Below are 57671 nucleotides of genomic sequence, written 5' to 3' on the forward strand. Positions count from 1 at the left end.
CTTCCCGCAAGGGTACACAGGAAGAGGAGGACGTAACATGCAAAGGATTTAAGTTTCATAACCGTCATGTTTATATAGGGTGTAATAATCAATATCCGCAGATCCAATACAATGGACCTGTGCATCATGTACGGTCAGAGAAAATAGAAATACAGGAAATACTCAACTCACTTCTGGCAGGAAGAGGGAAGGCAATAATTGTTATCTGGCAATATGGAAAAGGCTGAAAGAAGCGCTGGCAGGCAGCTTCAGAATGGTACAGCAGAAAAGAAGAGGCACTCTATGCCGGTTGGGTAAAACTGGATCCATGGGCAGCGTTTTTTGTCAGGATAACGAATTACGCTGCAATGTTACGCAATATTGCAATTGACTAGTCGTAAACGCTCCGGAAAAAAACGAAAACGGTATTCCTGAAAATGTAAACGAGCTGCGGAATTCAGTACTGTAGCCGATTTGAAAGCAATATTAAAATTAGTCTGACCTTCGAATGTTCATGATAGTTAGAGCGAATCCATTGTAGACAGATTTACACAGTTAATCAACCTGGTCTTGAGTTTTACCCAAATACCCTGATTGAAAGGGATTCATTATTTTTATACAATGAGCAAAGGCAGGAAAATCCTTCACCGTATCTTCTATGGATGTTTCTTATTGGGCATTACATTTCTTGCAATGGAGATCATTCTCCGCATCTACAATCCTTTTGGGTTCCGGCTGAAAGGAGATCAGATCATTCTGCCTGTGAATACAAAACTGACTATTCAGAATTCCATCAATCCAAAACTGGATAGTGTAATTGTGAACACGAGGAATGAGCTGGGGTTTCGCGGGGAATCAAAACCTGCTGATTTCAACAGCAGGCTAAGTATCATTACAGTAGGCGGAAGTACAACGGAATGTCATTTCAATAATGATGACAAAACCTGGCCTGCCTTGCTGGAACATAAGCTGGACGACTCTTTTCAGCATGTCTGGCTCAATAATGCCGGACTGGATGGCCATTCCACTTTCGGCCATCAGGTATTGCTGCAGGATTACCTTGTAAAGATCAAACCAAAAGTGATCCTCTTTCTCACGGGTGTCAATGATGTTGAAAGCGACCGCCCCAGTTTCCACGATCAGCAAAACAAGCGTGGCGCATTTTCGGATCTCAAACACTATCTTGTCAATAACAGTGAAGTACTGAGCCTGCTGGTAAATCTCGCGCGGGGCTGGAAGGCACAACAGACGCATAATACCAGTGGTGTGAATATTGACCCCAGGCAATTGCCTGTTTCGCATATGACAGATGCGGAATCAGCAGCACAGCTGAAACTGCAGCAGCAATTCCTTCCGGGCTACCGTGAACGCGTAAGGGAACTGATGGATACCTGTTTGAAATATCAGATCAAACCAGTGTTCATCACGCAGCCACTTTTGTATGGTGAAGGGATCGATAGTGTAACACAGGTGAACCTTGCAACCATCCGGCATAAGAACGTTAGCGGAAAATGCAGCTGGCAGGTGCTTGAGCTGTACAACGATGAACTGAGAAAACTTGGCGCAGAAAGAAATATCCTGGTGATCGATCTGGCTGCCCGGATGCCGAAGAACAGCCTTTATTTCTACGATGAATCGCATTTCACCAATGCAGGAACAGAAAAAGTGGCATCTATAGTAAACGAATCACTCGCTCCCTGGCTGGCCAATAATTTTCCATCTTTCCATCAATAGAAAATGGCGCGCCGTTACCGGAGCGCCATCGTGTTGGAGGGATAAGGAAGAAAGAAAGGTTAAACGGTCTTCTTACTGAAATTCCAGTTGATGATCGGAAATTTCCGTCTGCCGTTTTCATTCCACAACCCTATCTGGATCCCCCTCAAGTGTTTGCATTTATTAACCAGCCCGATCTGCAAACCACTTCCTTTAATGCTTCTATTTCCTAAACCGGCAATGACCAGCCCGTGGAATTCATCAATTCGGTTGTTCAACCCTGTGATACAAATGCCTTTCGATACTGTAAGTAGACAAATAAGGCCATTGAAAGCTACTCCATCCAGGCGTCCGGCTCCGATGAGGCCGCCACCACTGATACTAAGGCCATGGATCTTATCTACTGCTTCACTATACCAGATGGTATCCGGCATGTTCCTGATCTTGTAAGCAGAGTCACGTGGTATAAATGGCAGGTACATGGTGATGATGGCTCCCATCAGATCTGCATTCAGGTTCACTCCTTTTATGGTAAGGGGATCTTTGTTGAAACCAAATGTCTGGATACCGATATTAAGGCCATTGATCTGTTGTGCTCTGGAAGGTGTGAACCACACTACATTCCTTTCGAATTTAGGATAGGGTGGAGGAGGTGTGAGCGCAACGCCGTTTTCACAATCCAGTGTGGTAGTATCATAGTAATAGTAAGGCCTGTTGCATTTCAGGAAAAGCAATGCAGTGCTTTTGGCGTGAAGGAAAGTCACCAATTTCACTTTTTCACCTCTGGTACTGTCACGTGAATAGAGCATAACTGTCCTCTCCGGAAATCTTTTTGGGTGGAGATCGTAGGAGAATACTGCCCTGTAGTTAACGAGCTGGATAGTGTTGAACATTTGTCCCAGGCTCTGTTCATAGGTGAGAATAGAATTGATCTCCAGGGGATGGAGACGGAAGAGTGAATCTTTTCTATAACTGGTCTGTGGCCCGAAATGTTGGTAATAGATGGAATCATTCCTGATATCAGTAACGCGTATCAGCCAGTTGCCGCCTTGCCAGAGATAGATCCTGTAAACACAATTGCGGTAAATATAAAATGGTTTTTTGCCACCAGATTCATAATCATTGGTATTGAACGGAGCGTTGCTGTGAAGAACGTGATAAAAATGCAGGTTCTGTACAACGCTGTCCTGTGCTGCTGCTGAAGCTGTGATCCCTGTGACCAGACAGATGATTGCAATTATTTTTTTCATGCCGGGAGGTTTTCAGCAAACCTAACAGTTGGATCCCGGGATCAATAACGGTAAACTGCGTCGGGTTTTGGAGATGTTGCAGTGAACAGGAATCGATTGACCGCAGGATAGAACTTGTTGCGGGAACCAGGATGATATGTGAATTTGTTCTACTGCGTTGGCGGAATTCCGTAAACTCTTCTTGCTTGTTACGGATTTTCAGTAATTTTCTTGCAATGGATGCTAAAGTCTTACAACAACTACTGTTCAAAAAGATAAAAGAACAACTTCCGGAACATGTTTCACTGGCCGAAGATCTGGGCGAGCTGCTGGGATTGAGCCCTGACAGCGTTTACAGGCGGATCAGGGGCGAAAAGCCGGTTGACCTCGAAGAGCTGCAGGCAATTTGCCGTCATTATCATCTTTCGCTGGATGGTTTGCTGCAATTGAATGCAGATGCTGTATTGTTCCAGGCGCCTGGTGTCAGCAATGGATCCGTACCTTTTGAAAAACATATGCAGGGCATGCTGGAACAATTCAAATATTTTACCAGCTTCAGGAAAAGGGAAATCTTCTATCTCTGCAAAGACACACCGTTCTGGTATTTCTTCCTGTTTCCTGCTATGGCTTCGTTCAAAACATTCTTCTGGAGCCGGACTATCAACAATCAACCGGAACTGCAACAGGAATTGTTTTCACTGGAAGCTTTTCCTGCCGAAGAATGCAGGCGTATCGGCTGGCAACTGCTGGAAGAGCATAATAAAATGGATTCAACGGAACTCTGGAACCTGGAAAGTATTCATAGCAGTATCAACCAGGTGGCCTATTACAGGGATGCAGGCATCTTTCGCGAAAGAAAAGATCTGCTTGCGGTGGTGGACGATTTTATCAGGATGCTGGACCATCTTCAGCAACAGGCGGAACAAGGCATTACTTTTCTGCCTGGCGACAGCCTCCTGAAGCCACACGGCAGCCTGCATTTCTATGTGAATGAACTGATCCTCGGCAATAACACCATCCTGCTGAATCTCGACGATCAAAAACTGAGCATGGTCACCTATAGCGTGTTCAACTATATCTCCACCCGCGATACAAGATTTGCCGCCAAAGCATTCGGGACCTTCAACACTTTGCTGAGCCGTAGTTCCCTCATCAGCCGGTCAGGAGAAAAAGAACGCAATAAATTCTTCAATACACTTCGCGATAAAGTGAACCAGCTCAGGAACTAGTATAACACCTAACCTTATTCTTATGCGACTGCTTATTCCTGTTTTCTTTTTTTGCATTTCCTTTTGTGCCCAGGCACAATCTTCTTCCGGTGGTAACCTGCTGTGGAAGCATCAGGCTGCTGCAGGTATCATTGGTGGCGCATGCGCAGGCGAAGCTGACCGGCTCTATTATGGAGATACTACCGGAAACCTATATGCGCTGACTGTTTCCGGTAAATCACAGATACTGCTGGCTAAACTTCCTGCGGGTATTCAATCAACGCCGGCAGTGGCAGGAGATACGCTATTTGTTTATTGTAATAATGGAATCTTGTATTCACTTGATTTGAAAACAGGGGCAGTCATCTGGCAATTTGAAACAGGTGGAGAAAAGCAGTATGATTTCTGGGATTATTACAGATCCTCCCCCAGATATGGCAATGGATTGCTGTACTTCGGTAGCGGCGATCAGCATGTGTATGCAGTTGAAGCTGCCACTGGTAAAGAAAAATGGAAATTCAAAACAGGCGGAATTGTACATGCAGATCCTGTGTTGAGCAACGATACCCTTTTCATTGGAAGTTATGATGGAAAAATGTACGCGCTTTCTGTAGCCAGTGGACGATTGATCTGGGAATTCAAAACGGTAGGCGACCGTTACTTTCCCAAAGGGGAAATTCAAAAAGCAGCCTTGATCTCCGGGGATGCCGTAATTTTCGGGAGCAGGGATTTCAATATTTACGCTATCAGCAAATCCACCGGCGCCGGTTTATGGAACAGGAAAGAAGCTGGTAGCTGGATCATTGCTACTCCTCTTTTGTACAATGGAAATCTTTTCTACGGCACATCCGACAGCCATTCTTTTTATTCTACCTCACAGGAAGATGGCAGCACTAACTGGAAGGTCCCGATCCCATTCAGATCCTACAATACTCCGGTTGTATTTAATTCCAGGCTGTATGCCGGTTGCTTCAATGGTGTTTTATATGAGCTTGACCCGGCATCCGGAAAGATCCACTGGCAGTTCAGTACTGTTGGAAAACAGAAAAATGGACAAACAATCTTTGATGCCAATGATCAGCTCCGGAAGGATTTCAAAATGTATGGGAATGAAGAAGAAACTGCAAGGGCAGAGCGCATGATCTTCAACGTGGGAGCTATACTTGCCACGCCCCTGCTCAGGAATGGCGTATTGTATTTTGGCGCTACCGATGGTTATTTCTATGCGGTTGGTCTTCGCTGATGACCAGTTTATTTGCATTTGATGCTGCTGAAATACTTTCCAAGCGCAACAATCGACTCTTCAGTGATCTCCAGATGTGTGCGGGATTGCTCTACTGATTTACGGACCACCAGCAGATTTTGTGTTGCATCCAGCGGCTTGAGATTTCCGGCAATATTTCCTTTGAATGAAGTATTGATATCGATGAACTTTGCCTGGCTGCTGCATTGGAAATCGAGATCGGCAAAGGAAATTGACCTGCGCTGGGTATTGCCATTGGTAATGAAATGGATCTGCCTGTTGCTGATATCATATACGATACTCCATTTGGTGTACTGCGCCTGCGATACATTGTTGAGGATATTGAATGCATAATCCACAGGAGCCGTTGAGTTGTTGCCCTGCTGATATTGTTGCAGCATTTGGCAGGCTTTGGTGAACCTGTCGAGCGAATTGTTGGATTCATTTGAGCGTGTTGCCGGATCCAGTTGCGCAACGCTCGATTGATAGGTGCTGTTGGTGAGTACGGGAGCGCTGAGCGCGCTGCCCTGGTGCACTACCGTTTTGCCATCCAGGAATTCGATGGTGGCTGCTTTGCCGGAAGCATCTGCCACCAGGTAATGCAGGGGAGCTGCATGGTCGCGGTCAATTCGGATCTTCTTATCGGTAGCCAGCACTTCTTCGATGCTGGCGCAATTGTCGAGCTGGTATTGTATCCACTGTAATTCGTTCAGGGCTGCCCGTTTGTCGGCAGCAGGATAGCTGGTGCCCTGCAACCACATCAGTTCCACCACCAGTCCTTTTTCATTCATGCCGCCATGCGGCATTTCTTTTCCGAACTGGTTGAAGGTAACGCTGCCATACCGGGAAGTCCAGCTGACCGGCTGATCGCCACTGGTAAGAAAAGCTTTTTTCTGAAGTCCGGCGGCATTCACCAGAAGTATGCCGTTGCCGCTTACCCAATCGTAATTGCGGCCAAATACCAGCTGTCCGTTTTTGTTCAGCAGAAAAGTGGAACAGGCAAAACCTGGAATGGCCGAAGCCAGCAAAAGCAGGAGGGCGACTAGCTTTTTCATGCCTTAATTTACAAACAAAAAAGGACACAGTTTGTGTCCTTTCGTTAAGAAAATCCCATCATATGTAATCATCATTCAATCATGCTTTGATCACCGGAGGCGTATCTATCACTGGAAGCGTTGCCTGTGAGCGGCGGCGTGATATCTTTCTACCCCTGAAGAAAAAATAAAGATTGATAAAGAGCATGAAGCCCAGGTAAATGCTGAAGCCGCCTATTTTGGGGCTGAGGGCCTCTATCATGTCCCTTGAATTTTCCATGGAAATTTCGATGGAGAGGATCAGCAATCCGAAGCCAAGGTTCAGGAGATAAAAGCCTGTCTTGAAAAGTTTGTTGGTGGCATTGGCAATGTCTTCCTTGTTGTGAAAGATATCCAGCATGAATGTTTTTCCACTTTTGAACAAGGTGCCGGCCACATACCAGGTCAGCAGGAGCATAATGGGCAGGTAAATGCAATAAGCGATAAGATGATAATCTTTCATATTGTCAGAGTTTATGGTTTGCCTGATGTTGTTTGTGGCCGATATGAAGGATCACGGCCATGTTCACAAAGTGGATGCAGGCCAGCAGCAGCATGATGGCGCCTACTTTTAAAGCCAGCATAGACAGCAGTTGCGTTACTGTGTAAATCTCATCCCATTCTTTCACGCTGAGCGCTACATAGCCCAGGTTCAGCAGGTAATAGCCAATCAGCAACAAACGGTTGATGTAACTGGTGAGCGCTTCATTCCCTTCCAGGATATTGAGGATATAGATCCGGCCATTTCTGTAAAAGGATAATCCTGTATGCACTGTAATGAAATAAGTGATCAGGAAATAAAGGATGTAGGCGATGGTGTTCATGGTGCCTTTTTTAGGGCTGCCTTTTTCACTTTGACGCTTTCACGATACAAAGTTGCATAGTTGTATTGAACTTTCAAAATATTCTGAAAGATAAATTTATAAAGAAGCGGGAAACTACCGAGCTTGCATCATCTGCAGACCAACTGCCGGTATTGCAATTCAAAGGAACATAATGCAACTCGTCGTACCGCAACTGCTGGGGGGAATTTCCATGTTTAACTTGCCTGCTATAATCAATTAATCAGAAAACCCGATCCCCATGCACGCAGTCAGCCAACCACAATCCGCCTCAATGCGGGTACAGCTTTCCCTGAATTCCGAAGAGTTCCGCAGGCTTCAGATGGTTCTGCCGGACTGTATTGTACAATGTGAAAATTCCGGAGAGGAAGACAGCAGCGCTTTGATGGCGCCGTCTGGATCTGTTTTACCGGCATTCCGGAAGAGGTTCCTGGTGAGAAAAGGAAAGGAACTGATCTCGGTGCATTGCAACGATATAGCCTATTTCTATTCGAAGAATAAGTTGAGCTATCTGAAAACATTCGATGGCAAGAATTTCCTGGTGCGCATGAGCCTGGAAGAAATAGAGCAATGCCTTTCTCCGGACCAGTTCTTCCGCGCCAGCAGACAGGTGATCACCAGCCATACCGCCGTACAGAAGATCCTGCTCTGGTTCAACGGCAATCTCAAAGTTGAATTGGTTCCCCGGGAAATCGACAATGTAATAGTAAGCCGTCTCAAAGCCAACCAGTTCAGGCAATGGCTGGGAGAGTAAATTTTTCAAATCAACAAGTCTATGCGGAGCATTTATCTTTTAGCAGTTGCGCTGCTTTGCGGCAGCGTGGCGAATGCACAGCTTTTGAAGAATATCAAGGATGCTGTGAAAAACAAAGCAGAACAAAAAACAGTTCAGAAATCCGCCGATAAAACGGGGGATGTGATGGACGATGTGCTGAACGGAAAAGCATTCAAGAAAAAGAAAAAAGGTGAAGAGGAAGAGGAGAAAGATGAAAAGAATAAAAATGAAAAAGAGAAAACTGCTCCACAGGGCAAGACCTTCAGCCTCTACAGTAAGTTCGATTTCATCCCAGGCGAGAAAGTGATTGCGTTTGAGGATTTTTCACAGGACAATGCAGGTGATTTTCCTGCCAAATGGAATACGAATACATCGGCTGAAGTGGTTACCGCCACTGAATTACCGGGCAAATGGCTGAAGCTGGATGGTAATGGTGTGTTCATGCCGGCTTTCATTACATCGCTTCCGGAAAATTTTACGCTGGAAATGGACCTGATCTGCAATGATGGGTTCCGTACCACCTCTTCGCCCTTGTACCTTGCCATTGCATCGCTCAAAAATCAATCTGAATATACACGCTGGCAACAGGGACAGGGAGGACAGGAGGGATTCCAGCTATGGTTTCTGCCGAATATGGTTTCTCAAAAAGCAGGCAGGATCGGATACAATCAGGTAAGTGGTACAGAAGGATCGCGCCAGCAATTTGAAACAGATAAATTCCATGGGTATGGCGGCAAGAATACCGTTAAAGTAAGTATCTGGCGTCAGAAAAGAAGGATACGCATGTATCTGGATGAAGAAAAAGTGATAGATGTGCAGCAGGGGCTTGGAGATGCCAATTACAATTCACTCGTGTTCACCATGAACACAAGCACTACAAAACCTGATTATTATCTTATCTCCAATATCCGCATAGCAGGCGGTTTGCCGGATATGCGCAGCAAGTTCATGACTGAAGGCAAAGTGAGCACCAGCGCCATTCTCTTTGATGTGAACAGCGACAGGATCAAACCTGCTTCCTTCCCGGTGATCAAAGAAATGGCCGCGGTTTTGAAGGAGAACGGTAATGTACGTGTGAAGATCGTAGGACATACAGACAGTGATGGGGATGATGCACATAATAAGGCATTGTCCATCAAAAGGGCCGATGCTGTAAAAGCTTTACTGGAAAAGGAATTTGGTATAGGGGCAGACAGAATGGAAACAGATGGAAAAGGGGAGTCGGAGCCTGTGGAAAAAGACAACAGTCCCGCGGCCAAAGCCAATAACCGGCGCGTGGAGTTTGTAAAACTATAAAATACACAAACGGGAAATTCAAGCGGCGGGGCCTCCGGGCCCTGTCCATTTTTTTAGTTTTCATAAGTATATTGCAGCAAGTAATTATGCCTCTAAAAAAAGTGATCATAGCAGACGATGAAGCTGCTGCCAGGACCATCCTGCAGCAGTACCTGGAAGATTATCCTGAAATGGAGATCGTGGCGCAATGCCAGGATGGCCTGGAGGCGGTGGCTGCCATCGACAGGATGGAGCCCGATCTTGTATTCCTCGATATCCAGATGCCTGGCCTCAGCGGATTCCAGGTACTGAGACAGATCATCCATGTACCTCAGATCATCTTCACTACTGCCTATGATCAGTATGCGCTGAAGGCGTTCGACTCCAATGCGATCGACTATCTTCTGAAACCCTATACCCGCGAGCGTTTCAACCAGGCAGTTGCCAAAGTGCTCACGCGTCAGGGCAATGATCTGGCCAGGCTGACGGCCCTCACTGATGCTGTAAGCCAGCCTGAACAAGGATATCCGGAACGGATCCTCCTGGAAAGCGGAAACAAAATGATCAGTCTCGCAGTGCAGGATATCGCTTACCTCGCAGCGGAAAAAGATTATACCCGCATCTACACTTTGCAAAAGAATTTCCTCAGTAATTATGGGATCGGCGTATTGGAGCAGAGGCTGAATCCGGCGGCATTCATCCGTGTACATCGTTCCAGTATCGTGAACATCCATCATATCAGGGAAGTGTATAAAGAGAACAATGATGCCTACCTGGTGCTCAATAATGATGTATCACTCAAAGTGAGCAGGGGATATATCGATAACCTGAAAAAGCTGATGTACTAAAGCAGGCCGCGACGGCGGGCTTCCTGCAACAATCCATTCATATCATCAGTGCCCAGTTTTTGTACAAGATTATAGAAATGCATTTCTGCCATACGGAGTGGTATGCACATCCTGATGGCAATCTGTTGGAGGCTCTGCATTTCGGACAGCAATGTCAGCATTTCCTTTTCTTTCCGTGTGAATGGTAATTCCTTCGTCTTATTGACCGGCTCCAGGCTAATGCGCGGGTCCATATACTGATTTCCGTTAAGCACTTTGCTGATGGCCTCTTCTAAAATATTGAAGCCGGTATCTTTCAGGAGATAGCCATGGGCGCCCATTTCCAGCATCTGACGTATATACCATGGATCATCATGGCTGGTGATGGCGATGATCCTGACGAATGGATATTCAGCGCTGATCTGTTTACATAGGCTGGTGCCGGGCAAATCGGGTAAACGGATATCGAGCAAAAGAATATCCGGTTGATGAATGGATAATTGCTGCAACAACGCTTCGCCACAGGTGCAGGTAAAAATGAGCTCCCGCCCGGGATTAAGCTCCAGCGCGGATTTCATGGCACTGATCACCATCGGGTGATCGTCGGTAATGGCGATCTTGACAGGCATTTCAGGTAACTGAAGATTGTATAGGTGAGATATTGAAAGATACATTCACGCTGGTGCCCTTGCCTGGCTGACTATCCCAATGAATATCCCCATCCAGCGCGTTGACGCGGCTGCGCAGGCTTTGCAGCCCCATTCCGGTGCTGATAGCATTGATATCGAACCCGCAGCCATCATCTTCGATAGTGAGCAGGAGCTGCTGGCGGAGGATACTAACCTGAACCAGTACACGCTTTGGATTTGCATGCTTGATGGCATTATGGATCAGTTCCTGTGCCACCCTGTACACTGCCAGTTCAAAATTGTGACGGAACCTGCCGGGATTTCCTGTTCTGAAATATTGAATGGAGGCTGTGCTGCAATGCTGAAGATTCTGGCAGTATCTTCTCAAAGCTTCGTCCAGGCCATAGTTCAGCAGGATTTCGGGCATCAGGTTATGGGCTGTTTTACGAAGCTCGCGGGAGGCATCATCCAGCATGGATAGGGCATGATGGAATTCACCTGATTGCTGAAAACTGGGATTGGTTTCCTGCAATGTGCTGAAATGCATTTTCACCGCCGCCAGCATGCCGGACACTCCATCATGAAGTTCCTGCGCGATGCGGCTTCGCTCTTTCTCCTCTGCCTGGATTACGGCTTCCACCAGCGAATCGCCTGCAGGAATTGTTTCCTGCATGGAATAGCCCATGGCGATCTCATTCCTCACTTCAAAAAGTATCTGGGTAAAGCTCCTGCCTTCCGATTCCAGTATCGTTAACAATGAATTTTCGGTTATCCCTATCTGTTGTGCAATGTTATTAGCGTCCGGTTCTTCACCGTTCCGGATCTCATTGATGATGCAATTCTTAACGGTAGTATAATATTCACCGGATGATTGAAGCCTGGACAGCTGTTCCCTGGCATAGGATTCAAATGCCTGCACCAGCAGAGGATTATGGAAAATATGCGGCCTCTCGCAGTCTTCCTTTCTATACACCAGTGCGCATTTGGAAGGATGATGAAGGATCGTGCATTGAAAGATTTCCTGGCAAACCTGTTTCTCCTGTTCTGTGAGCTCATAGGAGAACAGCACTTTTATGGGTGAGATATCGCTTTGCGTTGCATGTTGTAATCCTCTCCGGTTATAGGCCATGGCCAGTTCTATCAGTTGTTTTACGCCGATGCGGTATTGCGGGTCCCAGGTGGCGGGAACGAAAACCAGTTCTACTTCGGTGGCTGTTTCTTCGTAATAGATATTGAAAACACGGTGCAATACGGGCAGGTATTTGGTGATCAGTAAAGAGCCTTCACGAATGCTTTTGCTGTAACGGTACATCTGTCCGAGAATGCCCAGGGAGTCCAGGTTTGAATTGTCGCCCACCTGGAATCCAAGGCAGGGATTCCCGCTTTCCCTGCAGGCGGCTTCGAAGAACCGGGAGAATGCGCCGAGCGAAACATTGTGGTTGTTGATCTGCAATACCTGTTCTTCGATCCCGGCTGCGCGCAGCAAGGGATCGCTGGGCAATCCCAGTTTCTCAAAATGTAGAAGAACGACCTTGATTACGTCGATGGTGACAGTGATATTGCTCATGATGCACAGGCAAAATAGTTATCTTTCGGAACATATGGAACAATCCGAAGCAATCGCGATGCTAAAGCATCCGGTCCTGAATTACCAAAAGCCGAGCGTTTGGGCTGACCTGGGAAGCGGAAGCGGCGTTTTTACGGGAGCGCTGGCGGCCCTGCTTCCCTCTGGTAGCAGCATTGTTGCAGTGGATATGGAGGAGCAGGCATTGAAAAAGATCCAACCTTACAATGGTATTTCCATCACTACTATGGTTGCAGATATTACAAAACCAATTTCCCTTCCAATACTGGATGGTATACTGATGGCCAATTCCATTCATTATGTAAAGAATAAGGAATTATTTCTCGATCAATTGAAACAATACCTCCGTCCAGGCGGATTGTTGCTGATAGTGGAATATGAAATGGAAAAAGCGAATCCCTGGGTTCCTTATCCACTGGGTTTTTCAGTTATGCAGGGTTTGCTGGTAAAGACAGGATTTACAACACCGGAAAAGATCGGTGAAAGGACTTCGATCTATAATCAGGCTGTCATGTACAGTTGTGTTGGGAAACTATTATAGCAGGGGAGAGAGCAGTCTTGCAGATTTTTCGAGTAGCTGTCTGCCGGTACTGCGCTTCAGCCATTCAGCATAGATCACTTCTTCTGCATCTTCCAGGTCCTGGAGGAAAACTTCAGTCATTTTTTCTCCGAACGCCTGGTCGTAAATAATGGTATTGAGCTCAAAATTGAGGTCGAAGCTGCGGAAGTCGATATTGGCGGAGCCCACCATACTGAGGGTATCATCTATCACCAGAGTTTTGGAATGCACAAATCCTTTTTGATAAAGATAGATACGCACTCCGCATTCGAGCAATGGTTCGAAGTAGGATTGCGTGGCATAATTCACCGTTTTTGAATCTGATATACCGGGAACCAGCAAACGAACATCGCAACCGCTGAGCGCAGCTTTTTTGATAGCATCGTAAATGCTGTTATTGGGAATGAAATAGGGCGTGGTGATATATACTTTTTGCTGTGCATTGGCGATGGCGGTGAAATAGCTGAGCATTACATCCGCGCGCGGATAATCCGGGCCGCTCACAGCGATCTGTGTGAGCATTCCGAAATCAGGGCGGCGGTTGGGAATGGGAAAGAGCTCATTGTTGGGCGTGAGGTTCTGGTCTGAGCAGAAATTCCAGTCGGCCAGGAAATGGTATTGCAGGTTGAGTACTGCCGGGCCTTCGATCATCACATGAGTGTCGCGCCAGTAAAGCTTTTTGGGGTCATCTCCATTGATATACTTGTCGGATACATTGATGCCGCCGGTGAATCCAGTTTGTCCATCCACAATGATCACTTTACGGTGGTTGCGGTAATTGATGCGGCTGGCGAGGAAAACGAAATAGATCTTGTAGAAGGGATAGATCTCCACACCGGCCTGTTCCAGTTCCCGCACCCATCTTTTTTTGAGGCCGTTGCTGCCGAAATCATCGTAGATGAAACGCACTTTCACTCCTTCGCGGGCTTTGCGCATGAGGATGGCTTTGATCTGGTTACCGATCTCATCATTGTCGTAAATATAATACTGGATATGGATGCTGCTTTGAGCTGCTTCCAGGGCTTTGATCACATCGGGGAATTTGTTCTCTCCGTTCAGCAGGAGCTTGATATGGTTCAATGATAGGAAGGAGAGAGAATCCTTGATCAGCAGGCGGGCGAGGCCGGCAAAATTGCCTACATCATCATGATGTGATTGCAATAAGCGGAGGGCGGATTCATCGATGTCTTTGCGGAGGTTTTGCAGGAGGTATTCGTCGGTAATGATCTTTTTGTTGTAGATCTTTCGTTTCCTGTAATTGACTCCCAGTGAAAAATAAACAATGCTGCCGGCAACGGGCAGCACGATGGTGAGGAGCAGGTAACCCAATGCCTTGCTCACATTCACCGTATCGAAAATGATACGGATCATGGTAAAGATCATCAGGGCATAGACACATACAATCAGGATGATCTCAGTAACTGGGCTCATATTTGTTGGTTATGGTGCGGCCGGGCCGGGGTTACCCTAGTACTTGAACGTAGGGCAAAGGCTTTGGCGTCGGTCGCCATTGTATTCGTCGTAATATCCTCGCTTCATCAATGCGAACTCCAGGGCGCCGCGGGTATTGTTGTACTGCTTTAGCCCGGAAGTGGTGGCATCGTAGGTGAAGGTAAGACGAATACCCTTCCATTCAAACCCGATCATGGGAATAAAGGCATCGCCGGGGCGGTAGTAGATGCCACCGAGTACCTGGGATTCGCCTTCTTCGCCCAGGTTGTACTGGGCATAGAGGCCGCCAACGGTTTCAGAAGCATTGGCCTGGCGGGAATGGTACACCATCGGGTTCACGATAACGTCTTCATGCACTTTGATACTGGCATTCAGGAATGCGGTATAACGCATGGGGATACGCGAATTTTCATCGCCGATGGGGTCTGTGTTGAAAAAGGATTCACGGGGTCTGTTGAGGTGCCAGGCGGAAACGCCTGCATTGATATATACTTTGTCAGTAGGGAAGAACGCGTAGTTCATGCCCATCTGTACATCGAAATAGTTGATATTGGGATTGTCGAGATAAGCGTTGGTGGGGAGTTTGCTATCGAAGAATTCGCCGTCGAACTGATCGGGGAATTTAAGGTCGGTGGTGTTCACGCGTTTGTTCACCCAGCCGATATTGAAGCCGGCGGAGATCAGGTGCGCCACGCCAACCATCTGATGATAGGCAACGGAGCCGTACACTTTGGTGGAAGTAAGGCTGCCGGAACCTGCCTGGTCGCGGAGGATCAATCCACCCACACCCATCCAGCCACTGGTGATACGGTCGCGGAAGATCTGTGCATCGCCCCAGATGCTGTAAGTCTTATAAGGCATGGTCATGATAGTAGACCACTGGTTCCTGTAATTGGCGCCGATACGATAATCTGCATCGGGAATAAATCCTGTATTGGCAGGATTGGTGCTCAGTGGGGAATTGAACCACTGGGAGAAATGCAGATCCTGCGCGTGCAGGTTACCCATGAAAATCATTCCTGCCAGCGTGAGAATATATGAAAATCTCAGGCAGGAATGGGTCCTCGCCGCGTTGCTGCACATTTCTGGTGACTGATGGCTGGATTTCATGTGAAATGATTTATCGTATCAAAGTAATATCGCCCGTTTTTGTTACCCTTCTACCGTCGGTGAACTGAACTTCTAACGTGTATACATATACGTCCATTGGTTGCAGTTGTCCACGGAATGTACCATCCCATCCGGCGAGCCTGTTATTGGTTTCGAAAACTTTCTGACCATTGCGGTTATAGATCTTCCAGGTCATGGTATTGATACCGAAGCCCTGAACCATAACGATGCTGTTCCTGCCGCCACGGCCCGGTGTGAATGCATTGGGCACGTCCAGTAAAGGATTCACCCAGGCATGCACGATAGTGGTGGCTGTATCTGTACACTCATACTGGTTGAAAGTGATCAATGTTACATTGTATGTACCGGTGGCATTGTACTGATGATGCACAGTGTCCAGGTTATTGGTGATCCTTTCTTCTCCGTCACCGAAGATCCATTTATGTCTTATGCCGTTGGAATTGTTCGTGAATACGGCTGGTTTGTTGATATCCGTAGTTTGATCAGGCTGTGGTCCTACCACTGCAACAGGTTTGGGATTCACTGTGAGGGTGAATGTGGTGTCGTGCACCTTGTTGCAGGTTGAATTATCGTAAGCTGTCAGCCTAACGGTATATGTACCCAGGTTTGGATAGGTATGTGTTGGATTCTCATCTGTTGAGATGGGGCTGCCGTCGCCGAAGTCCCATTCAAAATTGGTACCTGCAATAGAGGTGTTGGTGAATACGGCATCGTAAGGCTGACATCCCATTGGCGGTGTTACGAATTGGGCGCGCACATTGGCGGCAATACGAACATTCTTCACTACTGTGTCTGGTGAGTTGCAGTAGCGGTCGTCATTGGCCAGAATGAGCTTCACCGGATAGGTGCCCGGGCCAAAGAATTTATGGGTGATATCCCTGTCGTCCGTGGTCACTTTTGCGGAGCCATCTGCAAAATCCCAGGTAAAGGAAGTTGGGAGGAAAGGCTGGGCATTGGGTGCGAGTGTAGACAGGTTGTCTAACAGGAATTCAGTTGATTCGCAGGGACCGAGTTTTGTAAAGGAGAAATCGATATTAGCCTTATCGTTTCTCACAAGGATGGTGAGGAAAGATGTGTCACGGATATTGCAGCTGGCTGAGTCAACAGCGATCAGGCGTACCCGGTAGGTGCCGATATTATTATAAGTGAAGGCTGCTGTGGGCGTTGGCAGGATCGCATCTGTAACTCCATCTCCATCGAAGTCCCATTCATAGGTTTTGGCATTGGCGATAGTATCGCGGAAGGTCACGTCAAATGGTGCGCAGCCGGATGTATCCGGCCGGCCTCCGGAATATGCTTTGGGTGCTGAGATCACTCCGGCGAAATTGAAGCGGATCTTTACTGCTGCCAGGTTACAGCCTGCATCTCCGGCGCCATTGGTCTGTGACCATACATTGGGCGTAACGGGGAAGGGCTGGTTGATCGGATATTGTGATCCTCTGAAACAGTTGGCGCAGAGTGCCTGGTAGATCACGCCCAGTTCGTCGTAGCGGCTGGTGCCGCCGTCTACATGCTCACCTTCGCCACCCATTTGTCCGAAGTAGGAACCATACAATAATTCTGCTGCATCTTTCTTCAATACAAAGAAGTAGAGGTCGCGGTCATCTGTAGTGGTCTTCATCGCGTCGGCGGAAAGGGGCATTCCCAGTACGCCACCGGTATTGTAGGGATTGGAGTTGGGAGCGATCCATCCACCCCATCCAGAAATATAAACGTTTTCACAGCGGTCTACGAGGAAGGCAACCGGAGACATATTCGGTTGTCGCCTGCCGTTACCAAACACGGTACTGTATTCGATACCTGAGAGGTCTCTTCTCAGTTTGACGATGAACTGCGCGGATCCGGCCTGGCCGTATGCTGCATTGATGATGGGCCAGTTGCCGCCTTCAGTAACGCCCATTACATAGGGGTACTGATTGCGATCGAAGCGGATACCGTAAATGGCATCGAATGAGCCTGTACCGAGATAGGTGCGTTTGAGAGCGGTTCCTCCATCGTTACTGATCTGCAGGATAAAACCATCCATGCCACCGGCAGGATTCGGTTGATGGGCGCCGGTATTGCTGCCGGGAAGGTCGCCACTGTTGGTGGTGCCTGCAACGTAAATATCGCGGGTAACCGGATGAACGGCCAGTACAAATGCGCCGTCATCGCCGCTGCCACCAAGGAATGAGCTCCAGACCAGGTTGCGGCAATCCCGATCGATCTTCAGCACAACGCCGTCCTGCCTGCCACCACCGGGTGTTGTCTGGAACGCGCCACTGGTTACATGGAAACCACCTGTAGGGCTCATTGATTGTGTTTGCGCAGCTACATAAATGGCGCCATCTGCATCCAGTACCACTTCACTTCTTGAATCATCTCCATAGAAGCGCATGGTGGAAGCTGCTGCAGGGCCGGACCCGTTACTTCTTTGTCTTTCTTCATAGTTCACACAATCAGCTCCGCTGCCGCCGATCACGATAGAGCCTATAAGAGCATTGCCATTCACACTGAGCTTTGTGATGAAGAGGTCTGCATTCCCTCCTCCGCCAAGAATACCACTGGTGGTGGCATCGATGGGAAAAGAAGTACCGGAATAGGTTCTTCCGATGATCACAAGATTGCCTGCTGCATCACAGATCAGACTGTGCGGATATTCAGAGTCGCTTCCGCCAATATAGGTTGCCCATGCACGTTGGCCATTGGGCGTGAATTTGAAAATGCCCACATCGGTACCGCGGCCGGCTACACCACCCTGGAAGTTTTGCTTGTAAGCGCCGGATGTAGTACGGAACCCTTCTCCGAAAACGATACTGCCGGAATAGAGGGAGCCATCGGGCGCGGGTGTGGCGGTGAAGCCGTATTCATTGGCGAAAGATCCGGTGAAGGATACGAAGATCACAGTGGGGTCGATCACCAGAGTGCTGTTCCTGTTATAATTCTTTACATCGAATTTTACTGTGTTGCTGTTGGCGACCACGAATTTGCATTCCACTTCCTGGCGGCCGCTGCTCATATCGAACTGATAGGAGTAAGGGTAACGCTCACGTACAGTACCAACCGAAGTTTTGATCAGCAGTTCGCCGTTGCGGGTAGACAGTTTTTCCGCGCCTGAATATTGCATGCGCACTTTACTGAGATCTGCTCCGGGATGGACGATAATATCATATTTGAGATTTCCGTAATCTGCGTAGTAGCGAACATCGATGCCCTCATAAACATTCTTGTAGGTGAGTGCAGTGTAGGTGCCTACATTGCTGGCCCATTTGGAAGGGTCGTTGCCAATGAAATAACTGGTATTGTTGGAGACTGCTTTTTCAGGAATGATCTGCGGATTGGGATTGGCGCCTTCGAATTCTACCAGGTAGGTATGACCGCGAACGATCATCGGATTGGGGTCCTGCGTATTGTTATTGCCGCTGCCTGTGCCTGGCTCCGACGGATCCTGTGTAGCATTGGTGGAAGTGCGTTTATCACGAGGAGGGCGGCTGATGCCATTGTCGCCATGACCATGATGATAATGTTTGTGCGCTCGGTCCAGATCATCAGGGTGATACATGTTCACGGAGAAGCCGCGCGACGTCAAAAAGAAAGCGCCTGTAGCGAATTCACCCTTGAATCTTATTTCCTTATTCCACTGACCCTTGTTCTCAATAAATTCAAAAGTGCCTGAGCCATTCTGTGCGGACAAATGGAGGGTGGCGAGACAAAGCAATGCAACGGCTATCAGATTTTTCCTGCCCAAGATTTCTTTTTTACAATTTACTGAAATAATATCTGTTATGGCGTTACCGTGAGAGTAACGGACCGGGAAAATTTAAGAGATTTTACTCCAGGCAGTCTTGCCCTGTAAGGATTGCAGATAGTTTTTGAGGCGCAAATTATTGGCCGAGCTGAGGTCCGGGTCCGTATCTATGATGCGGCTGGCCATATCTTTTGCCAGTTCGAGCCATTCCCTGTCCTGCATGATGTTAGCCAGCTTGAAATTCAACATTCCACTCTGCCTGGTTCCTTCAATATCACCGGGTCCGCGCAGCTCCAGGTCTTTCTCTGCGATCTTGAATCCATCAGTTGTTGCCACCATCGTCTTTAACCGCTCGAGTGCATCATTGTTCAGTTTATTGCTTGTTAATAAAATGCAAAAGCTTTTCTCGCTTCCTCTTCCAACCCTTCCTCTCAGCTGATGCAATTGCGATAAACCGAATTTTTCTGCGCTTTCAATCACCATCACACTGGCATTCGGCACATCAACGCCTACTTCTATCACTGTTGTAGCAACCATGATTTGAGTGTCATGGTCCTTAAAACGTTGCATGTTGGTTTCGCGTATCTCGTTTGTTTGTCTTCCGTGGACCATGCTGATCCAGAACTTCGGTTCAGGGAAATATGCTTTTACATTTTCATATCCTTTCATCAGATTCTCATAGTCCATTTTCTCTGATTCTTCGATCAGGGGGAAAATGATATAAGCCTGTCGTCCTTTTTCAATTTCAGATCGTATAAATCCCATTACCTGGCTGCGCGTCTGCTCATAACGATGTACGGTTTGAATGGGCTTACGGTTGGGTGGCAGCTCATCCATAACGCTGTAATCGAGATCTCCGTATGCAGTCATGGCCAGGGTCCTCGGAATGGGTGTGGCGGTCATCACCAGCACATGCGGAGGAATGGTTGCCTTGGCCCACAATTTGGCCCGCTGGGCTACACCAAAGCGATGCTGTTCGTCTACAACTGCCAGTCCCAGGTTATTGAAGATCACGGGATCTTCCACCAGCGCATGTGTTCCTATAATGAAATGGAGTGTGCCACTGGCAAGTTCTTCGAGTATTTTTTTCCGTTCAGACTTTTTGGTAGTGCCGGTGAGGATCTTCACATTCACGGGCAGGTCTTTCAACAGTTTGGCGATATTGGCATAATGCTGCCGGGCAAGGATCTCCGTAGGAGCCATCAGGCAACTCTGGTATCCGTTATCTGCGGCCAGCAGCATCACCAGCAGTGCTACAATTGTTTTGCCACTGCCTACATCGCCCTGCAAGAGACGGTTCATCTGTTTGCCGGTGCCGGTATCTTTCCTGATCTCTTTCACCACTCTTTTTTGTGCGCCGGTTAGTTGAAAGGGAAGATGATTTTCGTAAAAATCATTGAACAGCTCACCCACCTGCGAGAACACAACGCCGCGTGAATAACGGTGACGCTGGGATTTGATCAGTCCCATTCTCAGCTGTGCGATAAAGAACTCTTCAAATTTGAGCCGGTTCATGGCTGCCTGCCAGGCTTCGGGCGAAGGGGGGAAATGAATATGTTGCAGGGCCTGGAACCTGCCAACGAGTTTGGTATGCTGAAGTATTTCTTCCGGCAGGTTTTCAGGAAGGTCCTGCTCCCGGAGCTGCGCTACCAGGGTCTGTGTGAGCTTCCCGATCTGCCGGCCTCCAAGGCCGCGGGCTTTAAGCTTTTCTGTAGTTGGATATACAGGCTCGAGATAGGCCTTGGTTTCTTTGCCCACTTCCTGCAATGATTCGATCTCAGGATGCGTCATCTGGGGCTGCCCCTGAAAAAAACTCACCTTGCCGAACACACGGAATCCGGATCCGATGGTGAGTGTTTTTTCCATCCAGGTGATGCCCTGGAACCAGATCAGCTCCATGGTGCCGGTCTGGTCGCGGATCTCGGCCACCAGTCTTTTAGCTCTTTTTTCCCCGATGATGCCCACGCTGGTGATACGGCCCGCCACCTGGATATAATCGGTATTGGGCGTGATGTCCCGGATGAGGTTCACGCGGGTGCGGTCCACATGGCGGAATGGATAGTATTCCAGCAGGTCTTTGAAAGTGAAAATGCTCAGTTCTTTGCGGAGCATTTCGCCGCGTTGCGGGCCTACGCCTTTCAGGTATTCAATGGGACTGGTCAATATGTGTTGTGCTCCGGAAATGCTAAATAATTTGGAGCAAAAATAACCTATTCTTTCACATACACTTCAATCCATGAATTGCTGCTCGGTTTTCTTGTAGCAGGAAATACATCGATCTGTTTATAATCTTTCAGCAGCGCTTCGCGCACACGGAAGGGATAGAAATTATTTGCGTAAGGAATGTACTCGTATAAAACGAGATCGTAATGTTTTTTATGGATGCGGTCCACGAACATATCCGTTTGTTTCTCGAACATGCCAACGCCCTGATGGAACCAGAGCGGATAGTAATCGCCTGCTTCCAGTGAATAGGGGATCTCTACGGCCAGTGGCGTGAGCTCAGACATATTCAGCACTTTCAGGTTCTTGTTGTTCTTCACCAATGGCATCGCCATTAATCTTTCGATACCGTCTACTGTGGGACCGGGCACGAGGATCTTCTCGAATGCTTTGAGATTGGGCACGCGCCATTGGCTGAGCGGCACATCGGTAGTGTCCAGGCTGAGGATATAAGTGTTCTTGTTCACCACGTTCGGATATTCAATGCCGTTATACTTTGTTGTGGCAACAGGTTCTCCGCCTCCCTTGAATACGAAACGCTCGAAATATTTCCACACCATATGGCTCCACCAGAGCAGCACGCCGATAGTTCCAACGATGATGTATTTTTTCTGGTCCCAGTCGATCGGCAGCAATTTACCCAGCAATGCAAAAATGAAAATGAAAGCAAAACTGTGAAAGAAGATATTATTATCTGCCGGCACATAGCTGGTCACCTGGAATATGGCTGCTTCGGCCATGATGCCAAGGGTGAGGAGCGTAAAGATCATCTGTGGTTTATCGCGCCAGTATTCTTTCCGGTTTTTGATGGTGACCATCAGCAATAATGCAATAATGAACAAATAGAACTTCAGCCACATGGAGCCGTTCATGAATTCCCCGATGATATCCCTGAGGGATACACGCGAAGTATGTGGCGGTTGTCCATGATTGAACCAGTACCCAAACCCGTGACCGGTGAAAGGGAGGATCATAACGAGTGCTGTAAGAAGCGTAGCTCCCACGAAAATGCCGGCTGGCAGCCATTTCTTTTCTGTGAGACCGGTATAGAACAGCAGGGCAAGGCAGATGAGGAGTCCGAGTGCGCCGCCATCCTGTTTGGTGAAGAAGGAGAAGAAGAGGAACATGCCGGCAGGGATCAGCCATAGCAACTGTTTCCGGCTCTGGCTTCCCGTGAGATACTTCAACAGGAAAGCGATACCGATCAGCTCATAAACGATCACAGTATGATTGTACCAGGGCCAGTAATTAAGGAAGGAATAAGAGAGGCTGAATAACAGCACTCCGAGAAAACGTAGTCCCGGCTGCACTTTCAGGCTTTTGCCGATAGACAGGAAAGCAAATCCTGATAAGAGATTGATAAATGCCTGTGCCTTTACCAGTGTGATCAGTTGCGGCCCGAATAGTTTGAAGAAGAGCGCAGGTACTGCCCAGTACATATAACCGAGCGGTATCCCAAAGTCTTTATAGGGCAATTGTCCTTCAGACATACGGTAGGCGCCTTCCCAGCTCAGGAAAATATTGATGCGATACGGGAAAACGGCAAAGAGGGGGGCGATCGCAATAACTACGATCACCAGGATTTCGGCGATTGCCAGTAAACGTTTCATATAAACAAATATAATGTGCATCCCCTGAACATGGAAATGATTGATCCGCTACCTTTTAGTAGTATTGCGGCTTCCGGGAATAGGATGTATCTTGTGCCGCAGATAGCAGCGATCATGCGTGATTATATTAAATTGTTGCGGCCTAAGGATTGGGCCAAGAATCTTTTCCTGTTCGTACCTTCTTTTTTTGCAGGTAAGTTGTTCAACCTGCACAAATTTGAATTACTGATAGGTGGTTTTATTGCATTCAGTTTTCTCGCAAGCAGCATCTATATCCTTAACGATTACCGGGATATTGAAGCGGACCGCAAACATCCAACCAAGTGTAAACGCCCGCTGGCTGCAGGTTCTGTGAGCAAGCCCACAGCGCTCATTATCTGTTTCCTGCTTCTGGCGGCAGGCTTGCTGATCAGTTATCTGCTGGACAGCAGCGGCAAATTCCTCTTCGTTACTTCCCTTTATTATCTACTGAATATCGGCTACTGTTTCGGGCTTAAGAATGTGAGTATCCTCGATATGATCATCGTGGCCATCGGCTTTGTGCTGCGCGTGAAAGGAGGTTCCGTACTGGCAGAAGTTGACCTGAGCCAGTGGCTTACCATCATGACCTTCCTCCTGGCCATTTTTATGGCTATAGCGAAAAGAAGGGACGATGTAATGCTGAAAACAAGCACCGGACAGGAAATGAGGAAAGTGATCAAAGGCTATAACCTGGACTTCCTGAACACCATGCTGGGCCTGATCTGCGCCATATTAATAGTGACATATATCAATTATACGGTAAGCTCTGCCGTGCTTTACAGCCAGTTTGGCCACCGTATCTATTATACCGCCCTTTTTGTGATTGCAGGAATTATGCGATATTTGCAAATCACCTTCGTCCTGAACAAGGCCGGCTCACCTACCGAGATCCTGTACAAAGACCGATTTATCCAGGTTACCCTCCTCTTATGGATTGCCAGTTTCTTTTTCATATTGTACATGAAAGATGTAACGATTTTTGACAAATAAAACATCCTGGCAAGTTTGTTATGAAAAAAGTGATCGCCAACTGGGGCAATTACCCAGCTATGGAAAGCGATGAACGGCTGTTCTCTTACGATGATCAGTTACAGGACATCATTCGAAACAGCCCGCATTTCATCCCCCGTGGAAACGGACGTTGCTATGGCGACGCCTCCCTCGCCGGTGAAACCATCAATACCATCAAATACGATAAGATTCTTTCCTTCGATTCGGAGAACGGTGTATTCGAGTGCCAGAGCGGTCTCACATTAGATCAGATTCTGGAAGTGATCGTGCCCAAAGGATGGTTCCTCCCCGTTACGCCCGGCACCAAGTTCATTACTATCGGCGGCGCTGTGGGCAGTGATGTACATGGAAAGAACCACCATGTGGATGGCACTTTCGGCCAACATATCATCGATATGGATATCATCCTCGCTGATGGCTCACTGGTTACCTGCTCCCCTTCACAACTGCCGGATCTTTTTGAAGCCACCTGCGGTGGAATGGGGCTAACAGGAATGATCACACGAGTTAAATTCCAATTAAAAAAGATCCCTTCTTCCTATATCAGTCAAAAACAGATCAAGGCGGCCAACCTGGAAGAGCTGATCCGCTTGTTTGAAGAGTACAAGCATTACACCTACTCCATGGCCTGGATCGATTGTCTGCAAAAAGGCAATAGTTTTGGTCGTGGTATCATGACTATCGGTGAATTCGCAAAGCCTGAAGAGCTGAACGAAAAACAGCGCAAAGCCCCGCTGGCGCTGCCTAAGAAGAAAGCCATCACCATACCATTCAATTTTCCTTCCTGGAGTTTGAACACTTTCACCGTAAAGGCTTTCAATTTTCTTTATTACAATAAAAATGTAAAAAAGGAAATCAGTTCCGTAACCACTTACGAGCCTTTCTTCTATCCGCTGGATGCACTATTGCACTGGAACCGTTGCTATGGGAAGAAAGGATTTGTGCAATACCAGTTCGTGTTGCCGCTGGAAGCCAAAGAAGGATTGATCGATATTCTCCGCCGCATCGGCGCCAGGGGAATGGGCTCTTTCCTGGTAGTGCTGAAAGTTTTTGGTAAACAGGAGAACAGCCTTATTTCATTTCCATTCGAAGGATATACACTGGCCCTGGACTTCCCCGTGCGTAAAGGATTGTTCGAATTCCTGGATGAACTGGACCAGGTGGTACTCAAATATGGCGGCAGGCTATACATGAGTAAAGACGCCAGGATGAAGCCGTCCATGCTGGAAGCCGGGTATCCGAGATTGCAGGAATTCAAATCGATCGTTCAGAAATATAACCCTGACGGAAAGATCCGTTCCATCCAGTCAGACAGACTGGAGCTTACAAAGTAAATCACAAAGAGAAACAACCACATAATGCCTACCGTTCTAATTCTTGGCGCTGCTTCCGATATGGCTGTGGCAATAGCAAAGAAATACGCCTCCAAAGGATTCAATGTGCAACTGGCCGCCCGTAATACCGGCCGCCTGCAGGCACTGCAATCGGATATTGCTATCCGTTATAATGTACAATGCAGCCTGCACGAATTCGATGCATTGAATTTTGAAAGTCACCAGTCTTTTTTCTACAATCTTGACCACAAGCCTGAAATAACTATTTGTGTTTTTGGCTATCTGGGAGATAATGAGATTGCCCGGGCCAACTGGAATGAATCAGCGAAGATCATCAACACCAACTATACCGGGGCCGTGAGCATTCTTAATGTGGTCAGCAATTTTTATGCTGCACAGAAAAGCGGCACCATCGTGGGGATCAGCTCCGTGGCCGGCGAGCGCGGCAGGCAGAGTAATTACATGTACGGCAGTGCCAAAGCAGGTTTTACAGCCTATTTGTCTGGTTTGCGAAACCGGATGTTCCATGAAAACGTACATGTAGCAAGCGTACAACCAGGATTCGTGTACACGGCTATGACTGCGAATATGAAACTGCCGCCATTGCTGACAGCAAAACCGGAAGATGTGGCCAATACAGTTTTCAATGCTGCAGCCAAAAAGAAGAATGTGGTGTATGTAAAATGGTTCTGGCGCTGGATCATGCTGATCATCAAATCGGTTCCGGAATTCATGTTCAAAAAATTAAAATTGTGAGCAGAAGGATCGCCTTTTTCGATTTCGATGGCACCATCACTACAAAGGATACCATGCTCAAAATGATCCGGTATACCTTCGGGCCCTGGAAATTCATGATCGGCTTTATGCTGAACAGCCCGTTCATTGTGGCATACAAGCTGGGCCTGATCAGTAATCATGTGGCCAAGCAACAGGTGTTGCGTTTCTTCTTTGGAAAGTTGAGCACAGAAAAATTCAATGCACTTTGCCGTGAATATGCGGAGGAAGCCATTCCATTGGTTGTGAGAGCAAAGGCAATGAAAGAAATAGAATTATTGAAATTGAATGGCGCTGCGGTGATAGTGGTATCGGCCTCACCGGAGAACTGGCTGCAGCCCTGGTGCCATGCCAATGGTTTGCAATTGCTGGCCACGCGCATGCAGGTAAGCAATGGACGGATCACCGGAAGAATAGAAGGACTGAATTGTCATGGTGTAGAAAAAGTGCGCCGCATCCGCGAAGCATTCGATCTTGCTCAATTTGATCATGTATACTGTTACGGAGACACAAACGGTGACAAGCCCATGCTGGAACTTGCCACCGTATCATTTTTTAAACCATTCCGTTAGAAGCACTACTACTTCTTAACGATCTTTCTTACTTCGCGCCATCCATTTTCCCCGGTAATGGCCACCAGGTAAATGCCAGTGTTGATGTCGCGGGTATCAATATCGGCCATCAGCTGGTCCTGCTGTTTGGCGTATTGTGATTGTTTGATCAGTCTTCCATCCATGCTCAGTATCCTTACAGTGAGCCTGCCGCGTTCCTGGTTGTTCACGGATACCCAAAGCGTTTGTTGTACGGGGTTAGGGAAGAATTCAGTATTCACGCTTAACTTATCCCTGTGTATGGGAACGATCTTTGAATACATTGGCTTACCTGCCGAGACTATTTTCAGCCGGTAGTATGATTGTCCGTTCACATGGAACCAGCTATAGGTTTGTTGCGGAACTTTTCCTGCGCTGCGCGTGGAATATACAGTGGCGAATTTTTTTCCATCATCACTTGCTTCGATCTTGAATTGTTCATCGCCGGTTTCTTCGGAGGTGGTCCAGTTAAGCTGTGTGCCTGTTCCACTTGGGTAAGCAGTAAAGGCTTTCAGTTTAATGGGCAATACAATGGAGTTGGACTTCACCACAACAGTGTCTTTGGTGGTGGCGCCCAGGTTATCGGTTGTGGTCAGTTCAAATTTATAATCTCCGATCAGCAGGTTGGAGATCTTAGGCGCTGAAGCATTGGCGTCTGAGAGAGAGTATACAGCAGGGCCCTCGATCTTATTCCAGCGATAGCTCACCACGGTGCCATCCGGATCATAAGAGCTGCCTCCATTAAGATCTGCTTCGGCGATCAATACTTCCTGGTCTGGGCCGGCTTCGGTAACGGGAGGAATATTCGGAGCGGTGCCATTCACCACGGTGATGGTTACCTGATCTACTGACCAGTCTGCGCGATCGTCAACAGCTTTCAATTCGTATACATAAGTACCGGCTGAAGTGAGGTTCACTACCCGCGTGAGGCCATCGGCGGATTCTGGTGTCATGATGGTTCCTACAGAAGGGCCTGATACTTTGCGCCAAAAGTATTTCACCAGTTTTCCGTCTTCATCCTTTGAATACACGGCGCTGAGATTTACCTGGGGCCTGGCAGTGGAGATGGTTGCATCCGGCCCGGCATTGGCGACAGGCCTGCGGTTGACAGGCAGCGATTTATTTTGTCCCAGGAACCATTCATACAGATTAGGGTTCTGGTTATTGTGGGTCACGTCATATACGCGGCCCCAGATACCATGACCGCCGGTAGGCCAGATGGTCATGATAGGGTCCACTTTCGGACTACAATTGTTGCGGATATTGGTGATGCTGCCGATAGTACAGCTGACAGGAGCAGCACTGTTATCGTCATTTGCATGGAAGCTCCACATGGGCAGGTCTGCTTTGGCGATATTGCACCAGTCGGTACTCTGGCAGGCACCGCAACTGGTGGCGATAGCGGCAAATTGTCGTCCGTTGGATTCCGATGCTCCGCAATATGCCCAGGTTCCGCCGCCGCCCATACTGAGGCCGGTGAGGAAGATGCGATCGGTATCAACACTGAAATTGGCTTTGCCGTATTTGATCATTTCATCGATGATGAAATTCTGCCAGAAGCTGTAATAGTTCTCATTCAATTGTGGCATCAGAACGATAAAGGTTTCGGTCTTGCCATTCCAGGTGAAGGTCATGTTATGCCCGTCGCGGATATTCCTTGGCAGGCCTTGCTCAAGCACACGTGACAAAGTGGTTGTACCATTCCCGCGCTCACCATATCCGTGGAGGAAAACGATCATCGGGTATTTGACAGCCGGATCATAGTTCAGCGGTTTGAACTCATAGAAAGCGATGTCTTCATTGCTGCCTGTTTTCTTGATGGTTCTGGCTGTCAGTTGCGCGCTGGCTGTGGCAGTCACCAGCAGGCACAGGATTGCTAGTAAATTCTTCATGAGGTTCGGATTAAGAGAGTTAAAAGGGCTGTGCTAACGGTAAGGAACAATCGAAAATAACGGGTACAGTAACAGGAAAGCGGAATTGCTTAGCCGGGAGGCTGATAGATACCATAATAATAGGTGCAGAGCAAACAGCGGATCGGGTATTGTTTGGTCTTCATAGGGATTAAATTGTACAGAAATAGCAACAATTACTATACCATTAGCCCGGAAACCGGCCTCCATTGCGGAAAGCAGGCGAAAATCGAGTGTTTCTGCGGGAATTCATTCTCGGGCTTTTCCGGCGGTTATTACCTGCAGGATCTCGTAGATATGACATGTAAATATTGCAGGCTGGCAGTTGATTGCTTTAATCCTGATTTAATAAGGGCTTGCTTTGATGGCGGATCAGGCCCTGTTTTTTAAGTCCGTTTTAATGTCTGTTAGTGGACTGTTAAGCTCAGAACCAACTGATTAAACAGGCATTGGCTTTGTGCAGTCTAAAGGGAGACTTTTAAAAAAACAGGATTATGAAAAATTTCATCTTAACCATTGGAATAGCGGCTTCGTCCATGCTTGTTCTGGCTGGATGTACCAAAGACCCGCTCGATAACATGTCAGAGGAAGAAAGCAGGATCTATATCACCAATCACGATAGTACCGCTGCCTTTTCTTCTTATTCAACATTCAGTGTGGCCGACTCTGTGGCCGTGATCGATAATAATAAACTGTCCGAGAAATCATTGTCGGATGTAGATGCGGCGTTCATCGCAGCTGTTAAGAAACAATTGCAGGACAGAGGCTATACGCTCGTAGCCAAAGATGCGGACCCTGATCTGGGTATCAATATCAACCGCATTTACAATACCTATTCCGGTATTGTTAGTTATCCTGACTATTGGGGTGGGTATCCCGGCATCTGGGATCCCTGGTACTGGGGCTATCCTGGTTACGGTTATTACTGGCCTGGCTTCTATGGAGTATACTCCATTAAGGAAGGAGCACTCTCCATCGATGCACTTGACCTGAAGAATGCGGACAAAGACAATAAGATCCACGGTGTGTGGAATGGTTTGATCCGTGGTTCCGGCATCTTCCGTCCGGGTGCAGGCGATAGCCAGATCAAAGCCCTTTTCGATCAGTCACCTTACTTCAAAAGAAGCTAACCAGGTGAACAATTGTTGAACTGAAAAAATTTAGCATCATGAAAAAGATCAGCATTATTGCTTCGATGATAGCCGGTGCACTGCTCGTTACCCTGTTGCCTCATCAAAGCCAGGCACAGCAAGGTGTCACCAAATTGAATATCGGCTACAATATCGCTTCTCCGCTGGGCTCATTTAAAGATGAGGTGAACAAAACCTCTTTCCGCGGATGGACAGCCAACGTACTGTATGGCGTAACCGATAAGATCTCTGTAGGTCTGGGAACCGGTTACCAGGACTTCTACCAGAAATATCCCCGCGCCAATTACAAGCTGGTGGAAGGTGGCGATATCTCTGCTGTAGTGAGTAATTCCATTCAGGTAGTACCGATCCTGGCAACAGGTCAGTACAACTTCCTTCCTGAAGGACCCGTTCAGCCCTATGCAGGTGTTGGAGTAGGAGGTAACCTGGTATTCTATCGCCAGTTCCTGGGAGAATTCTCCAGCAGCAAAACCAAATTCGGATTTGCTGTAAGACCTGAAGCAGGTGTGTATATTCCATTTGGAAGGAATAGTCGATCAGGCATCACCGTTAATGCGAACTATAATTATATGCCATTCAATTATAATGGCGTGAAGCAGTTGAGTAACTGGGGCGGTGGAGTTGGTGTGAAGTTTCCATTAGAGTAGTTGCCGCCTCTTGATATAAAAAATCCGGCTGTAAAACGAACCGCGCGGGAGGAGTGATGATTGAACTGTAGTTGGTGTGGTTGGATTGTGATAAATAATTTGGCTCCTTCGCTTACGTTTTCAAGGCCGGAGTTTTTTATATCACTCGGCTGATGTGCCGGAAAGTGCAGCAGTTCTTAGTGAAGAATGAAAGTTTCCGGATGAATGGATAAAGCCCGCAGCAGCGGGCTTTTGTGTTTGAAAGGTTGTCCTGATTTATAATTCAGTACAAGCCTTACACCTACAGTACTTCCGGCGGGAACTCATTTGAGTAGCTTTGCGTATTCAGTAAATACGTAGCCCAAATGCAATTAATAAACACCCGGAACATCTTGCCTGTATCATATCAAACTCCTTTCAATTCATTTTTTTTCAACAGGAAATTATTAGCAGGATGCATGTTTGCCATTGCATCGCTGTGCTTTTGTTTGCAGGTGCAGGCTCAGTCATGGGATAAAATGACAGAAGGCCACGACCGGAATGATATCCTGATGGCAGATGATCTGAAAGGATGGAATGTTGGCGCCAATGGTGTGATTGCCTATACCATTAATGGTGGCGTAAGGTGGAACTACCAGCCATCAGGCACGTATGAAACCCTGAACCGGATCTGGAGATTCAATGACAATGATATCTGGGTAGCAGGTAACAATGGCACTATCCTCCACTGGAACGGACAGGCATGGAGTACGCAAACATCCGGCGTTACCACCAATCTCACTGCTATCTGGGGTACAGATCCCAGTCATATCTGGGTGGCGGGCGCGAATGGTCTGATTCTTTTCTGGAATGGCAGCAGCTGGGCAACGCAAACATCGGGAACAACTGTTCGTCTCACTGGTATCTCCGGAACCGATGCCAGTAATGTTTGGGTATCCGGAGAGTCCGGCACCATCCTCAAATGGGACGGTAGCAGCTGGACGCCGCAATCTTCGGGCACGGGCAATCACCTCAATGATATATGGGCATTCGATAATGATCATTTATGGGCAGTGGGTATATCAGGCACGGTATTGAAGTTCGATGGTACTTCATGGTCCCGCCAATCAGCCAATGCTGCCGGTGTGATTATGCGTGTAACTGGAACTTCCGCTACCAATGTATGGCTTGTAATTCAGGAAGGTGGCGTAATTCAATATAACGGAACTTTCTGGATAAGCCGTAATGCGATTGCCGGATTGAGTAGTGTATCCGTAATTGCTGCCAACAAAGTTTGGATCGCCGCTGCCAATGGCATGGTGCTCAAGTATAGCGGATCAGGCTTTTCCATTCAAACAGAATCATTGGGTGATAATACCATCGCCATCTGGGGTACCAGTTCCACTAATATATGGGTTGCCAATCAAACTGACGTTCTTCAGAAATGGGATGGAACTTCCTGGACCAGGTATAATACTCCGTTTCTGGGTAAATATAAAAGCCTCTGGGGCTATAGTAATACTGAGTTCTACGGCGCTTCCCATACCGGCAATATTATTTTGAAAAGTTTTGATTGGGTAGGCATGAATTTGTTCACCATGCATAATCTCAATTGTGTATGGGGATTGAATCAAACCTTTGTTTGGGCTGTGGGTGATAATGGTACGGTCAGAAAACGTGCAGTTCCTTACTGGGATGCCTATTATGCAGGCCCCGATCATTTGTATAAGATCTGGGGCACAGATGGGAACAATATTTGGACGGTTGGCGCCAATGGTGGTATCTACAAGTTGACTGGAACAACTTTTACAAGAGAGGCTTCAGGAGTAAGCCAGCAACTGAATGCCATTCACGGAACAGATGCCAATAATGTTTGGGTAGCAGGAAAAGCCGGCACCATCCTGCATTGGGATGGCAGCACCTGGACGCAAATTGTTTCCGGTACAACCGTTGATCTCGCTGATATTTTCGTGAATGCTACAAATGATGTGCTGGTAGTAGGTACTGGCGGCACCATACGTCGTTGGAATGGCAGCATTTGGCAAACAGAAGTATCCAACACCAACAAAAACCTGACGGGCATTACCAAACTGGATGGCACAACCTATATCATTGGTGAAAAAGGATTGGTGATGACCTACTCCTCTGCTACGCTCCCGCTTCGTTTAACTGCATTCACCGGTTACAGGAATAAGAGCAGTAACCGGATTGAATGGAAAACAGCGGATGAATCCAATACCAGCTTATTCTCCGTTGAAAGAAGTTCAGATGGCAGGAGCTATTCGGCAATCGCTTCCATTCCTGCCAAGGGGCAGGGGAACGGAATATATTCTTATGATGATCATTTCCCGGGTACAGGCAGCGCTACACTTTACTATCGGTTACAAATGATCGATAAGGACGGCGCCTTCACTTACAGCAAAGTGATTGTATTGAAAACCCCGGCAAATGAAAGGATCATTGCTTATCCTAATCCGGTGAAGGATATCGTTACCATTGCCTTGCCAGATCGGCAACTGCTCAATACCAGCGCAATATTAACGGATGTCAATGGCAGGAGGGTAAGAGAAATTACCATCACGCGTCAGCATCAGTTGATCGAAATGGGTGGGCTGTCTGCCGGGTTGTATATGCTCCGGTTTAGTAATGGCAAAACCATCGGCTTGCAAAAACAGTAAGTCCTGCTGTATAATGGAAGGGATGAAAATTAATTCAGCTGAGGATCTGTTGGGTAGTTGGCCATCATCTCGTAGTCGCCGCCCAGTTCTTTCAGGGCGTCTTTCCAGATTTCTTCTATTTTTTTGTGGAATACAAGTTTGCGGGTAGCCTGTGCAGTGAGCCAGGATTTTTCCTTCAGCTCATCATTGAGCTGGCCATTACCCCAGCCGGAATAACCGATGAAGAAACGGATCTTGTTGAGATCGAGAGAGCCTTCTTTGATGAGGGAAATGGCTGTTTCAAAATCTCCACCCCAGTAAATGCCATCCATTACCTGGAAGCTGCCAGGGATCAATTCAGGGTATTGATGAAGGAAATGAATAGTGTCCATCTGAACCGGACCGCCATAATAAACGGGGAGCTTGAGTTCTTCCAGATCGTTCATCAGCTCGTCAAGTGTATGATTGAAGGTCTTATTGATCACGAAACCAAAACTGCCTTCTTCCTGGTGATCGCACAAAAAAACCACTGTTCTCATAAAATTGGGATCCTTGAGAAAGGGCTCTGCTATCAACAACGTACCTGGACCGGGAACTATCATATTTCTAAATTAAGACTTATATATTATTGACAAAATGATTGTTTAAAAAAAGAAAGGTTGCTCAAAACTTACTAAGTTAGCGGCGCGGCACTGATAAATCTTAGTTAAAAGGAATCGTCTTCATTTAGTTGATTCCTGCCGTTCATCACCAGTTCATTAAATTTGCCGATTGAAATTACCTGCTGAGGAAAATGATCTGACTTCCCTAACCAATGGGATTGCTGCCGGTGGACAGGATGCGGGTAATGACAGCGACCACAAAAACATATCATTTGCAACTAAGGAAAATATTTCCTGTGATCATTGTACTGATCAGCTTATCGCTGATCGGAACGATCTACGTACAGTATAACTGGCTGCTTACCATGGAAGCAGAAAAGCAGCACGAATTCAAATCGAAGCTGGTGAAGTCCATGGGCGAAGTGGCCAACTCACTGATGGAGCAGAAAAGCACCCTGCCTACGCTCAAGACCTTCAGAAATAAACCAGGTCTCACCTGGCCCTCCGAACAGTTCCGGCTGGAGCTGATGAAGCCGCCAACCATCGCGCAAAAATTCACTGAATTTGAAGTGCAGGAAAAACTGCAGAAAGCATTCGATAACCAGGAAGGTTTGAAAGGCATCAAATTCGAGTTCGCTATCACGGCCAACGTGAACCTGATGCACTACGAACTTAAATCCGCCAATTTCCTCAATCTCTGGCAGGACACAGTGAACAACCTGCAACTGGTCTACTATTTCCAGCCCGAAAGCGGTTCCGACCTGGAGAACCTGGTGCCGGAAGAAGTGATGATGGTGGTAGTTCCCAACGTGAAGAAACTGGTACTGAAACAAATGAGATGGATGATCATCGGGGCCATCTTCTTCACCATCGTGATCATTCTTGCATTCTATGTTACCGTGGCCGCACTGATACGTCAAAAGAAAATGAGTGAGATCAAGAACGATTTCATCAACAACATGACGCATGAGTTCAAAACGCCACTGGCCACCATATCTCTTGCAGTGGATGCACTACGGAACGAAAAAGTGCTGCAGGACCGCCAGAAGATGGAATATTTCAGCGGCATCATCAAGGAAGAGAACAAGCGGATGAACAAGCATGTGGAAACCATCCTCCAGGCCGCTGTGATGGACCGCCAGGAATTACAACTGGCCAAGCGCCCAGTGCATATGCATGAATTGCTCAACGATATTATCGACGATTATACTTTACGGCTCCAGGAAAAGCAGGGTAGTGCTGAATTGCAGCTTAATGCACGCAGGGACCTGGTGGAAGCCGATCCCGTGCATTTCAGGAATCTTTTTTCCAATCTCATAGACAATGCAGTAAAATACTCCAACGATAATCTTTTCATCAGGATCACCACACACAGCACCAATAAGAACCTGGTTGTACGTGTTGAAGACAATGGTATCGGTATGAGCAAGGAAACCGTGCGCCGGATCTTTGAAAAATTCTACCGCGCCCATACCGGAAATATTCACAACGTGAAAGGCTTCGGTCTTGGTCTCAGCTACGTGAAAACCATGGTGGACGCGCATCACGGGAAGATCAAGGTGGATAGCACACTGGGCAGGGGCTCTGTGTTCACGCTCGAGTTTCCCCTGTTGAAAGAAACAGCTGTTGATCCTGAAATGGCCTAGTGCCTGAAGAGCAAACAGCCGTCTCCATAACTCAGAAAACGGAATCCATTCGACAACGCATAATGGTAGATCTCCTTCCATTTTGGACCGGCAAATGCCGCTACCAGTAACAGTAATGTAGATTGTGGCTGATGGAAATTGGTGACCAGCGCATGAGGGATACGGATGGAATAGCCCGGTGCTATCAGCAGTTGTGTGCGGGTTAGCAACCTGTTCAAACCTTTTTGTTCGAGATACTTTAAAAGCGCTTCCAGCGCGGCTTTTGCAGGAATATCCCCTTTCATTTCATAGGCATCCCATTGTTGAACACTCAGTTCTTCTGGCTGGATGTCTGGCTGTGCCATTACTTTGCTCCCCAGCCAGTAGAGCGATTCGATGGTGCGTAGTGAAGTGGTGCCTACAGCTGTAATATGCGTATCGATATGGTCAATTAGATTTCGTATACTCTCCACCGTTACATCAATGAATTCGATATGCATTGGATGCCCTTCCAGTGTGCCGGATTTTACCGGCTGGAAAGTGCCTGCGCCAACATGCAGTGTAACAAAGCTTCTCTTGATATTCCTTGCATCCAGTTTTTGAAAGATGGTATCCGTGAAATGCAGGCCGGCCGTGGGCGCAGCTACTGAGCCTTCATGTTTTGCATAGATGGTCTGGTAGCGGTCTTCATCTGTCTGTTCCGCTTTCCTTTTGATATAGGGAGGAAGTGGCATCACGCCGGCCAGGTGCAGCACTTCCGCGAAGCTGAGATCCGGTTCGTTCCAGCTTAGTTCGATGGCAAAGCTGTCTTTTATCTTTTCAATATAAGCGGCGTGCAGCTTGAGTTCTGTGCTGCCATGCGGAATCTTTTTTTCTAAGATGTTTCCGGGTTTCCATTTCGAGACGCCGCCAACGAGGCACATCCAGGTGACAGATCCGCGTGTACTCATGGCCGTGGTGATATCCGGGTATTTTGCATGTGGTTCCAGGCAGAAGATCTCTATTGTGGCGCCGGTTATTTTTTGAAAGAGCAGTCTGGCTGCCACCACGCGTGTGTTATTGAAAACGAGTAAGGAGTTGGAAGGAAGATATTGATCGAGGTTACGGTAAATATCTTCACTGATTGTTTCTTCTTGCCAGATGAGTAAACGTGATGCATCCCGGTTGGGCAGGGGATATTTGGCGATCAGTTCTTCGGGTAGATCGTATGTGAAATCTTTGATAGCTATTTCTTTGGGGTGCATGCGCGCAAAGGTAAGGCGGAGCCGCTGACGACACCCTGCAATCCCTCCCACTTTTCCCCCACTTTTCTCCCTTTTTCCAAAAACTCCACCCAATCCCATCAAATTGAGATTTCCATTTTTCCGGTTCCAAAGTGGAAAACGATACAATTCTGATCCCTTGATTTTGAAGAGATAGCAGCGCCGATGCACAGGATACGCACAGGTTTTGCCCGTGAATCCACAGGAAATCCACAAAAAGCTCTAAGGTTTTTAACATGTGAGGGTGAAATGCAGGCTGGTAGCGGGTTTGAAATATGCAAGCCTGTGGAAAAATTAAATTTTCCAATTCTCTCCACGGCTGTGGGAAAATGTGTTATTTTGTGTTTATAAATGGGAGTAAGGCATTTATCCGCTGTAAATGATTGAATTTCTGGGAGAATATGAGGCTACGTTGGACGCCAAAGGGCGTTTCCTTCTACCGGCTGCCCTTAAAAAGCAGATTCCGGAAGAAGCGGGGACCCAGTTTGTGATCAACAGAGGTTTTGAAACCTGCCTTGTGTTATATCCCACGCTGAGCTGGAAGCCAATATTTTCCAGGTTAAGCAAATTGAATGATTTCGACCCCAAGGTACGCGAATTCAGGAGAAAGTTCCTGAACGGCGCCACCAACATCGAGTTGGATTCTGCGGGTCGCTTACTAGTTCCACCCAATCTGAAGGAATATGCAGGATTGGATAAAGACATTGTGGTGGTTTCTGCCGTAAACAAAATCGAGATCTGGGATAAAGTTAAGTACCAACAGTTCTTTGAATCTTCTTCATCTGACAATTTCAGTCAACTGGCACATCAGGTGATGGCAGGCGCCGACAGTGCCCCATCCGACCTAGAGTTATGATAAATGATCAGGAAAATAGTTCATACCACGTGCCCGTTCTCCTGCAGGAAGTATTGCAGGGATTGAATATTCAGCCTGATGGCACTTACGTGGACTGCACTTTCGGTGGAGGCGGACATTCCCGCGAGATCCTTCGTCTGTTGGGACCGCAGGGCAAACTCATCGCTTTCGACCAGGATGCAGATGCCAGGCAGAATCTTCCGGACGATCCCAGGGTCCTCTTCGTTCCCCATAACTTCCGCCACCTCCAGCGTTTCCTCCGCCTGAACAATGCCATTCCCGTTGACGGCATCCTCGCTGACCTCGGCGTCAGCAGCCACCAGTTTGATGAAGCAGACCGCGGATTCTCCACCCGTTTCGACGGCGATATGGATATGCGTATGGACACCCGGCAGGCACTCACCGCTTTCGATGTAGTGAACACTTACTCCGAACAACAGTTGCACAAACTGTTTGAACAATACGGTGAAGTAACCAATGCCAAAACACTCGCCAGAACTATTGTTCAGGCAAGACAAACACAGTCCCTCCGCACCATCGCCAATTTCAAACAGGCACTGCATTCTGTGGTGAAAGGAAATCCCAACAAGTACTTTGCCCAGGTTTTCCAGGCGTTGCGCATAGAAGTGAATGATGAATTGGGAGCATTGAAAGAAATGCTGCAACAAGTTCCTTCTCTTTTGAAACCCGGTGGCCGTGTTGCTATCATCACGTTCCACTCGCTGGAAGACAGGATTGTCAAAAATTATTTCCGCAAAGGCACATTCGAAGACGAAGATCCAACCGATCTGTTTGGAAACAAACCATCAGAACAGGTTTTCAGGATCATCACCAAAAAACCGGTGACCGCTTCCGATGCCGAACTAAAAAGAAACCCCCGCTCCCGCAGCGCCAAGCTGAGGGTAGCTGAAAAAGCATATGAGTGACGAAAAAGAAATAAGGGAAGCGAAGGAAGCAAGAGAAGCCAGGAGAGAATGGCTGAAGATATTCAGCTACCGCTGGATCACTCGCAATATCCCGTTCTTTCTTTTTCTCGCAGCACTGGCAGTGGTCTATATCTATAATGGTCACTACGCAGACAAAACGATCCGCAGTATCAACAAAGTTTCAAAAGAACTGAAAGAACTGCACCATGAATACAAAACATTGAAAAGTGAAGTGATGTTCCGCAGCAAACAAAGCGAACTCGCCAAAGCGGTGGACACACTCGGCCTCAAAGAACTGACCGTACCACCCATCGTGCTGCGCGACTCAGTTTACAAAGCCGATTCACTGATGAAAAAAAGATAAAAGAGGAACTGCTGAGTGGAAGTAAAACGCGACATATTATGGAGGGTATACCTCGCATTCATCCTGATTGTGGTGTTCAGCATCACTATTCTTGGTCGCGCATTCTACATCCAGCAATTCCAGGGCAAGCACTGGATCGCTGAAGCCAACCAGCAAATGGAGCGCTTCGTGGAAACAGATGCCGAACGCGGGACCATCTACTCCGAAGATGGCGCCATGCTCAGCACCTCCATTCCCTACTTCGATATCTATATCGATTTCGCTGCAGACGGATTGAGAGCAAAAAGCGGAGAACGTTTCAAGAACAATGTGGATTCATTGTCCATCGGACTGGCCAATCTTTTCCAGGATATGACTTCACAGGAATACAAAACACTCCTGCAAAATGGCTACCGGAAAAAGAACAGGTACTATCTCCTTAAAAAGAATATCAGTTTCCAGCAATACAAAACGCTTCGTTCCCTTCCGCTGGTTCGTCAGGGAAAAGACAAAAGCGGGTTCATTGCCGAAGTGAAAGATAAAAGATTGAACCCCTTTGTACTCCTTGCCAACCGTACCATCGGCTTGAGCCGGGAGTATGTTGATAGTGATGGAAAAGTGAAAAACACGAACGTGGGTCTTGAAAAAACCTACGATTCTTTGCTCAGAGGTGAAACCGGAAAGAAACTGATGCGCAAAGTAGCGGCAGGTGTGTTCATGCCGGTGGATGGAACGGAGATCGAACCGCAGAATGGGAAAGATGTAGTTACCACGCTCGATGTGAACATCCAGGATATTGCTGAGAACGCGCTGCTGAAAGTGATGCAGGAAAATGAATGCACCAATGGCACCTGCCTGGTGATGGAAGTGAAGACCGGTAAGATCAAGGCGATCGCCAATCTCGGCAGAAGGCCTGATGGCAGTTACTGGGAAGATCTCAACTACGCGCTCCGCGCCTCTGAACCGGGATCTGTTTTCAAACTCGCCACCATGCTGAGCCTGCTGGAAGATAAATACATCACGCTGGATCAGCATGTGAACCTCGAAGGCGGCGCCTGGCGCTATATGACGCGCACCGTCTACGATTCCGAAGAGCACGGCAAACATGATGTAACAGTGAAACAGGCATTCGACGCCAGCTCCAACGTGGGAATGGCAAAACTGGTAACGGCTCATTATTCAAAGAATCCCAACCAGTTTGTAAGCCACCTGAAAAAATTGCGCTTCGATAAATATTCCGGCATCGATCTTCTCGGAGAAACAACGCCGGTAGTGAAAAAGCCGAAAGACAGAACCTGGAGCGGCACCACATTGCCCTGGATGAGTTTCGGATATGAAGTGCTGGTCAGTCCGCTGCAATCGCTGATGCTTTACAATGCAGTGGCCAATGATGGAAAGATGATGAAACCCTACCTGGTGAATTCCATCCAGGAGAACGGACAGGTGATCAAACAGAATGAGCCCGAAGTGCTGGAAGAATCGATCTGCAGTCAGGAAACACTGAAACAATTACAAAGCTGTCTCCGCTCCGTGTGCGCCACACCGGGAGGAACAGGATACAAGCTCTTTCTGGGGACGCCTTACGAAGTGGCCGGTAAGACCGGTACCTCACAGGTGGCCAATGGCAACAGGGGATACGCCGATCATATCCACCAGAGCAGCTTTGCCGGTTATTTCCCCGCCCGCGATCCGAAGTACAGTGTGATAGTGGTGGTTGTGAACAAGCCCTTCGCCTCAAAATATTATGGTGCGGCCATCGCCGGACCAGTGTTCAAAGAGATTGCTGACAAGCTCTATGCTTTGAATGCAGATGAAGACAAAAGCAATGAGAGTTTCCGCGTAACGCGCATGAAGAAAGACAGCAGCAATTACCTGTATGCCGGACAGGCAGAAGACCTGCGGCTGATCATGGATGCTGTGCAGATGAAGTACAAGGATTCTGTGAAGAAAGATGAATGGAGCAGGATGTACGCAGTGAACTATCAACCAGTCATGAGTGGCCAGGCTGTTTCCCGAAAAGAAATGCCCGATGTGAGAGGGATGGGATTGAAAGATGCCATCTACCTGCTGGAGAACATGCAACTGAAAGTGAATGTGCAGGGAAGAGGAAAAGTAAGTACACAAACAATATTGCCCGGTACCCCCATAACAAAGGGACAGGCAGTAACGATAGGATTGAATTAATAATTATAGACTAACCCAGGCATGGCAATTCTGCAGGACATCTTGTACAAGGTGCGGATCCGTTCCGTTCACGGCGATACCCGTGTAAATGTGAATGCGCTTCAGCTCGATTCACGCAAAGTGAGCGCCGGTGATGCTTTCATCGCACTGAAAGGTGTGGCCTCCGATGGTCATGACTATATCGCTAAAGTGGTGGAGCAGGGCGCGGCAGCCGTGATCTGCGAAACAATGCCTGCCGATATCAAAGAAGGGGTTACCTATGTGGAAGTGGAGAACAGCCATGTCGCTGCCGGATTCCTCGCTCATAATTTCTACGGACAGCCTTCAGAAAAACTGAAACTGGTTGGCGTTACCGGCACCAATGGTAAGACCACCATCGCTACTTTATTATTCAAACTCTTTTCCGGACTGGGCCACAAATGTGGATTGCTCAGCACGGTAGACAATCATATCGGTGATCAGGTAATACCCGCAACGCATACCACGCCTGATGCTGTTAGTCTCAATGCACTGCTAAAACAAATGGTGGATGCCGGTTGCACCCATGTTTTCATGGAAACCAGCTCACATGCCATCCATCAGCATCGCATTGCAGGTCTCCGCTATGCCGGCGGCCTCTTCAGCAATATCACCCACGATCACCTGGATTATCACAAAACATTCGATGAATATATCCGCGTGAAGAAGTCCTTCTTCGATGGACTTCCTTCCGATGCATTCGCCATCAGCAATGCAGACGATAAGCGCGGAGCCGTGATGCTGCAGAATACTGCCGCGCACAAATATTTCTACAGCCTGCGCACGCTGGCTGACTTCAAAGGAAAGATCATCGAGAACGCACTCTCCGGACTGGTGATGAATATCAACGACCAGGAAGTGCATTTCCGCCTGATCGGTGAGTTCAACGCCTACAATCTCCTGGCAGTTTATGGCGCTGCCATCTGTTTGGGAGAAGAGAAACACGAAGTGCTGCGTGTACTCAGTATGATCACCGGTGCGGAAGGAAGATTCGATTATATCATTTCAAAGAAGGGACTGGTGATCGGTATCGTGGATTATGCACATACTCCCGATGCACTGCTGAACGTGCTCTCCACCATCAAGAAATTGCGGAAAGGTCACGAACAGATCATCACCGTGGTGGGCTGTGGCGGTGACCGCGATAAGACCAAGCGCCCGGAAATGGGCGAGATCGCTTGTGAGCACAGTGATAAAGCCATCTTTACTTCGGATAACCCCCGCAGTGAGGACCCGCTGGAGATCCTGAAAGACATGGAAGCTACCCTGAACACTGCTGCAAGGCGCAAGTTCATTTCCATTGCCGACAGGAAGGAAGCCATCAAAACCGCCGTGAGCCTGGCGAATCCTGAGGACATTGTGCTGATAGCAGGAAAAGGACACGAGAAATACCAGGAGATAAAAGGAGTGAAACATCCTTTCGACGATAAGCAGGTATTGCAGGAAATGTTTGAAATGTTAGACAAGTAACCCAAAGCAAAACACCGAACCAGCATGTTGTATCACTTAACCGAATGGCTTAGAGAATTAGGGGTGAAGTTCCCCGGGAGCGCATTGTTCCAGTTCATCACATCGCGTGTGATGCTGGCCGTGATCCTCTCTTTGCTGATCACTACCGTATTCGGTAAGAAGCTGATCAACTACCTGCGTAAAAAGCAGGTGGGCGAAACCGTTCGTGATCTCGGCCTGGCAGGTGAACAGCAAAAGAAAGGAACACCCACCATGGGAGGACTGATCATCATCCTCGCCATCCTGGTGCCTACTTTATTGCTGGCAGATCTGAATAAAGCCTATATCCGCCTGATGATCTTCGCCACCATTTGGCTCGGCATCATCGGTTTCATTGATGATTACCTGAAGCTCCGCGCAAAGATGCTGGCCAAGAAAGCAGGAGTGGCTTATAAGAAAGGCGATAAGGATGGACTGGCAGGATGGTTCAAAGTATTGGGCCAGGTAGTGCTGGGTGTGGTTGTTGGATGTGTGATCCTCTTCAACCAGAACACAAAAGTGTGGAGGGATTATACCGGACCTGTGAGAGCCAATGATACAACCATCATCAAAAGAACACTGGACGGACAAACAAAATATTTCGTGGAAGCAGATGCGCCGATCACCACCATCCCTTTCGTAAAAAGCCATGAGTTCAACTACTCGAAACTTTTACCGGAAGCGCTGCGCGGCTTTACCTGGCTGCTCTATATCGGGATCGTGATCTTCATCGTAACTGCTGTTTCCAATGGAGCCAATATCACGGATGGACTGGATGGTCTGGCAACGGGCACCAGTGCTATCATCGGGGCATGTCTTGGCATCTTTGCCTATGCGAGTGGTAACCTGCGGTTTGCGGAATACCTGAACATCATGTATATCCCAAATCTTGGTGAGCTCAGCATCTTTATCGGTGCATTGATCGGTGCATGTGTCGGGTTCCTTTGGTACAACGCTTATCCCGCGCAGGTTTTCATGGGAGATACCGGCAGCCTTACGCTGGGTGGTATCATCGCTGCGCTGGCCATCATTGTAAGGAAAGAATTACTGATCCCCATCTTCTGCGGCGTATTCCTGGTGGAAGTGCTGAGTGTAACGCTGCAGGTGAGCTGGTTCAAGTATACGAAGAAGAAATATGGCGAAGGAAGAAGGATCTTTCTCATGAGCCCGCTTCATCACCATTATCAGAAGCTGGGCTATCATGAATCGAAGATCGTAACGAGGTTCTGGATCGTAACAATATTGTGTATCGTGTTCGCGGTAGTGACACTGAAGATCAGATAAGCATCGAATGGCAAAACGATTGATCATATTGGGTGGAGGAGAAAGCGGCGTGGGCGCTGCCATCCTCGGTAAACAGAAAGGGTACGATGTATTCCTCTCTGATGCCGGGAACATTGCCGGCAAGTACAGGAAGGAACTGGATGAGTATGGCATCGCTTACGAGTCTGGCCGGCATTCAGAAGAGCGTATCCTGGGAGCCGATGAAGTGATGAAGAGCCCCGGCATTCCTGAAAAGAATGAGCTGGTGAAGAAGATCCGGAAGAAAGGTATCCGCATCATCAGTGAGATTGAACTGGCTTATCGCTATAAAGGGAACAGCAGGATCGTTGGCATTACCGGCGCCAATGGAAAGACCACCACTACTTCGCTCATTTATCATATCTGCAAAACTGCAGGACTTAATGTGGCGCTGGTAGGGAATATCGGTTACTCATTTGCGAAGCAGGTGGCGCTTGATCCGAAGGAGTTGTATGTAGCGGAGATCAGCAGCTTTCAGCTGGATGATATCCATGAGTTCAGACCCAATGTGGCTGTTCTGACCAATATTACGGAGGACCACCTGGACAGGTACGAGTACAAATTCGAGAATTATATAAACAGCAAGTTCCGGATCGTCGAGAATCAGACTGCTGATGATTATTTCATCTATTGTGAAGACGATCCTGTAACGATGGAACATATCGGACGGTTCGCAATCAAATCTAACCTATTACCATTTACTATGAACAAAGAGCCAAATCAAGGCGGGTTTATCAAAAACGGCCAAATGACTGTAGCGGTACGAGATGAGAGAATGGACATGAGCGTTTACGATTTCACCCTGAAGGGTAAGCACAATCAATACAACACCATGGCAGCAGGAATTGCGGGTTCCGTACTCGGTATCCGGAAAGAGAAGATCAGGGATGCTGTTCAGACTTTCGAAAGCCTGGAGCATCGTATGGAGTTTGTGAGCACCGTGCGCGGCGTTGACTTTGTCAACGACAGCAAGGCCACCAACGTGAATAGTACATGGTATGCCCTGGAGAGTATGGAGAAACCCACCATCCTCATTCTCGGTGGGGTAGACAAAGGCAATGATTACAGCAGCATGATGGACCTGGTGAAAGAAAAGGTGAAAGCGATCGTGGCCATGGGCACAGACAATCGCAAGATCCATGAAGCTTTCCAGAATGATGTGCCTGTAATTGTGAACACCGGCAACGCGCGTGAAGCGGTGCATGCAGCTTTCCATCTCGCCAACAAAGGTGATGTGGTGTTGCTCAGCCCTGCCTGCGCCAGCTTCGATCTCTTCAAGAACTATGAAGATCGCGGCAACCAGTTCAAGGATGCAGTTAGAGAGTTGTAATAATCTATCATAATGAGCAATAGCGGAGATATTGGTTTTGATGAGATAGCCAGCCCCGTGAAAATGGGGAACAGGTTATGGTCCAGGACCAGGGGCGATAAAGTCATCTGGGCCGCGGTACTGCTATTGGCTTTGGTATCGGTCCTGGTAGTATACAGCTCCACAGGATTGCTGGCCTACAAGATGAACAAAGGGAATACCGAGATCTACCTGTTCAAACAGATCGTGTTCATCGCAATTGGTTTGGCAGTGATCTATTTCTCGCATCTGGTGAACTACACCGTATATGCGAGGGTGGCGCGGATCCTCTTCCTGATCTCGATACCATTACTGATCTATACTTTTTTCTTTGGTGTACGATTGAATGAGGGTAGCCGCTGGATCAGGCTGCCGATCATCAACCTTACTTTTCAGACATCGGATCTTGCCAAGCTGGCGCTCTTTATGTACCTCGGGCGGTTGCTGAGCAAGAAGCAGGATGTGATAAAAGATTTCAGAAAAGGGTTCCTGCCTGTGATCACTCCGGTAGTGGTCATTTGTGCATTAATAGCACCGGCGAACCTTTCAACAGCCCTGCTGGTGGGCGCCACCAGTATGCTGCTGTTATTTATCGGAAGAGCAAGCGCCAAACATTTGCTGCTTACTATCGGTGTGGCAGCAGTTCCGGTGATACTGCTCGTCACCATCGCTCTTTCTTATTACGATTCATCGGAAGGAAGATCGAAGGAATTGCCAGGTGTGCTTTCTGTAGGCCGTCTGCCAACCTGGATCAAACGTGTACAGAATTTCGTGTACAGCAACAAAGAGATCGATAAAGACGAGAACTACCAGGTGAACCAGGCCAAGATCGCCATCAGTAAAGGCGGTATGCTGGGACTGGGACCGGGTAACAGTGAAACGAGGAATTTTTTGCCGCACCCTTATTCTGATTTCATCTATGCCATTATCATAGAAGAATATGGAATAATCGGAGGCGCATTCATCATATTGATCTACCTGATCTTTTTGTTCAGGTGTATCAGGATCTTCAGGAAATGTCCATATGCGTTTGGAGCATTCCTGGCATTGGGGCTGAGTTTCACGTTGGTGATACAGGCCCTGATCAATATGGCGGTAACGGTGAATCTCTTCCCGGTAACGGGGGTAACACTTCCGCTTGTGAGTATGGGAGGTAGTTCATTTCTTTTTACCTGTCTTGCAATCGGCATCATATTGAGTGTTGCAAGGAACGTAGAACAGTTGGAAGGAAAAGAACCGGTACCTGAAGTAAAAGCATAAGATTAAATGAGCACAGGCAATACAAATAGCGGTACGAAGATCATCATTGCAGGTGGAGGCACAGGCGGACATATCTTTCCTGCCATCGCCATCGCCAATGCATTGAAGAAAGCGGATCCTGGCATCGAGATTCTTTTCATCGGTGCAAAAGGAAAAATGGAAATGGAGAAAGTGCCGCAGGCTGGCTATAAGATAGAGGGGATCGATATTGCAGGGTTCAACAGAAGTTCTTTGTTAAAGAATATCGGGCTCCCGTTCAAGCTCATCAGGAGTTTTTTCCAGGTGAGAAGGATCGTGAAAGCATTTGCTCCATCGGCCGTGGTGGGCGTGGGAGGTTATTCCACTTTTCCTGTTTTAAAATTAGCGCAGGCAAAAGGGATACCTACTTTCATCCATGAATCGAATTCGTTTGCAGGTAAGAGTAATATGATGCTGGGAAAGAATGCAACGAAAATTTTTGTAGCAAGTGATGGAATGGAGAAATTCTTTCCGGCAGCAAAATTGCAGATCACCGGCAATCCTGTTCGTGAAGCGATTGTACAAATGCATACAGACAGGCATACGGCAAGCATGAGCTTCGGCCTCGATCCTGCAAAACAAACAGTACTGGTTACGGGTGGCAGTCTTGGCGCAAAAGGCATCAACGAAGCCATCGATGTAGAACTGGATGCTTTTGCTCAGAACAATGTTCAACTGATCTGGCAGACCGGAAAGCCTTATGCAGCAAAGGCTGCAGCCCGCGTGAAAGGACAGTCGAATGTATGGACCGATGCCTTCATCACGAAAATGGAGAATGCTTACGCAGCCGCCGACATTGTGATCTCCCGTGCAGGAGCCATGGCCATCGCGGAATTATGTGTGGTGAAGAAGCCCGTGATCTTCGTGCCTTTCCCTTTTGCAGCAGAAGATCATCAGACCGTGAATGCACTGCACCTGGTGGAGAAACATGCAGGGATCATGATCAAAGACAGTGAAGCGAAAGAGAAACTGGTGCCTGCCGTGATCGCGCTTTCAAAAAATGAAGAACAGCAACGCGAGTTGCAACAGAATATAGGAAAACTGGCAGTAACCGATGCGGACACGCAGATCGCATCGGCGATTTTAAAAGCAATCAAATAAGCAGCGGACAAACCGCCCAAAGGATATGGTTCAACTGGAAGACATCAAAAAGGTATACTTCATCGGCATCGGTGGTATCGGAATGAGCGCCATTGCGCGCTATTTCAAATTCCACGGAAGGTCAGTGAGCGGCTACGATAAAACGGAGACCGTACTCACCAAACAACTCGTGGCCGAAGGTATCCCTGTGCACTATGATGATAACCTGGAACTGGCGCCGAAAGATGCCGACCTGGTGGTGTATACGCCTGCCATTCCGAAAGATCACAGTGAGCTGAATTTTTACCGTGATAATAAGTATGTGCTGATGAAGCGCAGCGAAGTGCTGGGTGTGATCACGGAAGGCTCTTTCAATATCTGCGTGGCCGGCACGCATGGGAAGACCACTATTTCCACTATGATTGCACACCTGCTGCGTCATACCGGTTATGGCTGCAATGCCTTCCTTGGTGGCGTGGCCGTGAACTACAACAGCAATTACTGGAGCGATAAACGTAATGTTTGTGTAGTGGAAGCCGACGAATACGACAGAAGCTTCCTGCGTCTCAGTCCTGATATCGCCGTGATCACCGCCATGGATGCAGACCATCTCGATATCTACGGAACACCCGAGGCCATGGAAGATGCCTATATCGAATTTTCGAGAAGAGTGAAAAAAGGAGGATGGATGATCAGCAAGCATGGCCTGAAAAGAAGCGCCGCGCTGGAAAGCACGCACCAGCTGACTTACAGCCTGCTGGACCAGGGATCTGATATACGCGCCGAGAATATCCGTATGGAGAATGGTTCCTACCATTTCAATGTAGTGACCCGTCTCTGGCATTTGAATGATATCACCCTGAACATGGGTGGGCTGCATAATATCGAGAATGTGATCGCAGCTATCATGATCGCTCACCATCTCGGAATCGCAGACGATAAGATCAAAGCAGCTGTTGCGGATTTCAAAGGAGTGAAGCGCCGTTTCGAGTATATGATCAAAACACCTTCACTGGTGTTTGTGGACGATTACGCGCATCACCCGGAAGAGCTGAGGGCATTGATCAGCGGAGCAAGAAAACTGTTCCCCGACAAGAAATGCACCGTGATCTTCCAGCCGCACCTGTTCACGCGTACGCGCGACTTTGCGAAGGAATTTGCTGAAAGCCTGGATCTGGCCGATGAAGTGGTATTGCTGCCGATCTACCCTGCCAGGGAATTACCGATCGAAGGCGTTACCAGTAACCTGATCCTGGATCAGATGACAATCGAGAACAAACAGATCCTGGAAAAGGCGCAGGTACTGGATCTCATCAAACAACAAAAAAACGACAACTGGTTATTGATCACAGCCGGAGCGGGAGATATAGATACCCTGCTGCAGCCCATCAAAACCATATTGGATAAATAAGGAATAACCGTAGTAATGGCTAAGATCGCTAAAAAGAAGATACTGCTTTTCCTGCTCTGGTCTGTGATCGGAACAGTAGTGGTGGTATTATCTGTGAAAGCCATGAGCATGCAGAAGGAAAAGACCTGCAGCGGTTATACGATCCAGATAGTTGGTGGCGGCGATCATTTCTTTATCGATAAGAATGATGTGCTCACCATTCTCAATAATAACGGATCGAAGGTGATCAAGGGGCGTTCCCTCAAATCTTTCGATCTGCGCGCAATGGAAAACCAGATGGAGAACAATCCCTGGATCCGCGATGCGCAACTGTTCTTTGATAATAATGGACAATTGAATGTTTTGATCACGGAGGCCGAGCCGATTGCCAGGATCTTTACCGTTACCGGCAATAGCTTTTACATAGATACGGCCATGAAGCGTTTGCCGCTCTCTGCAAAACTGTCTGCCAGGCTGCCTGTGTTCACCGGCTTTCCAACAGACAAGGCCCGCCTGAATGCCACCGACAGCGCGCTGATGGCGGATATCAAAGGAATGAGCCGGTTCATGCAGAAGGAGCCGCTCTGGATGGCGCAGATCGCACAGGTGGATATTACACCCGACAGAAAATTCGAAATGATGCCCACTATCGGAAGTCATGTGATCGAATTCGGAAATGGACAGGACTTTGAAAAGAAATTCCGCAGACTGCTGATCTTCTATAAAGATGTGCTCAGCAAAACCGGGATGGACACTTATAGCAGGATCAACGTACAGTTCGACAGGCAAGTGATCGGAGTGAAAGGAGGGAGGACTGCAACTGCACCCATTCCTCTGCCCGTAAGGGATAGTTCGTTCAGCAGAACAACTTCCACCTTATCGGCAGGCAGGACAAATCCCGCAAACACCGAAAAACCACCCATAGATTCCCGACCTGCCGCTATCCGGAAGAACCAGTCCGGAGCCAAGAAAAATCCACCTTCGAAAAGCCAGTCCTATGAAACCCCGACGAAACAGTTGAACAAGAAGGCAGGTTCAACGGACACCAAACCCAAAGCTGTGATGCCAAAACGCAATTCCCATTAAATCAATAACAACACAACTAATCAAATAACAACAACTAAAAACAGGATAGATTATGAACAATGAGCAACAACCCATCATCGTCGGGCTGGACATCGGCACGACGAAGATTGCAGCGATTGCGGGTCGAAAGAACGAGTACGGGAAACTGGAGATCATTGGGTTTGGTCGAGCCAACTCCAACGGAGTGAAGCACGGTCAGGTTTTGAACATCGATGAAACCATCAAGGCCATCCGCATGGCACTTGATAACTGCTATGCTTCCAATCCCAACCTGGAGATCAATGAAGTGTACGTAGGTATTGCAGGGCATCATATCAAGAGCCTGCAAACCCGCGGCGACATTGTACGCCAGCACACGGAAGAAGAGATCACTCACCGTGAGATCGACCAGCTCATCGCTGACCAGTACAAAACTTATATCCCTGCAGGTGATCAGATCATCGATGTGATCCCGCAGGAATTTACAGTTGACAACTTTCAGAACATCCCGAACCCTATCGGTTACGGTGGTGTGAAGATCGGCGCCAACTTCCATATCATTACAGGTGATAAGAATGCCATCCGCAATATCAACCGCGCTGTTGAGAAAAGCGGACTGCATACAAAAGACCTGGTACTGCAACCGCTGGCTTCTGCTGCGGCTGTGATGGGACATGAAGACCTGGAAGCAGGTGTTGCCATTGTTGACATCGGTGGTGGTACTACTGACCTCGCCGTGTTCTATGAAGGTATCCTGAAACATACAGCGGTTATTCCTTTCGGTGGTGAGAATATCACCAATGATATCAAGACCGGTCTTGGTGTATTGAAAACCCAGGCTGAACAAATGAAAGTACAGTTTGGCTCGGCTCTTGCTAATGAAGCAAAGACAAATGCATTCATCACTATCCCGGGTCTCCGCGGCATGCCTGCCAAAGAGATCAGCGTGAAGAACCTGGCCAATATCATCCAGGCGCGTATGAATGAGATCATGGACTTCGTTACTTACCATCTGAAACAGGTAGGGCTCGACAATCGTACATTGAATGGCGGTATCGTGCTTACCGGTGGTGGTGCACAACTGCGTCACCTGATCCAGCTGACTGAGTATGTAACAGGATTGAATTGCCGAATCGGTTTCCCAACTGAGCACCTGGCAGCAGGTCATATCGAAGAGCTGGCAAAGCCAACTTATTCAACCTGTATCGGTCTTATCCTGAAAGGATACAGCGATTACGAGAACAACCGTAAGCAGTTCGAACATCAGTTCAGGAAGGTTGAGATTCCTGAAACACTGAAGAAGCCAACTGTGATCGAGAATATAACAGAAGAAATTGCAGAACCGGAGCAATCCGAAAAAGTAAAGAATCGTAAGGGGATCAAAGATTTCTGGGGCAAATTCAAAGACGGCATCATTGACCTGTTCAAAGAAGAAGAGGACCACGCTCTCTAACCCTGGACCCATCGATCATTTACTAACCCATTATTAGAAACTGTCTCCGGATGGGCTTTCAGGTGAAGCGAGGCCTGGTGAGACACAAAACGAAAGCTATGATTCATTTTGATCTACCGAAAGAGAAATCATCCATCATCAAAGTGATTGGTGTGGGTGGTGGTGGCAGCAATGCTGTCAATCACATGTTCGCGCAGCAGATAGAAGGTGTGAATTTCATCATCTGCAATACGGACGCACAGGCCATTGCGCAAAGCAATGTGCCCAATAAAATACAGCTCGGACCACACCTTACACAAGGTCTGGGCGCCGGCGCCAATCCGGATATTGGCCGTCAGGCTACCGAAGAGAGCCTGGAAGAGATCAAACGCATACTGGAAGTGAATACCAAGATGGCATTCATTACAGCCGGTATGGGCGGCGGCACCGGAACTGGTGGCGCTCCCATCATTTCAAAGATCTGTAAAGACCTTGGTATCCTCACGGTGGGTATCGTTACCACACCCTTCACCTATGAAGGAAAGAAACGTCAGATCCAGTCTGATGAAGGTATCAAGAGCCTGAAACAATATGTAGACACCCTGCTGGTGATCAGCAACGATAAGCTGCGTCATCAGTTCGGTAACCTGAAGATGAAAGAAGCGTTTGCGAAAGCAGACAATGTACTGGCTACCGCTGCCAAATGTATCACCGATGTGATCAACAGCACAGGCCAGATCAACGTAGACTTTGCAGACGTTTGTACGGTTATGCGTAATGGTGGTGTTGCCATCCTCGGCAACGCGTCCTGCTCCGGTGAAGACCGTGCACAACGCGCCATTGAAGAAGCGCTCAATTCACCATTGCTGAACGACAACGATATCAGCGGCGCCAAATGGATCCTCATCAATATCAACTCTGCCGAGAACGAACATGAGTTCACGATGGATGAGGTAGACACTATCCAGAACCACCTGCTGAGCCAGGCCGGTGAAGGAACAGATGTGATCCTCGGTTTGGGTTACGATAATTCACTGGGAGACCAGATCGGCATCACCCTCATCGCTACCGGCTTTGAGTACAGTGATCCTTTCACCAAAAGGCTGCGCAGCCGAAGAAAGAAGAGAAGATCCTCTTCAATCTCAGCCAGCAGCCTGAACCTCCCGTTACGCCTGTACCTCCTGTTGCGAGCCAGCAACAGCAGCAACAGCAACAGCCACAGGCTTCTGCCACCAGGCCATCGGTGATCATGCCGAAGAAAGAAGAACCTCCGGTGCAGCCACAAATGGTTGCCGAGCAACCTCCTGCTATCAGGGAAGAGTTGCAACCGAAGCTGGTGGACATGGATTCTCCTTCTGCCTCCACGCCGCTTGTGCTTTTTACGAGCGATGAGCCTGGGAAAAATACCGTGGATAAAAATGATGAGCCGGAAAGGATTGAATGGGTACTTTCGCAGCCTTCCCAACCTGCTCCCCAATTGAACCAGCAGCAAGCTAGCAACGCTGCTGCGTCTCAGAGTTCAGGCGGATTTCTCGCGCGACCATCCAATATTTATGCTGATTCCGCATTTGAAGATTCCAAACAAACTAAGCCTGTGAATCAACCCGTCCAGAACCAAGCCACTGTAAAGCCCGTCAGGGAGGAAGATCCCAATGACATGCAGTTGGTGTTCCGTGATGATATTCCAGCGGCGGATGTGCCTGGGGCCCACCAGACTCCACCAGTTGTTATGGCATCTTCTGTTGAGGAACCAGCGATGCTGGACGAAGCAGAGGAGCAAAAACGTCGCGCAGCCGAAAGGATTCAGAAGTTACGTAACCTGAGTTTCAATATCAACGGCGCTGACCCTAACAATGAGTTTGAAACTGTGCCGGCTTACATCCGCCGCAATCTTGAACTGTACAACACCATCAGCAGTGTTGAGAATTTCTACAGTAATTACGAAGTAAAAAATGATGAGAATAATAAAACCAGTATCTCTACCATCAACACTTTCTTAGATGGAGAGAAACCGGATTGATCCATCGTTCATCTCTTTCCTGTATTAAGTCTATTAAAATACAGCGATTGTTGTTTTTAGTTGTTTCCCTCCTGATTCCTCGGGAGGGATTTTTTTTTGACTAAATTTGTAAAGGCACTCAAATCCTGATTATGCAAACAGTTCTCATTACAGGAGGCACCGGCCTGGTAGGGTCCGCACTTACCCGATTGCTGGTGAACAAAGGTTACCAGGTGATCATCCTCACACGCAGGTCAAAGCCCGCAGAAGGCGCTGTGTCCTACGCCGAATGGGATCCTGCTGCCGGAACCATCGACGTCAAAGCTGTGCAGCAGGCCGATATGATCGTTCACCTGGCGGGCGCCAATGTGGGCGAGAAACGCTGGACAAAAAAGAGAAAACAGGAAATCCTCGATAGCCGTGTAAAGAGTGCCAACCTCATCGTTCAAACGCTTCAATCGAATCCCAATAAATGTCGTGCCGTGATCAGCGCCTCTGCCATCGGCTGGTATGGTGATGATAATCTGCGTCCGGCAGGTAAAACCATGTTCACCGAAGAAGCGCCTGCCGACACGCAATACCTTGGCGCCACCTGCAAGGAATGGGAAGAAAGTATCCAGCCAGTCACGGCCATGGGTAAGCGCCTTGTGATCCTCCGCTCGGGCATCGTACTCAGTAACCATAGCGGCGCATTCCCCAGTTTCAAGAAGCCTGTGAAAATGGGATTTGCTGCTATTCTCGGCAATGGCAGACAGGTGATCAGCTGGGTCCATATCGAAGACGCTGCGCGCCTCTATCTCTTCGCCATCGAAAACGAACATCTCCAGGGCATCTTCAACGCAGTAGCACCGCAGCCCGTCACCAATGAACATCTCACTGTCACACTCGCCCAGAAAATGAAGGGCAAATTCTATATCTCCATCAATGTTCCTTCATTCCTTCTGAAGATCATCCTCGGCGAAATGAGTGTGGAAGTTCTGAAAAGCGCCACTGTCAGCAGCGCGAAAATCAGTAAGGCCGGGTTCCAGTTCCTGTATCCAACGATTAATGTGGCCATAGATAGCCTCATAGGTCGCCTCAGGGTATAAAAAATCCGGCTGCAAAACGAACTGGCGCGGGAGAATAAGTATTTGACTGTGGTTGGTTGGATTGGGGTTTGGTAATTCTATTGGACTGTTTCGCTTACGTTTTGAAGGCCGGAGTTTTTTTACACCCTTCGGCTGATGGTGTCGCGGGTGCATCAGTGTTGATAGATAGGTAGCAAGGGCGTCATTTCTTTTGTTTGGGTACTTTTTGTTTGAGCAATTATCTCGGTTGTTGATTCTTTGCGTTGTTTCAAATGTGAGAAGAAGATTTGACTTTTGTGTTTTGGATGAAGAACTGGCTCTGCTGTTGGAAAAAAATCAGGGAGTTTAAGTGGCAGATAATGCACATTGCTTTTGATTGGGGTGATTTGAGTTGTTTTTTATTTTTCTCTTTTACACGTCTGGATCGCAAAGTATGGACGGAGTGTTGCGTTACTGATGTTCTTCTGCGAGTTGAAAACAATATTGCTTTTGTGAAATACTATTGATGGTTGATGGAGTTTTAGTAGTGTATTATATCCTCAACCAAAACTGTTGCAATATTATCGTGCTGGAGGCGAAGTGATATGATAAGCTGGTCCTGGAAACAAAAGCGAAAAAGCCTGGCTCAGCACTACATTCACATTCAACCAACCAAAGCCCAATACCACCACAAATGCGCGGGTTTGTTTCCCAACCAGCGTTCATATCCTTCGCCGACTCTCAAAGAAAAAAAATCACCCATGTTTTGAATGATATAAACTACTAAACTCCCCCAAAACCGCAACTCCATTCCCATCAAAATCAAGCTTGTTCAACTTCAGATCCGCAACATCGGTGAGTAAGACTCTCCGCCATTGCGGGTCCAGCGTGCCTCCCTTCGCCCCTGGTGTTGCGTTGGGATCGTACTGGTATTGCGGATCACAGAGAGTGCCACGTGGGAACATGATGCCCGGAGCGCCTTTGCCGCGTATGTCGAGATTGGTGGGGTGTTCCAGACCAAGCGTATGTCCATACTCGTGAGCGGCAGTAGTGGCGGTTTGTTTCAGGTTGGCGAGTTTGAAGTAGCCGGTATTGCTGCCAAGCCCATCAACGAAGGAAATATCGAGATTGCTGAACTCTTCGATGCGGAAGAAATTGAGACGGGGGTTATCATTGTACCAGACCTTTTCCGGAGGGAGATCGGGTTGGTAACTGCCTTCGATCTGAAAGCGGAGGAGGAATTCCTGATCTTTTATTTTGATGATGGCTTTCGGTTCGTTCCAGATAAAAGCGATATCATCTGCCATTTGCTGTGCCAGCGTTTGATCGGCGGCGTCGCCATAAATGATGATACTGGAGTGAATGGTCAGTGTGGCGTTGGTATGATCGAGTGAGGCTTCTCCCATATGAGGTGATTGTTGAATAAAGATAGTAAAGAAGATGGAGGGGCAATCGGAGCAGGCCGGGAGTGTATGAAGAGTGTATGCCGGGTTGGTGGTTTACTGGGGAAGAGTTGCTGCCGGAGGTATGTGGAGGCTATGCGGGAGGCATGGAAGAGGTACGAAAATGGCATGCGGAGAGCAGGTGCCTGCCGGGAAATAGAAAGGGGTTGCCCTGACTCAACAGAACAACCCCGTTTTCTCTCATGTGACCCGACCCCCGTGGGTCTTGAGTCTTTTATCGGGCTAACCCCTAGTTGCGAATGGGTTTGCCGCCCTTTAATACGCTTTGAATTCTTTCGAGTGATTTCTTCTCGCCGCAGAGGCTGAGGAAGGCTTCCCTTTCGAGGTCGAGCAGGTATTGCTCGCTTACGAGGGATTGCTCGCTCAGGTCGCCGCCGCACATTACGTAGGCCAGTTTTTTGGCTACGGTAACATCGTGGTCGGTTGCGTAGCCGGCGCGCCACATGCCGTTGATTCCGGCGTAGAGTGCGCCGAGCGCTGAACGGCCGAGGACTTTCACGTCTGTGCGAGCTACCGGCATGGTATAACCGCTATCGTATATTTCAATGACGCTTTTCTTTGCTTCTGCGATCCTTCTTCCCTGGTTCATTACTATCTCATCATGTCCTTTGCGCAGGATTCCCAGATCATAGGCTTCGGCAGCGGAAGTAGCCACTTTGGCCGTTGCGATGGTGAGGAACCTGTTCTTGAGGGTGATGCTGTCGGGTTCGTCTTCATGCATTTCATCTGCTGCCCGCAGTGCGAACTCCTTGGTGCCACCGCCACCGGGAATGAGGCCCACGCCCAGTTCCACGAGACCGATATAAGTTTCTGCAGCAGCGCATACCTTGTCTGAATGCAGGCTCAGTTCGCAGGCTCCGCCGAGGGTGAGTGCATGTGGGGCTACAACAACCGGAATGGCTGAATAGCGCGCCCGCATCATCGTTTGCTGGAAGAGGCGGATGGCCATATCCAGCTCGTCGTATTCCTGCTCTATCGCAAGCATGAAAATCATGCCAACATTTGCGCCGGCACTGAAATTAGGGCCGTCATTCGCGATCACCAGGCCCTTGTAGCCTGATTCTGCGAGTGCAATGGATTTTTGAATTCCTTCGAGCACTTCACCGCCAATGCTGTTCATCTTGGTACTCCATTCCAGTCCGAGAACATTATCACCTAAATGATAGGTGCGGCATGAGCTGTTTTTCCAAACGGTCTGGTTCTCGAAGTTCTTCATCACCAGGAAGGCTTCGCCGCCGGGTAATGCTTTGTATGATTTGGTAGGAATATCGTAGTAGAGCCTGCGTCCGTTCTCCACTTTGTAGAAGGAGCTGGCGCCGGAGGCGAGCATTTCATCTACCCAGGGGGCCAGGGTGTAGCCGGCTTCTTTCATTTTCTTCACGCTGTTGGCAACGCCCAGTACGTCCCAGCTTTCAAAGGCACCGATCTCCCAGCCGAAACCCGCCATCATGGCGTCATCCACGCGATAGATATCATCGCTGATCTCGGGAATGCGGTGTGAGATATAGGAAAACAAGCCATAATGAAAGTGACGATAGAAATCACCTGCCTTGTCCATTCCTGTTACCAGCGCTTTCAGCCTGGTCTTCAGATCATCGATGGGCTTTGCAGCTTCCACCGTTGCGAACTTTGGTTTCTTGCGTGGCTCGTATTCGAATGTTTCGAGATTGAGTGTGTAGATCTCTTTTTCACCCCCGGCGCCTTTCCTTTTGGAGAAAAAGCCTTGTCCGGTCTTATCGCCGAGCCAGTTATTGGCTACCATTTTATCCAGCCAGGCTGGGATAGTGAATGCGGCCCGCTGTTCATCATTTGGACAATTCTCTGCCACGCC

At 48.0% G+C, this 57671-nt stretch carries 47 protein-coding genes (2 of these 47 running past the window's edge); 30 read left to right on the forward strand and 17 right to left on the reverse strand.

What is annotated here, in order from left to right; genetic code table 11:
- Positions 1 to 59: the 5' portion of a T9SS type A sorting domain-containing protein gene (locus tag FSB84_RS11740; RefSeq protein WP_158643862.1), read on the reverse strand. It extends 2416 nt beyond the left edge of the window; only the first 59 of its 2475 coding nucleotides appear in the window; its start codon is at positions 57 to 59; the stop codon falls past the left edge of the window.
- Positions 60 to 600: 541 nt separating this feature from the next.
- Here FSB84_RS11740 and FSB84_RS11745 point away from each other — a divergent pair.
- Positions 601 to 1713 (forward strand): SGNH/GDSL hydrolase family protein, encoded by a 1113-nt coding sequence (locus FSB84_RS11745; protein ID WP_130541373.1) that lies wholly within the window; start codon positions 601 to 603, stop codon positions 1711 to 1713.
- A gap of 59 nt (positions 1714 to 1772) precedes the next feature.
- On the opposite strand, the gene FSB84_RS11750 is transcribed toward FSB84_RS11745, so the two are convergent.
- The gene (locus FSB84_RS11750; protein WP_130541372.1) at positions 1773 to 2942 is read right to left on the reverse strand and encodes an LA_2272 family surface repeat-containing protein; all 1170 of its coding nucleotides are present in this window, start codon (positions 2940 to 2942) and stop codon (positions 1773 to 1775) included.
- 215 nt (positions 2943 to 3157) lie between these two features.
- Here FSB84_RS11750 and FSB84_RS11755 point away from each other — a divergent pair, with 215 nt between their 5' ends.
- Both FSB84_RS11755 and FSB84_RS11760 read left to right on the forward strand, forming a co-directional pair.
- On the forward strand, positions 3158 to 4150 hold the full coding sequence (locus FSB84_RS11755; protein ID WP_158643863.1) for a helix-turn-helix domain-containing protein: 993 nt from the start codon (positions 3158 to 3160) through the stop codon (positions 4148 to 4150).
- Positions 4151 to 4172: 22 nt separating this feature from the next.
- Positions 4173 to 5372 (forward strand): outer membrane protein assembly factor BamB family protein, encoded by a 1200-nt coding sequence (locus FSB84_RS11760; protein WP_130541369.1) that lies wholly within the window; start codon positions 4173 to 4175, stop codon positions 5370 to 5372.
- Between the two features lie 8 nt (positions 5373 to 5380).
- Here FSB84_RS11760 and FSB84_RS11765 read toward each other — a convergent pair whose 3' ends face one another.
- The 3 genes from FSB84_RS11765 to FSB84_RS11775 form a co-directional block, all read right to left on the reverse strand.
- Entirely contained in the window at positions 5381 to 6427 is a 1047-nt protein-coding gene (locus FSB84_RS11765; RefSeq protein ID WP_130541367.1) for a linear amide C-N hydrolase, read from the reverse strand.
- A gap of 79 nt (positions 6428 to 6506) precedes the next feature.
- Positions 6507 to 6908, reverse strand: a complete 402-nt coding sequence (locus tag FSB84_RS11770) for a hypothetical protein (RefSeq protein WP_130541366.1) — start codon at positions 6906 to 6908, stop codon at positions 6507 to 6509.
- Positions 6909 to 6912: 4 nt separating this feature from the next.
- Complete coding sequence (locus tag FSB84_RS11775; protein ID WP_130541365.1) at positions 6913 to 7269, reverse strand: hypothetical protein; 357 nt, start codon at positions 7267 to 7269, stop codon at positions 6913 to 6915.
- A 292-nt stretch (positions 7270 to 7561) separates the two neighbouring features.
- Here FSB84_RS11775 and FSB84_RS11780 point away from each other — a divergent pair, with 292 nt between their 5' ends.
- The 3 genes from FSB84_RS11780 (at position 7562) to FSB84_RS11790 (ending at position 10185) form a co-directional block, all read left to right on the forward strand.
- Positions 7562 to 8041 carry a LytR/AlgR family response regulator transcription factor gene (locus tag FSB84_RS11780; RefSeq protein ID WP_158643864.1) on the forward strand — a complete coding sequence of 160 codons (480 nt, stop codon included), beginning with the start codon at positions 7562 to 7564 and terminating at the stop codon, positions 8039 to 8041.
- A gap of 21 nt (positions 8042 to 8062) precedes the next feature.
- Positions 8063 to 9358, forward strand: coding sequence for an OmpA family protein (locus tag FSB84_RS11785; protein WP_130541361.1), 1296 nt, complete (start codon positions 8063 to 8065; stop codon positions 9356 to 9358).
- A gap of 86 nt (positions 9359 to 9444) precedes the next feature.
- A complete protein-coding gene (locus tag FSB84_RS11790) occupies positions 9445 to 10185 on the forward strand; it encodes a LytR/AlgR family response regulator transcription factor (protein ID WP_130541359.1) in 741 nt (246 codons plus the stop codon).
- Here the strand turns inward: FSB84_RS11790 and FSB84_RS11795 are convergent.
- Both FSB84_RS11795 and FSB84_RS11800 read right to left on the reverse strand, forming a co-directional pair.
- On the reverse strand, positions 10182 to 10793 hold the full coding sequence (locus FSB84_RS11795; RefSeq protein WP_158643865.1) for a response regulator transcription factor: 612 nt from the start codon (positions 10791 to 10793) through the stop codon (positions 10182 to 10184). The two genes, FSB84_RS11790 and FSB84_RS11795, sit on opposite strands and share 4 nt — an antisense overlap.
- 1 nt (position 10794) lies before the next feature.
- Positions 10795 to 12360 (reverse strand): AraC family transcriptional regulator ligand-binding domain-containing protein, encoded by a 1566-nt coding sequence (locus FSB84_RS11800; RefSeq protein WP_130541356.1) that lies wholly within the window; start codon positions 12358 to 12360, stop codon positions 10795 to 10797.
- A 34-nt stretch (positions 12361 to 12394) separates the two neighbouring features.
- On the opposite strand from FSB84_RS11800, the gene FSB84_RS11805 reads away from it, so the two are divergent.
- Positions 12395 to 12919, forward strand: coding sequence for a class I SAM-dependent methyltransferase (locus FSB84_RS11805; RefSeq protein ID WP_158643866.1), 525 nt, complete (start codon positions 12395 to 12397; stop codon positions 12917 to 12919).
- On the opposite strand, the gene cls is transcribed toward FSB84_RS11805, so the two are convergent.
- The 5 genes from cls to FSB84_RS11830 form a co-directional block, all read right to left on the reverse strand.
- Entirely contained in the window at positions 12914 to 14368 is a 1455-nt protein-coding gene (gene cls, locus FSB84_RS11810; protein ID WP_130541353.1) for a cardiolipin synthase, read from the reverse strand. The genes FSB84_RS11805 and cls overlap by 6 nt on opposite strands.
- Before the next feature lie 36 nt (positions 14369 to 14404).
- Positions 14405 to 15499: a PorP/SprF family type IX secretion system membrane protein gene (locus FSB84_RS11815; RefSeq protein ID WP_130541351.1), complete on the reverse strand. Its 1095-nt coding sequence runs from the start codon at positions 15497 to 15499 to the stop codon at positions 14405 to 14407.
- A gap of 10 nt (positions 15500 to 15509) precedes the next feature.
- Positions 15510 to 19247 (reverse strand): DUF7948 domain-containing protein, encoded by a 3738-nt coding sequence (locus FSB84_RS11820; protein ID WP_225980054.1) that lies wholly within the window; start codon positions 19245 to 19247, stop codon positions 15510 to 15512.
- A 72-nt stretch (positions 19248 to 19319) separates the two neighbouring features.
- The gene (gene recG / locus FSB84_RS11825; protein ID WP_130541349.1) at positions 19320 to 21410 is read right to left on the reverse strand and encodes an ATP-dependent DNA helicase RecG; all 2091 of its coding nucleotides are present in this window, start codon (positions 21408 to 21410) and stop codon (positions 19320 to 19322) included.
- 47 nt (positions 21411 to 21457) lie between these two features.
- The gene (locus FSB84_RS11830) at positions 21458 to 23080 is read right to left on the reverse strand and encodes a hypothetical protein (RefSeq protein ID WP_130541347.1); all 1623 of its coding nucleotides are present in this window, start codon (positions 23078 to 23080) and stop codon (positions 21458 to 21460) included.
- A gap of 114 nt (positions 23081 to 23194) precedes the next feature.
- Between FSB84_RS11830 and FSB84_RS11835 the strand changes: the two genes are divergently transcribed.
- The 4 genes from FSB84_RS11835 to FSB84_RS11850 are packed head-to-tail and all read left to right on the forward strand — an operon-like array spanning position 23195 to position 26792.
- Complete coding sequence (locus FSB84_RS11835) at positions 23195 to 24091, forward strand: decaprenyl-phosphate phosphoribosyltransferase (RefSeq protein ID WP_130541345.1); 897 nt, start codon at positions 23195 to 23197, stop codon at positions 24089 to 24091.
- A gap of 20 nt (positions 24092 to 24111) precedes the next feature.
- Entirely contained in the window at positions 24112 to 25446 is a 1335-nt protein-coding gene (locus FSB84_RS11840) for an FAD-binding oxidoreductase (protein ID WP_130541343.1), read from the forward strand.
- A 24-nt stretch (positions 25447 to 25470) separates the two neighbouring features.
- A complete protein-coding gene (locus tag FSB84_RS11845) occupies positions 25471 to 26202 on the forward strand; it encodes an SDR family oxidoreductase (RefSeq protein ID WP_130541341.1) in 732 nt (243 codons plus the stop codon).
- A complete protein-coding gene (locus tag FSB84_RS11850) occupies positions 26199 to 26792 on the forward strand; it encodes an HAD-IB family hydrolase (protein WP_158643867.1) in 594 nt (197 codons plus the stop codon). The genes FSB84_RS11845 and FSB84_RS11850 overlap by 4 nt, the downstream gene beginning before the upstream one ends.
- Before the next feature lie 8 nt (positions 26793 to 26800).
- On the opposite strand, the gene FSB84_RS11855 is transcribed toward FSB84_RS11850, so the two are convergent.
- Complete coding sequence (locus FSB84_RS11855; protein ID WP_130541337.1) at positions 26801 to 28702, reverse strand: PKD domain-containing protein; 1902 nt, start codon at positions 28700 to 28702, stop codon at positions 26801 to 26803.
- Positions 28703 to 29214: 512 nt separating this feature from the next.
- Here FSB84_RS11855 and FSB84_RS11860 point away from each other — a divergent pair.
- From FSB84_RS11860 to FSB84_RS11870, 3 genes are all read left to right on the forward strand, one after another.
- Positions 29215 to 29850 (forward strand): DUF4136 domain-containing protein, encoded by a 636-nt coding sequence (locus FSB84_RS11860; RefSeq protein WP_130541335.1) that lies wholly within the window; start codon positions 29215 to 29217, stop codon positions 29848 to 29850.
- A gap of 38 nt (positions 29851 to 29888) precedes the next feature.
- A complete protein-coding gene (locus FSB84_RS11865) occupies positions 29889 to 30518 on the forward strand; it encodes an outer membrane beta-barrel protein (RefSeq protein WP_130541333.1) in 630 nt (209 codons plus the stop codon).
- A gap of 437 nt (positions 30519 to 30955) precedes the next feature.
- A complete protein-coding gene (locus FSB84_RS11870; protein ID WP_158643868.1) occupies positions 30956 to 33154 on the forward strand; it encodes a T9SS type A sorting domain-containing protein in 2199 nt (732 codons plus the stop codon).
- A 29-nt stretch (positions 33155 to 33183) separates the two neighbouring features.
- On the opposite strand, the gene FSB84_RS11875 is transcribed toward FSB84_RS11870, so the two are convergent.
- Positions 33184 to 33735, reverse strand: a complete 552-nt coding sequence (locus FSB84_RS11875) for a YqgE/AlgH family protein (RefSeq protein ID WP_130541329.1) — start codon at positions 33733 to 33735, stop codon at positions 33184 to 33186.
- A gap of 272 nt (positions 33736 to 34007) precedes the next feature.
- Here FSB84_RS11875 and FSB84_RS11880 point away from each other — a divergent pair, with 272 nt between their 5' ends.
- Positions 34008 to 35381 carry a sensor histidine kinase gene (locus FSB84_RS11880; RefSeq protein WP_225980055.1) on the forward strand — a complete coding sequence of 458 codons (1374 nt, stop codon included), beginning with the start codon at positions 34008 to 34010 and terminating at the stop codon, positions 35379 to 35381.
- Here FSB84_RS11880 and FSB84_RS11885 read toward each other — a convergent pair.
- Positions 35378 to 36604, reverse strand: coding sequence for an S-adenosylmethionine:tRNA ribosyltransferase-isomerase (locus tag FSB84_RS11885; RefSeq protein WP_130541326.1), 1227 nt, complete (start codon positions 36602 to 36604; stop codon positions 35378 to 35380). The genes FSB84_RS11880 and FSB84_RS11885 overlap by 4 nt on opposite strands.
- A gap of 397 nt (positions 36605 to 37001) precedes the next feature.
- Here FSB84_RS11885 and mraZ point away from each other — a divergent pair, with 397 nt between their 5' ends.
- From mraZ to FSB84_RS11955, 15 genes are all read left to right on the forward strand, one after another.
- On the forward strand, positions 37002 to 37478 hold the full coding sequence (gene mraZ, locus FSB84_RS11890; RefSeq protein ID WP_127130811.1) for a division/cell wall cluster transcriptional repressor MraZ: 477 nt from the start codon (positions 37002 to 37004) through the stop codon (positions 37476 to 37478).
- Positions 37475 to 38404, forward strand: coding sequence for a 16S rRNA (cytosine(1402)-N(4))-methyltransferase RsmH (gene rsmH / locus FSB84_RS11895; protein WP_130541324.1), 930 nt, complete (start codon positions 37475 to 37477; stop codon positions 38402 to 38404). Before mraZ ends, rsmH begins: the two co-directional genes overlap by 4 nt.
- A complete protein-coding gene (locus FSB84_RS11900) occupies positions 38397 to 38768 on the forward strand; it encodes an FtsL-like putative cell division protein (protein ID WP_130541322.1) in 372 nt (123 codons plus the stop codon). Before rsmH ends, FSB84_RS11900 begins: the two co-directional genes overlap by 8 nt.
- 15 nt (positions 38769 to 38783) lie before the next feature.
- On the forward strand, positions 38784 to 40931 hold the full coding sequence (locus FSB84_RS11905; protein ID WP_130541320.1) for a penicillin-binding protein: 2148 nt from the start codon (positions 38784 to 38786) through the stop codon (positions 40929 to 40931).
- A gap of 21 nt (positions 40932 to 40952) precedes the next feature.
- Entirely contained in the window at positions 40953 to 42419 is a 1467-nt protein-coding gene (locus FSB84_RS11910; protein WP_130541318.1) for a UDP-N-acetylmuramoyl-L-alanyl-D-glutamate--2,6-diaminopimelate ligase, read from the forward strand.
- 24 nt (positions 42420 to 42443) lie between these two features.
- Positions 42444 to 43721 carry a phospho-N-acetylmuramoyl-pentapeptide-transferase gene (mraY, locus tag FSB84_RS11915; protein WP_130541316.1) on the forward strand — a complete coding sequence of 426 codons (1278 nt, stop codon included), beginning with the start codon at positions 42444 to 42446 and terminating at the stop codon, positions 43719 to 43721.
- A gap of 7 nt (positions 43722 to 43728) precedes the next feature.
- Positions 43729 to 45069 (forward strand): UDP-N-acetylmuramoyl-L-alanine--D-glutamate ligase, encoded by a 1341-nt coding sequence (gene murD / locus FSB84_RS11920; protein ID WP_130541314.1) that lies wholly within the window; start codon positions 43729 to 43731, stop codon positions 45067 to 45069.
- 12 nt (positions 45070 to 45081) lie between these two features.
- Positions 45082 to 46347 carry an FtsW/RodA/SpoVE family cell cycle protein gene (locus FSB84_RS11925; RefSeq protein ID WP_130541312.1) on the forward strand — a complete coding sequence of 422 codons (1266 nt, stop codon included), beginning with the start codon at positions 45082 to 45084 and terminating at the stop codon, positions 46345 to 46347.
- 6 nt (positions 46348 to 46353) lie between these two features.
- Positions 46354 to 47466 (forward strand): undecaprenyldiphospho-muramoylpentapeptide beta-N-acetylglucosaminyltransferase, encoded by a 1113-nt coding sequence (gene murG, locus FSB84_RS11930; protein ID WP_130541310.1) that lies wholly within the window; start codon positions 46354 to 46356, stop codon positions 47464 to 47466.
- 25 nt (positions 47467 to 47491) lie between these two features.
- Positions 47492 to 48856 carry a UDP-N-acetylmuramate--L-alanine ligase gene (gene murC / locus FSB84_RS11935; protein ID WP_130541309.1) on the forward strand — a complete coding sequence of 455 codons (1365 nt, stop codon included), beginning with the start codon at positions 47492 to 47494 and terminating at the stop codon, positions 48854 to 48856.
- A 15-nt stretch (positions 48857 to 48871) separates the two neighbouring features.
- Complete coding sequence (locus FSB84_RS11940; RefSeq protein WP_130541307.1) at positions 48872 to 49921, forward strand: cell division protein FtsQ/DivIB; 1050 nt, start codon at positions 48872 to 48874, stop codon at positions 49919 to 49921.
- A 52-nt stretch (positions 49922 to 49973) separates the two neighbouring features.
- A complete protein-coding gene (gene ftsA, locus FSB84_RS11945; RefSeq protein ID WP_130541305.1) occupies positions 49974 to 51353 on the forward strand; it encodes a cell division protein FtsA in 1380 nt (459 codons plus the stop codon).
- A gap of 98 nt (positions 51354 to 51451) precedes the next feature.
- Complete coding sequence (gene ftsZ, locus FSB84_RS31810) at positions 51452 to 52579, forward strand: cell division protein FtsZ (protein ID WP_225980056.1); 1128 nt, start codon at positions 51452 to 51454, stop codon at positions 52577 to 52579.
- Between the two features lie 2 nt (positions 52580 to 52581).
- On the forward strand, positions 52582 to 53352 hold the full coding sequence (locus tag FSB84_RS31815) for a hypothetical protein (protein WP_225980057.1): 771 nt from the start codon (positions 52582 to 52584) through the stop codon (positions 53350 to 53352).
- Between the two features lie 131 nt (positions 53353 to 53483).
- Positions 53484 to 54419: a TIGR01777 family oxidoreductase gene (locus FSB84_RS11955; protein ID WP_130541302.1), complete on the forward strand. Its 936-nt coding sequence runs from the start codon at positions 53484 to 53486 to the stop codon at positions 54417 to 54419.
- A gap of 713 nt (positions 54420 to 55132) precedes the next feature.
- Here FSB84_RS11955 and FSB84_RS11960 read toward each other — a convergent pair.
- Positions 55133 to 55783 carry a peptidase M10 gene (locus tag FSB84_RS11960; RefSeq protein WP_130541300.1) on the reverse strand — a complete coding sequence of 217 codons (651 nt, stop codon included), beginning with the start codon at positions 55781 to 55783 and terminating at the stop codon, positions 55133 to 55135.
- A 286-nt stretch (positions 55784 to 56069) separates the two neighbouring features.
- Positions 56070 to 57671 carry the 3' portion of a 3-hydroxyacyl-CoA dehydrogenase/enoyl-CoA hydratase family protein gene (locus tag FSB84_RS11965; RefSeq protein WP_130541299.1) on the reverse strand. Its footprint extends 780 nt past the window's final position, so only the last 1602 of its 2382 coding nucleotides appear in the window; its start codon lies off the right edge, out of view; it ends in the stop codon at positions 56070 to 56072.

The organism is Pseudobacter ginsenosidimutans, from assembly GCF_007970185.1.
Classification (GTDB): Bacteria; Bacteroidota; Bacteroidia; order Chitinophagales; family Chitinophagaceae; genus Pseudobacter; species Pseudobacter ginsenosidimutans.

Excerpts from the sequence above, each read along its gene's own strand:
- FSB84_RS11745 (WP_130541373.1), top strand. The coding sequence starts at position 601 with ATGAGCAAAGGCAGGAAAATCCTTCACCGTATCTTCTATGGATGTTTC.
- FSB84_RS11750 (WP_130541372.1), bottom strand. The coding sequence starts at position 2,942 with ATGAAAAAAATAATTGCAATCATCTGTCTGGTCACAGGGATCACAGCT.
- FSB84_RS11755 (WP_158643863.1), top strand. The coding sequence starts at position 3,158 with ATGGATGCTAAAGTCTTACAACAACTACTGTTCAAAAAGATAAAAGAA.
- FSB84_RS11760 (WP_130541369.1), top strand. The coding sequence starts at position 4,173 with ATGCGACTGCTTATTCCTGTTTTCTTTTTTTGCATTTCCTTTTGTGCC.
- FSB84_RS11765 (WP_130541367.1), bottom strand. The coding sequence starts at position 6,427 with ATGAAAAAGCTAGTCGCCCTCCTGCTTTTGCTGGCTTCGGCCATTCCA.
- FSB84_RS11770 (WP_130541366.1), bottom strand. The coding sequence starts at position 6,908 with ATGAAAGATTATCATCTTATCGCTTATTGCATTTACCTGCCCATTATG.
- FSB84_RS11775 (WP_130541365.1), bottom strand. The coding sequence starts at position 7,269 with ATGAACACCATCGCCTACATCCTTTATTTCCTGATCACTTATTTCATT.
- FSB84_RS11780 (WP_158643864.1), top strand. The coding sequence starts at position 7,562 with ATGCGGGTACAGCTTTCCCTGAATTCCGAAGAGTTCCGCAGGCTTCAG.
- FSB84_RS11785 (WP_130541361.1), top strand. The coding sequence starts at position 8,063 with ATGCGGAGCATTTATCTTTTAGCAGTTGCGCTGCTTTGCGGCAGCGTG.
- FSB84_RS11790 (WP_130541359.1), top strand. The coding sequence starts at position 9,445 with ATGCCTCTAAAAAAAGTGATCATAGCAGACGATGAAGCTGCTGCCAGG.
- FSB84_RS11795 (WP_158643865.1), bottom strand. The coding sequence starts at position 10,793 with ATGCCTGTCAAGATCGCCATTACCGACGATCACCCGATGGTGATCAGT.
- FSB84_RS11800 (WP_130541356.1), bottom strand. The coding sequence starts at position 12,360 with ATGAGCAATATCACTGTCACCATCGACGTAATCAAGGTCGTTCTTCTA.
- FSB84_RS11805 (WP_158643866.1), top strand. The coding sequence starts at position 12,395 with ATGGAACAATCCGAAGCAATCGCGATGCTAAAGCATCCGGTCCTGAAT.
- cls (WP_130541353.1), bottom strand. The coding sequence starts at position 14,368 with ATGAGCCCAGTTACTGAGATCATCCTGATTGTATGTGTCTATGCCCTG.
- FSB84_RS11815 (WP_130541351.1), bottom strand. The coding sequence starts at position 15,499 with ATGAAATCCAGCCATCAGTCACCAGAAATGTGCAGCAACGCGGCGAGG.
- FSB84_RS11830 (WP_130541347.1), bottom strand. The coding sequence starts at position 23,080 with ATGAAACGTTTACTGGCAATCGCCGAAATCCTGGTGATCGTAGTTATT.
- FSB84_RS11835 (WP_130541345.1), top strand. The coding sequence starts at position 23,195 with ATGCGTGATTATATTAAATTGTTGCGGCCTAAGGATTGGGCCAAGAAT.
- FSB84_RS11840 (WP_130541343.1), top strand. The coding sequence starts at position 24,112 with ATGAAAAAAGTGATCGCCAACTGGGGCAATTACCCAGCTATGGAAAGC.
- FSB84_RS11845 (WP_130541341.1), top strand. The coding sequence starts at position 25,471 with ATGCCTACCGTTCTAATTCTTGGCGCTGCTTCCGATATGGCTGTGGCA.
- FSB84_RS11855 (WP_130541337.1), bottom strand. The coding sequence starts at position 28,702 with ATGAAGAATTTACTAGCAATCCTGTGCCTGCTGGTGACTGCCACAGCC.
- FSB84_RS11860 (WP_130541335.1), top strand. The coding sequence starts at position 29,215 with ATGAAAAATTTCATCTTAACCATTGGAATAGCGGCTTCGTCCATGCTT.
- FSB84_RS11865 (WP_130541333.1), top strand. The coding sequence starts at position 29,889 with ATGAAAAAGATCAGCATTATTGCTTCGATGATAGCCGGTGCACTGCTC.
- FSB84_RS11870 (WP_158643868.1), top strand. The coding sequence starts at position 30,956 with ATGTTTGCCATTGCATCGCTGTGCTTTTGTTTGCAGGTGCAGGCTCAG.
- FSB84_RS11875 (WP_130541329.1), bottom strand. The coding sequence starts at position 33,735 with ATGATAGTTCCCGGTCCAGGTACGTTGTTGATAGCAGAGCCCTTTCTC.
- FSB84_RS11885 (WP_130541326.1), bottom strand. The coding sequence starts at position 36,604 with ATGCACCCCAAAGAAATAGCTATCAAAGATTTCACATACGATCTACCC.
- mraZ (WP_127130811.1), top strand. The coding sequence starts at position 37,002 with ATGATTGAATTTCTGGGAGAATATGAGGCTACGTTGGACGCCAAAGGG.
- rsmH (WP_130541324.1), top strand. The coding sequence starts at position 37,475 with ATGATAAATGATCAGGAAAATAGTTCATACCACGTGCCCGTTCTCCTG.
- FSB84_RS11900 (WP_130541322.1), top strand. The coding sequence starts at position 38,397 with ATGAGTGACGAAAAAGAAATAAGGGAAGCGAAGGAAGCAAGAGAAGCC.
- FSB84_RS11910 (WP_130541318.1), top strand. The coding sequence starts at position 40,953 with ATGGCAATTCTGCAGGACATCTTGTACAAGGTGCGGATCCGTTCCGTT.
- mraY (WP_130541316.1), top strand. The coding sequence starts at position 42,444 with ATGTTGTATCACTTAACCGAATGGCTTAGAGAATTAGGGGTGAAGTTC.
- murD (WP_130541314.1), top strand. The coding sequence starts at position 43,729 with ATGGCAAAACGATTGATCATATTGGGTGGAGGAGAAAGCGGCGTGGGC.
- FSB84_RS11925 (WP_130541312.1), top strand. The coding sequence starts at position 45,082 with ATGAGCAATAGCGGAGATATTGGTTTTGATGAGATAGCCAGCCCCGTG.
- murG (WP_130541310.1), top strand. The coding sequence starts at position 46,354 with ATGAGCACAGGCAATACAAATAGCGGTACGAAGATCATCATTGCAGGT.
- murC (WP_130541309.1), top strand. The coding sequence starts at position 47,492 with ATGGTTCAACTGGAAGACATCAAAAAGGTATACTTCATCGGCATCGGT.
- FSB84_RS11940 (WP_130541307.1), top strand. The coding sequence starts at position 48,872 with ATGGCTAAGATCGCTAAAAAGAAGATACTGCTTTTCCTGCTCTGGTCT.
- ftsA (WP_130541305.1), top strand. The coding sequence starts at position 49,974 with ATGAACAATGAGCAACAACCCATCATCGTCGGGCTGGACATCGGCACG.
- ftsZ (WP_225980056.1), top strand. The coding sequence starts at position 51,452 with ATGATTCATTTTGATCTACCGAAAGAGAAATCATCCATCATCAAAGTG.
- FSB84_RS31815 (WP_225980057.1), top strand. The coding sequence starts at position 52,582 with ATGCCGAAGAAAGAAGAACCTCCGGTGCAGCCACAAATGGTTGCCGAG.
- FSB84_RS11955 (WP_130541302.1), top strand. The coding sequence starts at position 53,484 with ATGCAAACAGTTCTCATTACAGGAGGCACCGGCCTGGTAGGGTCCGCA.
- FSB84_RS11960 (WP_130541300.1), bottom strand. The coding sequence starts at position 55,783 with ATGGGAGAAGCCTCACTCGATCATACCAACGCCACACTGACCATTCAC.